The sequence below is a fragment of the Nostoc sp. FACHB-892 genome, from assembly GCF_014698795.1.
GTDB lineage: Bacteria > Cyanobacteriota > Cyanobacteriia > Cyanobacteriales > Nostocaceae > Nostoc.
In genome coordinates this window covers 115,344-173,014 of the sequence record NZ_JACJTR010000006.1, presented here as the reverse complement: position 1 = coordinate 173,014, position 57,671 = coordinate 115,344, and the positions used below count along the sequence as shown (strand labels likewise).

General features: G+C 42.4%; 54 protein-coding genes (1 of these 54 only partly in view). 30 read left to right on the top strand and 24 right to left on the bottom strand.

The window, feature by feature from the left end:
- The 3 genes from nusA to H6G96_RS10660 all read right to left on the bottom strand — a co-directional run.
- A protein-coding gene (gene nusA, locus H6G96_RS10670; protein ID WP_190911423.1) for a transcription termination factor NusA crosses the window boundary here: on the bottom strand, positions 1–80 show its start. 1,198 nt of this gene lie to the left of the window's left edge; only the first 80 of its 1,278 coding nucleotides appear in the window; its start codon is at positions 78–80; the stop codon falls past the left edge of the window.
- A 193-nt stretch (positions 81–273) separates the two neighbouring features.
- Positions 274–735: a ribosome maturation factor RimP gene (gene rimP, locus H6G96_RS10665; RefSeq protein WP_190911422.1), complete on the bottom strand. Its 462-nt coding sequence runs from the start codon at positions 733–735 to the stop codon at positions 274–276.
- A gap of 229 nt (positions 736–964) precedes the next feature.
- The gene (locus tag H6G96_RS10660; protein WP_190911421.1) at positions 965–2,383 is read right to left on the bottom strand and encodes a hypothetical protein; all 1,419 of its coding nucleotides are present in this window, start codon (positions 2,381–2,383) and stop codon (positions 965–967) included.
- A gap of 376 nt (positions 2,384–2,759) precedes the next feature.
- Here H6G96_RS10660 and H6G96_RS10655 point away from each other — a divergent pair, with 376 nt between their 5' ends.
- The gene (locus H6G96_RS10655; RefSeq protein WP_347242211.1) at positions 2,760–3,548 is read left to right on the top strand and encodes a peptidoglycan-binding protein; all 789 of its coding nucleotides are present in this window, start codon (positions 2,760–2,762) and stop codon (positions 3,546–3,548) included.
- 31 nt (positions 3,549–3,579) lie between these two features.
- Here the strand turns inward: H6G96_RS10655 and H6G96_RS10650 are convergent, their stop codons facing one another.
- Positions 3,580–4,473 carry a hypothetical protein gene (locus H6G96_RS10650; protein ID WP_190911572.1) on the bottom strand — a complete coding sequence of 298 codons (894 nt, stop codon included), beginning with the start codon at positions 4,471–4,473 and terminating at the stop codon, positions 3,580–3,582.
- A gap of 170 nt (positions 4,474–4,643) precedes the next feature.
- Positions 4,644–6,536 (bottom strand): serine/threonine-protein kinase, encoded by a 1,893-nt coding sequence (locus H6G96_RS10645; RefSeq protein ID WP_190911419.1) that lies wholly within the window; start codon positions 6,534–6,536, stop codon positions 4,644–4,646.
- 288 nt (positions 6,537–6,824) lie between these two features.
- On the opposite strand from H6G96_RS10645, the gene H6G96_RS10640 reads away from it, so the two are divergent.
- Entirely contained in the window at positions 6,825–7,733 is a 909-nt protein-coding gene (locus H6G96_RS10640) for a DUF3365 domain-containing protein (RefSeq protein ID WP_190911418.1), read from the top strand.
- A 248-nt stretch (positions 7,734–7,981) separates the two neighbouring features.
- Here H6G96_RS10640 and H6G96_RS10635 read toward each other — a convergent pair whose 3' ends face one another.
- On the bottom strand, positions 7,982–9,235 hold the full coding sequence (locus tag H6G96_RS10635) for a serine/threonine-protein kinase (protein WP_190911417.1): 1,254 nt from the start codon (positions 9,233–9,235) through the stop codon (positions 7,982–7,984).
- 366 nt (positions 9,236–9,601) lie between these two features.
- Between H6G96_RS10635 and H6G96_RS42335 the strand changes: the two genes are divergently transcribed.
- Entirely contained in the window at positions 9,602–9,733 is a 132-nt protein-coding gene (locus H6G96_RS42335; RefSeq protein WP_277932910.1) for a hypothetical protein, read from the top strand.
- Between the two features lie 90 nt (positions 9,734–9,823).
- On the opposite strand, the gene H6G96_RS10630 is transcribed toward H6G96_RS42335, so the two are convergent.
- A complete protein-coding gene (locus H6G96_RS10630) occupies positions 9,824–11,131 on the bottom strand; it encodes a Rid family detoxifying hydrolase (protein WP_190911416.1) in 1,308 nt (435 codons plus the stop codon).
- A gap of 101 nt (positions 11,132–11,232) precedes the next feature.
- The gene (locus H6G96_RS10625; protein WP_190731280.1) at positions 11,233–11,664 is read right to left on the bottom strand and encodes an NUDIX hydrolase; all 432 of its coding nucleotides are present in this window, start codon (positions 11,662–11,664) and stop codon (positions 11,233–11,235) included.
- A 197-nt stretch (positions 11,665–11,861) separates the two neighbouring features.
- Between H6G96_RS10625 and malQ the strand changes: the two genes are divergently transcribed.
- Entirely contained in the window at positions 11,862–13,370 is a 1,509-nt protein-coding gene (malQ, locus tag H6G96_RS10620; RefSeq protein WP_190911415.1) for a 4-alpha-glucanotransferase, read from the top strand.
- Positions 13,371–13,464: 94 nt separating this feature from the next.
- Here malQ and H6G96_RS10615 read toward each other — a convergent pair whose 3' ends face one another.
- Both H6G96_RS10615 and H6G96_RS10610 read right to left on the bottom strand, forming a co-directional pair.
- Positions 13,465–14,277 (bottom strand): RodZ domain-containing protein, encoded by an 813-nt coding sequence (locus H6G96_RS10615; RefSeq protein WP_190911414.1) that lies wholly within the window; start codon positions 14,275–14,277, stop codon positions 13,465–13,467.
- The gene (locus tag H6G96_RS10610; RefSeq protein WP_190911413.1) at positions 14,252–15,064 is read right to left on the bottom strand and encodes a pseudouridine synthase; all 813 of its coding nucleotides are present in this window, start codon (positions 15,062–15,064) and stop codon (positions 14,252–14,254) included. The genes H6G96_RS10615 and H6G96_RS10610 overlap by 26 nt, the downstream gene beginning before the upstream one ends.
- 155 nt (positions 15,065–15,219) lie before the next feature.
- Between H6G96_RS10610 and H6G96_RS10605 the strand changes: the two genes are divergently transcribed.
- A complete protein-coding gene (locus H6G96_RS10605; RefSeq protein ID WP_190911412.1) occupies positions 15,220–15,933 on the top strand; it encodes a DUF2993 domain-containing protein in 714 nt (237 codons plus the stop codon).
- A gap of 28 nt (positions 15,934–15,961) precedes the next feature.
- On the opposite strand, the gene H6G96_RS10600 is transcribed toward H6G96_RS10605, so the two are convergent.
- Positions 15,962–16,480: a DUF456 family protein gene (locus H6G96_RS10600; protein WP_190911411.1), complete on the bottom strand. Its 519-nt coding sequence runs from the start codon at positions 16,478–16,480 to the stop codon at positions 15,962–15,964.
- Between the two features lie 469 nt (positions 16,481–16,949).
- Here H6G96_RS10600 and H6G96_RS10595 point away from each other — a divergent pair, with 469 nt between their 5' ends.
- The gene (locus H6G96_RS10595; protein ID WP_190911410.1) at positions 16,950–17,864 is read left to right on the top strand and encodes a M48 family metallopeptidase; all 915 of its coding nucleotides are present in this window, start codon (positions 16,950–16,952) and stop codon (positions 17,862–17,864) included.
- A gap of 30 nt (positions 17,865–17,894) precedes the next feature.
- On the opposite strand, the gene H6G96_RS10590 is transcribed toward H6G96_RS10595, so the two are convergent.
- Positions 17,895–18,533 (bottom strand): cofactor assembly of complex C subunit B, encoded by a 639-nt coding sequence (locus H6G96_RS10590; protein ID WP_190911409.1) that lies wholly within the window; start codon positions 18,531–18,533, stop codon positions 17,895–17,897.
- 77 nt (positions 18,534–18,610) lie between these two features.
- Positions 18,611–19,339, bottom strand: a complete 729-nt coding sequence (gene rpaB, locus H6G96_RS10585; protein ID WP_190731301.1) for a response regulator transcription factor RpaB — start codon at positions 19,337–19,339, stop codon at positions 18,611–18,613.
- A gap of 170 nt (positions 19,340–19,509) precedes the next feature.
- Here rpaB and radA point away from each other — a divergent pair, with 170 nt between their 5' ends.
- Entirely contained in the window at positions 19,510–21,051 is a 1,542-nt protein-coding gene (gene radA / locus H6G96_RS10580; RefSeq protein ID WP_190911408.1) for a DNA repair protein RadA, read from the top strand.
- Positions 21,052–21,150: 99 nt separating this feature from the next.
- A complete protein-coding gene (locus H6G96_RS10575) occupies positions 21,151–21,879 on the top strand; it encodes a Uma2 family endonuclease (protein WP_190911407.1) in 729 nt (242 codons plus the stop codon).
- A gap of 271 nt (positions 21,880–22,150) precedes the next feature.
- Here the strand turns inward: H6G96_RS10575 and H6G96_RS10570 are convergent, their stop codons facing one another.
- Both H6G96_RS10570 and H6G96_RS10565 read right to left on the bottom strand, forming a co-directional pair.
- Positions 22,151–22,816, bottom strand: a complete 666-nt coding sequence (locus H6G96_RS10570; protein WP_190911406.1) for a (2Fe-2S) ferredoxin domain-containing protein — start codon at positions 22,814–22,816, stop codon at positions 22,151–22,153.
- Between the two features lie 60 nt (positions 22,817–22,876).
- On the bottom strand, positions 22,877–23,134 hold the full coding sequence (locus H6G96_RS10565; protein ID WP_190911405.1) for an Asr1405/Asl0597 family protein: 258 nt from the start codon (positions 23,132–23,134) through the stop codon (positions 22,877–22,879).
- A gap of 432 nt (positions 23,135–23,566) precedes the next feature.
- Between H6G96_RS10565 and H6G96_RS10560 the strand changes: the two genes are divergently transcribed.
- The 7 genes from H6G96_RS10560 to nblB all read left to right on the top strand — a co-directional run bounded on the left by H6G96_RS10560 (position 23,567) and on the right by nblB (position 32,314).
- A complete protein-coding gene (locus tag H6G96_RS10560) occupies positions 23,567–24,121 on the top strand; it encodes a Dps family protein (RefSeq protein ID WP_100898647.1) in 555 nt (184 codons plus the stop codon).
- A gap of 509 nt (positions 24,122–24,630) precedes the next feature.
- Positions 24,631–27,897 carry a carbamoyl-phosphate synthase large subunit gene (gene carB, locus H6G96_RS10555; RefSeq protein ID WP_190911404.1) on the top strand — a complete coding sequence of 1,089 codons (3,267 nt, stop codon included), beginning with the start codon at positions 24,631–24,633 and terminating at the stop codon, positions 27,895–27,897.
- Positions 27,898–28,517: 620 nt separating this feature from the next.
- Positions 28,518–29,474, top strand: coding sequence for an RNA polymerase sigma factor, RpoD/SigA family (locus tag H6G96_RS10550; RefSeq protein WP_190731293.1), 957 nt, complete (start codon positions 28,518–28,520; stop codon positions 29,472–29,474).
- Between the two features lie 266 nt (positions 29,475–29,740).
- A complete protein-coding gene (locus H6G96_RS10545; protein ID WP_190731294.1) occupies positions 29,741–30,085 on the top strand; it encodes a DUF760 domain-containing protein in 345 nt (114 codons plus the stop codon).
- Between the two features lie 260 nt (positions 30,086–30,345).
- A complete protein-coding gene (gene mutT / locus H6G96_RS10540; protein WP_190731295.1) occupies positions 30,346–30,762 on the top strand; it encodes an 8-oxo-dGTP diphosphatase MutT in 417 nt (138 codons plus the stop codon).
- A 315-nt stretch (positions 30,763–31,077) separates the two neighbouring features.
- Positions 31,078–31,542, top strand: coding sequence for a CBS domain-containing protein (locus H6G96_RS10535; protein WP_190731296.1), 465 nt, complete (start codon positions 31,078–31,080; stop codon positions 31,540–31,542).
- 106 nt (positions 31,543–31,648) lie between these two features.
- Positions 31,649–32,314, top strand: a complete 666-nt coding sequence (gene nblB, locus H6G96_RS10530; RefSeq protein ID WP_190911403.1) for a phycobilisome degradation protein NblB — start codon at positions 31,649–31,651, stop codon at positions 32,312–32,314.
- Between the two features lie 160 nt (positions 32,315–32,474).
- Here the strand turns inward: nblB and H6G96_RS10525 are convergent, their stop codons facing one another.
- The 3 genes from H6G96_RS10525 to cbiT all read right to left on the bottom strand — a co-directional run bounded on the left by H6G96_RS10525 (position 32,475) and on the right by cbiT (position 35,363).
- Entirely contained in the window at positions 32,475–33,134 is a 660-nt protein-coding gene (locus H6G96_RS10525; protein ID WP_190911402.1) for a PEP-CTERM sorting domain-containing protein, read from the bottom strand.
- Between the two features lie 543 nt (positions 33,135–33,677).
- Positions 33,678–34,559: a phosphatidate cytidylyltransferase gene (locus tag H6G96_RS10520; RefSeq protein WP_190911571.1), complete on the bottom strand. Its 882-nt coding sequence runs from the start codon at positions 34,557–34,559 to the stop codon at positions 33,678–33,680.
- A 201-nt stretch (positions 34,560–34,760) separates the two neighbouring features.
- Positions 34,761–35,363 (bottom strand): precorrin-6Y C5,15-methyltransferase subunit CbiT, encoded by a 603-nt coding sequence (cbiT, locus tag H6G96_RS10515; protein WP_190911401.1) that lies wholly within the window; start codon positions 35,361–35,363, stop codon positions 34,761–34,763.
- Between the two features lie 93 nt (positions 35,364–35,456).
- On the opposite strand from cbiT, the gene H6G96_RS10510 reads away from it, so the two are divergent.
- Together H6G96_RS10510 and tatA are read left to right on the top strand one after the other, a co-directional pair.
- Entirely contained in the window at positions 35,457–36,860 is a 1,404-nt protein-coding gene (locus H6G96_RS10510) for a serine/threonine-protein kinase (RefSeq protein WP_190911400.1), read from the top strand.
- A gap of 81 nt (positions 36,861–36,941) precedes the next feature.
- Positions 36,942–37,112: a twin-arginine translocase TatA/TatE family subunit gene (gene tatA, locus H6G96_RS10505; protein WP_190734227.1), complete on the top strand. Its 171-nt coding sequence runs from the start codon at positions 36,942–36,944 to the stop codon at positions 37,110–37,112.
- A 64-nt stretch (positions 37,113–37,176) separates the two neighbouring features.
- Here the strand turns inward: tatA and cphA are convergent, their stop codons facing one another.
- Together cphA and H6G96_RS10495 are read right to left on the bottom strand one after the other, a co-directional pair.
- Entirely contained in the window at positions 37,177–39,882 is a 2,706-nt protein-coding gene (cphA, locus tag H6G96_RS10500; RefSeq protein WP_190911570.1) for a cyanophycin synthetase, read from the bottom strand.
- Between the two features lie 375 nt (positions 39,883–40,257).
- Positions 40,258–41,121, bottom strand: a complete 864-nt coding sequence (locus H6G96_RS10495) for a cyanophycinase (protein WP_100898664.1) — start codon at positions 41,119–41,121, stop codon at positions 40,258–40,260.
- A gap of 538 nt (positions 41,122–41,659) precedes the next feature.
- On the opposite strand from H6G96_RS10495, the gene trmD reads away from it, so the two are divergent.
- The 6 genes from trmD (at position 41,660) to argH (ending at position 47,438) form a co-directional block, all read left to right on the top strand.
- Positions 41,660–42,397, top strand: coding sequence for a tRNA (guanosine(37)-N1)-methyltransferase TrmD (gene trmD, locus H6G96_RS10490; RefSeq protein ID WP_190911399.1), 738 nt, complete (start codon positions 41,660–41,662; stop codon positions 42,395–42,397).
- A gap of 38 nt (positions 42,398–42,435) precedes the next feature.
- Positions 42,436–42,921, top strand: coding sequence for a 2-C-methyl-D-erythritol 2,4-cyclodiphosphate synthase (gene ispF / locus H6G96_RS10485; protein ID WP_190911398.1), 486 nt, complete (start codon positions 42,436–42,438; stop codon positions 42,919–42,921).
- 62 nt (positions 42,922–42,983) lie between these two features.
- A complete protein-coding gene (locus H6G96_RS10480) occupies positions 42,984–44,780 on the top strand; it encodes an ABC transporter substrate-binding protein (protein ID WP_190911397.1) in 1,797 nt (598 codons plus the stop codon).
- A gap of 66 nt (positions 44,781–44,846) precedes the next feature.
- Positions 44,847–45,635 (top strand): nickel pincer cofactor biosynthesis protein LarB, encoded by a 789-nt coding sequence (gene larB / locus H6G96_RS10475; protein WP_190911396.1) that lies wholly within the window; start codon positions 44,847–44,849, stop codon positions 45,633–45,635.
- A 107-nt stretch (positions 45,636–45,742) separates the two neighbouring features.
- The gene (locus H6G96_RS10470) at positions 45,743–45,952 is read left to right on the top strand and encodes a hypothetical protein (RefSeq protein ID WP_190734203.1); all 210 of its coding nucleotides are present in this window, start codon (positions 45,743–45,745) and stop codon (positions 45,950–45,952) included.
- A gap of 100 nt (positions 45,953–46,052) precedes the next feature.
- Positions 46,053–47,438: an argininosuccinate lyase gene (gene argH / locus H6G96_RS10465; RefSeq protein ID WP_190911395.1), complete on the top strand. Its 1,386-nt coding sequence runs from the start codon at positions 46,053–46,055 to the stop codon at positions 47,436–47,438.
- 115 nt (positions 47,439–47,553) lie between these two features.
- Here argH and H6G96_RS10460 read toward each other — a convergent pair whose 3' ends face one another.
- The gene (locus H6G96_RS10460) at positions 47,554–47,718 is read right to left on the bottom strand and encodes a hypothetical protein (RefSeq protein ID WP_167407613.1); all 165 of its coding nucleotides are present in this window, start codon (positions 47,716–47,718) and stop codon (positions 47,554–47,556) included.
- Positions 47,719–48,354: 636 nt separating this feature from the next.
- Here H6G96_RS10460 and H6G96_RS10455 point away from each other — a divergent pair.
- Both H6G96_RS10455 and H6G96_RS10450 read left to right on the top strand, forming a co-directional pair.
- On the top strand, positions 48,355–48,849 hold the full coding sequence (locus H6G96_RS10455; RefSeq protein WP_190911394.1) for an NUDIX hydrolase: 495 nt from the start codon (positions 48,355–48,357) through the stop codon (positions 48,847–48,849).
- Positions 48,850–49,058: 209 nt separating this feature from the next.
- Positions 49,059–49,901 carry an alpha/beta hydrolase gene (locus H6G96_RS10450; RefSeq protein ID WP_190911393.1) on the top strand — a complete coding sequence of 281 codons (843 nt, stop codon included), beginning with the start codon at positions 49,059–49,061 and terminating at the stop codon, positions 49,899–49,901.
- Positions 49,902–49,926: 25 nt separating this feature from the next.
- On the opposite strand, the gene H6G96_RS10445 is transcribed toward H6G96_RS10450, so the two are convergent.
- Positions 49,927–50,733, bottom strand: a complete 807-nt coding sequence (locus H6G96_RS10445) for a pantothenate kinase (protein ID WP_242063234.1) — start codon at positions 50,731–50,733, stop codon at positions 49,927–49,929.
- A 171-nt stretch (positions 50,734–50,904) separates the two neighbouring features.
- Here H6G96_RS10445 and H6G96_RS10440 point away from each other — a divergent pair, with 171 nt between their 5' ends.
- The 5 genes from H6G96_RS10440 (at position 50,905) to H6G96_RS10415 (ending at position 56,143) form a co-directional block, all read left to right on the top strand.
- On the top strand, positions 50,905–52,629 hold the full coding sequence (locus H6G96_RS10440) for a diflavin flavoprotein (RefSeq protein WP_190911391.1): 1,725 nt from the start codon (positions 50,905–50,907) through the stop codon (positions 52,627–52,629).
- A 164-nt stretch (positions 52,630–52,793) separates the two neighbouring features.
- Positions 52,794–54,506 (top strand): diflavin flavoprotein, encoded by a 1,713-nt coding sequence (locus H6G96_RS10435; protein WP_190911390.1) that lies wholly within the window; start codon positions 52,794–52,796, stop codon positions 54,504–54,506.
- 339 nt (positions 54,507–54,845) lie between these two features.
- The gene (locus H6G96_RS10430; protein WP_242063233.1) at positions 54,846–55,307 is read left to right on the top strand and encodes a GNAT family N-acetyltransferase; all 462 of its coding nucleotides are present in this window, start codon (positions 54,846–54,848) and stop codon (positions 55,305–55,307) included.
- A gap of 138 nt (positions 55,308–55,445) precedes the next feature.
- A complete protein-coding gene (locus H6G96_RS10420; protein WP_190911388.1) occupies positions 55,446–55,688 on the top strand; it encodes a hypothetical protein in 243 nt (80 codons plus the stop codon).
- A 65-nt stretch (positions 55,689–55,753) separates the two neighbouring features.
- Positions 55,754–56,143, top strand: coding sequence for a DUF4440 domain-containing protein (locus tag H6G96_RS10415; protein ID WP_190911387.1), 390 nt, complete (start codon positions 55,754–55,756; stop codon positions 56,141–56,143).
- Positions 56,144–56,293: 150 nt separating this feature from the next.
- Here H6G96_RS10415 and H6G96_RS10410 read toward each other — a convergent pair whose 3' ends face one another.
- Together H6G96_RS10410 and H6G96_RS10405 are read right to left on the bottom strand one after the other, a co-directional pair.
- Positions 56,294–56,620: an RNA-binding protein gene (locus tag H6G96_RS10410; RefSeq protein WP_190911386.1), complete on the bottom strand. Its 327-nt coding sequence runs from the start codon at positions 56,618–56,620 to the stop codon at positions 56,294–56,296.
- Positions 56,621–56,865: 245 nt separating this feature from the next.
- Entirely contained in the window at positions 56,866–57,405 is a 540-nt protein-coding gene (locus H6G96_RS10405; protein ID WP_190911385.1) for a phycobiliprotein lyase, read from the bottom strand.
- Positions 57,406–57,671: the final 266 nt, after the last annotated feature.

The window sequence follows — 57,671 nt, the reverse complement described above, 5'->3', positions numbered from 1 at the left end:
ACTGCAAGACGGGGTAAATTCCGCTCATGACTTATACTTTCAATTAATTCTTTTAATCCAGGTAAAGTAACCATTGACATAAGCAATCTCCTTTAAAAATTAGGGAGTGGGGACTGAGCATTGGGCATTGGGTATGGGGCATGGGGCATGGGGTATTGGGTGCAAAGGCAAAAGACTTGCAGCAACTTACCCTCTGCTCCTCTGCTCCTCTGCTCCTCTGCTCCTCCAATCCCTTAGCCCCTAGTCCCTAGTCCCTAGCCTCTAATCACTCGTTTATCGGCGCTCGTCTAGCTGCACCTTAGTAATTAGGGAACGGGGAATTTCGACTACACGACCTTTTTGGTTTAAGTAAAGTGCTGTCTCATCACGGCGAATCAACTGACCAATCCACTCTTGTTGTCCGTCGTAGGGTGGCGAAGTGGAGATGATGACAGGAAATCCTTTAAAGGAAATAAACTCCCTGTCTGTTACCAGCTGCCGCGAAATACCAGGACTAGAGACTTCCAAGACATAGGCATCTGGAACGATTTGGGCAGCATCTAAGGAGGCTTCTAAAGCACGGCTCATCCTCTCACAATCATTTAACCCGGTGTCTTGCTCAGGATTGCGAATGTCTACGCGCAACACTGGTGGACTTTGGTTAGTGTGAAAAACTACGCCAACCACTTCCAATCCCAGTTCTTCTGCCACTGGTGTCGCCAAATCAATAATTTGTGGAACTAAAGGATGAGCCATGAGAAAATTCAATAAAAAAAGTGGGCACTGACCCACTTCCTGCGATAGGTATATCTTCCAAGAAGTCTTGTGACGAACCAATAATGATTCGCCTAATTCGAGTTTAGCGCATTTATTGGATAGTCAATAGTGATTGGGGATTGGGGATTGGGCATGGGGCATTGAGCATAGTTATTCTCTCTGTTTCCCTTGCCTCCCCTGCTCCCTGCTCCCCCTGCCCCCTGCTCTCTCATCTTTGCACTACTGCTGGAACTGATATATGTGTTCGTAACTGCCTGGTTTGCTCGATAATTTGGTCTATGTCTTCTTGGGACAAACGTTGGACGTAGTTAAGTTTGATTTCCTCTAAGAAGTCAAAAAGTAAACTTTGAATTTCTGAAAGTACGTGTTTTTCCTTTATTTCAGATCCCAAGGCATCGCTGAAGCTTTGTACAAGTTGACTGGTGAGTTTTGCACCAACAGGGTCTTCAACAGCGCTAACTAAAGTTTTGTAAAGATTAGTTGTGATTTGAGTAGCTAATTGTTCGCTTAACTGAGTTTGGGCTTGTCCCACGCCAGGGAGGTTTTGGAGGTTGCGGTAGACGGGTACTTGATGGAAGACGGTTTCAATGTTGTGGCGCAACATGGCAATGATTGCAGGTTGGATTTCGGGTAGCACTTGGTAGACAATTGTTTTTACCAAAAGACCTGCGATCGCTTCCACTTCATTTACATTATTAATATCTATGTAGGGACGTAAATTTTCTTGTTGCGAGAGCCAGCGCGTTAACTCACCCTTCTGTATTGAACCCTGAACCTGATTAATTACTCTCACCACTACAATTTCTGTGAGTTCTTCGGCAAAATTAGCGACAATCCCCTGATTAATTTGTTTTCGCAGTGGATGCAGATTCAATAACCGCACTTGATCGAGGCGAATTAATACAGGTAAGATTCGCAGCCACCGCCAAAATGGCAGTAGTAAAAATAGGTCGTACCAACGCCATAATAGTGCTTCCAACCAGCTAAAACCAGGATGTTGGCGTCTGATAAAGAAAGTACGCCCTAGCAATTCTAAGCCAAATAAAATCACAAAGGGTAAGTCAATAATCCAGAAATTATCAACAAATTCGCCATTTTCACCGATTTGGCGGAAGTAGTTAGAGGCAATCAGAGGGCGGATGCTCTCGTTAAAAAAACTAATTTGTTGATCCCAGCCATTTTTTGATAGATATGGCTGACTCCAAAAAGTGGCAAAGGACTGTTTTGCAGATTCATTACCGATGTGCGATCGCATCCGATTTTTGATTTTTTCCAGAGTCCCACTCTTATTCACTCCCGCAAACGGGTTAGTGTCAACCATTTCGTTGCTAAGACGCCTTATTTCCTCTAGTCTGCTATTTACCTGAGGCGACTGTAACCCTGTTTGGCTGACTTGTTCTTCTAATGCCTTTACTGTTTCTAGATAATTTTTTGTGTCTCGATGAGGTTCAATACCTTTTATTGGGTCATAAATCTGAATAATTTGAGGAAGTTTTCGTAAGTAGGAATCTCGCCAAGGTACGTAACTTAAGTTAAACAAAACTAAACCTAAATTTACGGTGGCAGTAATTGCCATAATTCTTTCAAACCAAAGATTCCGCTGCTTAGAAGATTTTATATTTTTCATGTTACGTCATATATTATACATTCCGTAATTACCTTATCTCTAAGTTGACACAGGTGACAAATATATGCACTACTGTAATTTAGTGTTCAAGGGGTGTATTCGATTCAAATAATAACCTCTACATTGCTAATACAAGATACTCCTTTCGATGGATGACACAAAATGATTTTTGTTGTTCAAATAAAACTTGAAAAAATAAATCATAAATTATTCAAAAAATATTAAAAAATAGCGAAAAAAGTTATTAAACAAACTTAAAATGCAGCTGTTAATGTTTATAATCCTGCTGATTTAACCCAAAGGAGTTTTGAGTATGTGGTGTGGGTTTAGAAAATCAAGCGCGACCTTTGCTGTTACTTGCCTGATAACTGCTAGCATGGTAAGTGTAGACACAGGTTTCGCAGCTCCTCAAAGTAGCTATACACCAGAGCAATTTCGTTCTGTGTTGCGAGGATTAGGCTATAACGTCAAGGTAACAAATAGCCCTTTGACGGATGAAGCAACTAGAAAGGCGATTCGTGAATTTCAGACTGGTTATAAGCTAAAACCAGTTGATGGGATAGCAGGGCCAAAAACCAAAGATTTTGCTGCTAACATCGTTCGAATTTTAGAAGCAAATTTAAATGCAGTAGTAAAACCAAATCCTCCCCTTGCGCGCAATCATTTGTATGATTCCCGCACGGAAGCAGTGGTGAAGGAGTACCAGAAGAAATATCAGTTGTCAGAAACTGGTATTGCTAATTTAGCACTCCGCCAAAAGCTGAATGAAGAAGCAAAGACAGTGTTCAGTCAGCCAACACCAACACCGGGAGCTACGCCAACACCGGGAGCTACACCAACACCGGGAGCTACATCAACACCGCGAACTACGCCAACACCGCGAACTACGCCAACACCCGGAGCTACCCCAACACCCGGAGCTACCCCAACACCCGGAGTTACCCCAACACCCGGAGCTACCCCAACACCCGGAGTTACCCCAACACCCGGAGTTACCCCAACACCCGGAGTTACCCCAACACCCGGAGCTACCCCAACACCCGGAGTTACCCCAACACCGGGAGTTACGCCAACACCCGGCGTTACCCCAACACCCGGAGTTACGCCAACACCCGGCGTTACCCCAACACCCGGAGTTACCCCAACACCCGGCGTTACACCCTAGTGCCTACCAAAAACTTCTACCTCGAAACCTCTCAAGTCATCTGATTTGGTTCTTCTAAGGGTCTGCCCTTGGGCATAGGTAGAATTGGGCGGGGGTCATTGTAAGGCATAGGAATGTACTGGACGCTGGGTCGGCCTCCTTGGGGCTGTGGGTACAAATCCATAAGATCATAAATAGAACGGGGCAGTCCGACAGTTACGGGCAGCCCCATTTCTGTTGCTTCTTCTATAGTTATCGGATAGTCATGGGTGACACGCCCGGTTGTCAAGGCTTCGATAATCGGCTCGATATTTTCTGGCAGAACTTTTTGTTTGGGTATACTGTCTTTTAGCAAAGTCCTTACAAATCTCTGTACCTGCTGTATTGCTTTGCGTGAAAGATCGGCCATAATGAGAGTTTGATCATCAATCTCACCAATGGGTTTGTCTTCAACTACTTTCAAGATACTCGCTGCGGGGTAGTTACCCAATTGGGGATCAACTGGCCCCAAAACAGCGTTAGCATCCATAATAATTTCATCAGAGGCGAGGGCAAGCATTGTACCGCCACTCATGGCATAGTGGGGTACAAAAACTGTAACTTTTGCCTGGTGGCGAATTAATGCTCTGGCGATTTGTTCCGTAGCCAAAACCAAACCACCAGGAGTGTGCAAAATTAAGTCAATCGGCACATCTGGCGGTGTGAGGCGAATTGCTCGCAATATTTGTTCTGAATCTTCGATAGTAATGTAGCGAGATAAAGGAATTCCTAAGAAGCTAATAGACTCTTGGCGGTGAACCAGCAAAATTACCCGACTTTTACGTTCCTGTTGAAATTGTTGTAAAGCACGTAAGCGCCGATATTCTACCTGACGTTTTTGCCAAAGGGGTTGCAAAGAAGTCAAAAGGAGAAAAATCCAGAATAAATCACCAATACCAAAGCCCATAAATATTAATTCTTGTTCAAAAATAACGCTTGCCGTCATTATTGTCACAAGTTTTGGGCGATCGCAGGTCTATCTATAGGTTTAAAACTTTCAAACCACACTAAGTAAAAATATTATTAATTATGAATTACGTAGCTTGCTTCTCACCGGAGGCGAGTATTACAAATTACTTATGATTCCCGCCGCCAAATCTTTATAGTATCGTCATCACCACCGCTAACTATAGTTTGACCATTGGGACTGAAGGCGACGCAACGAACATAGCTAGAATGCCCTGTAAGCGTGCTGATTTCTCTACCACTGTGTAAATGCCACAGTTTAATAGTGTTGTCCCAACTGCCACTAGCGAGAAATTGCCCATCCTGGCTAAAAGCAACTGACCAAACTGAATCAGAATGACCAATGAAAGTACGAATTTCTCTGCCTGTATTTACATCCCACAATTTAATTGTGTTGTCACCACTGCCACTGGCGATAATTTCCCCATCCTTGCTGAAGGCGATACAGTTGACGAAGAAAGAATGACCTAATAATGTGCAAATGTTTCTGCCTGTGTATACTTGCCATAATTTAATGGTGTAATCGGTACTGGCACTAGCCACAAGCTGTCTATCTTTGCTATTCGTTGCAGGCGTTGTTGGAGAATAGGCAACTGACGAAACTGAGTCAGAATGGCCTATGAGAGTTTGGGTTTCTATACCTGTGTGTACTTGCCAAAGTTTAATTGTACAGTCAACACTGCCACTAGCTAGAAACTTGCCATCTGGACTAAAGGCAACGGAATTCACCCAATTAGTATGACCAGTGAGAGTGCGAATTTCTTTGCCTGTGTTTACATCCCACAATTTAATGGTGTTATCCCAACTCCCGCTAGCTAAGATTTCCGCGTTCAGGTCTGCAACTCCCACAGATTTGCCTGACTCCCCTTGATAAGAAAGTTTTGAAGAGATTGGGCTAAAAGCGACAGAATGAACCATACTGGTATGACCAGAAGACCAACGACCGAGTTGACGCACTAGCTTGCCAGTACCCAGTTGCCAAAGTTTAATAGTATGGTCATTACTACCACTAGCAATTAATTGCCCGTCTGAGCTAATGGCGATCGCATGAACCATACTAGAATGACCTTTGAGGGTCTGTACACATTGCCAATTCTGTTGATTTAATACAACAGGTGGAGGCGGTTTAAGTTTAGGAGTTATCGCCAAAGTCGATGATATTGGTGTTATGTTCTTGCCAGTATCAGGGCCCAATAAATCCAACCACTCTTGCACAGACTGGGGACGATAAGTTGACTCCAAATCCATGCCGCACATAATAGCCTGATTTACCCTGTCGCTGATCTTAGGATTAAAATATTGTGGTGGTTCTAAATTAACGTTGTGACGTCTATCATCTGCACTCGTCGGTATAACTGCGGTAAGCAAATTATACAAAGTAGCAGCTAAGGCATAGATATCAATGTATTCTCCTCGTGGCGCTTCTGATTCATACTGTTCAGGTGGGGCAAAACCAGGAGTACGATACACTGTATGCCTTTGAATCATATTTGGAATAAATTCTCTAGCGATGCCAAAGTCTATCAGCACTGCTTCTGATTTATCAATGCGGATCATAATATTACGTGGTTTAAGATCCCGATGCAGTAGGCCTTTGGAGTGAATTAACGTCAAAGCATCGCCAATTTGTCGAATGTAAAGTAGCGCTTCTGCTTCTGATAGCACCCCCATTCGTCTCACGTACTGTCCTAAGTCTTCGCCTTCGATGTACTCCATTACCATGCAAGGCAAATTTCCGTCATCAAAGATGGTTTCTATCTGTACTATATGAGGATGGTGACACACAGCTAGCCGAACTGCTTCATCACGGAAGTCTTGCCGTAACTTGTTTCGGTGAAGTATCCAGGCCGGGTGATTTAGGATTTCTTCTTTGAGGGTTTTAATCACTCGCAGTTGATTCTGTTGATTTCTGGCAAGATAAGTAATGCCAATTCCGCCTTCGCCTAGTTGGCTTTCAATAATGTAGCGTCCACCGAATAAAGACTTTCCCGCATTCCACACCATTAGTAATATTTGACAATTCCTGGTATTTATTTTGGCACGGTATCAGAACAGCCAACACAATTTTTGGAAATTCAATTTTGTTTTGTTGATGTAGCTTTTTAAAATTAGTTACTTAGAAAGCATTTTCAATAACCTCAATAATTACTAATATAGAGTTGGGTATACCCTATTAGTTTTAGCTAAACTATACCTTTACATCAAAATTTTATTTAATTACTCATGCTAAAGTGAACGATAACTTTAGCGATATTTGGTCATAATAGTTTGACTTGTAGGTAACGTGAAATTATGCTAAAGAATCTGAAGCTGAAACAAAAATTTACAATTTTGCTACTGGTAATTCTGACGTTTGGTCTGAGCTTGAGTGGATTTGCTCTTTCTTCTCTGCTCAGAGAGAATGCTAAACAAGATATTAGCTCAACAGGTCTTATGCTCATGCAAACCATGAGTTCTGTTCGTCACTACACCAATACTCAAGTTAATCCAGAGCTGGCTGATAAATTGGAAACTGAGTTTTTGCCCCAAAGTGTTCCTGCATACTCAGCACGGGAAATATTTGAGATTTTACGGAAAACACCAGACTACCGTGACTTTTTTTATAAAGAAGCAACTCTCAATCCTACAAATCTTCGGGATAAAGCTGACGGTTTTGAGACAGAAATTGTAGAAAGGTTCAGAAATAAATCAGACCTTAAAGAAGTAAGTGGATTTCGCTCAATTCCTGGTGGCGATGTCTTTTACATTGCTCGTCCGCTACCAATTTCTGAAGAAAGCTGTCTAAAGTGTCATAGTGTACCTGAAGCTGCACCTCAAAGTATGATTAATCTTTATGGTACAGCTAATGGATTTGGGTGGAAGCTGAATGAAATTGTCGGCGCTCAGATTATTACAGTACCAGCAAATAACGTCATCAATAAAGCTCATCAGTCTTCCCTACTAATTATCCTAATTGTATCAACTATTTTTATAGCGACTATCCTGTTAGTCAACTTGTTCTTAAATCGACAAGTTGTAATGCCTCTTAAACGTATGACTCGTGTAGCCGAAGAAGTTAGTACCGGGCATATGGAAGTTGAATTTGAGCAGATGTCTAATGATGAAATTGGTAATTTAGCTAAAGCCTTTAGACGGATGCAGTTAAGCTTGGAAATGGCAATGAAAAGAATCAAACGCACTCAGGGAAGTGTAGGGGAGTAAAATAATTCGTAATTCGTAATGACGCTCTCCAGGTTTCGGGAGGTGTTACAGGCAGACTGCGTAGCTTGCTTCTTTGCAGGAGTAAGTGAACTAGCTACAGCTACGCTAAGTAATTTGCGTAATTCAGTTTTATGTCAGAGATTTAAACACCGCCACAAAACTGGCCGCGTTTATTTGCTCTTTGCTTAACCCTCCAGAATTAGTTAAACAATTCAAAATACTCTCTCAATCAACAGTGGTCTAAATGTTTATGAGAATAAGTTTTTTTTGAATTCAAAAGCTGCTTGAAAGTCAGGAATTTCGTTGGCTATTAGTTCAACAAATTGGTCAGGTGAAATGTAAGGATTTTGAGCTAATATTTCTTCCATAACTAAATTTGCTATTGGTCCGATATGGTAAGCTAACTCTTGGTGACAATGTTTGATAAATGTTGGTTGGAGCGAAGATTGTTGTTCTTTAATTCGCCCATTTTGCATAACAGCCGGTGAAGTAGGTGAATTAAAAATTGTTTCTTCAGGTGGTTGCTTATGTGACTGCGATATTGCCGACATAGCCTGAAATTCAGGATTAAATATCGTTGCAGGCAAATCATCAAGCATAATTGCAGGAGACATTACCACTTCTGGTTTTGCAATACGCTCTAAACTTATAAGAACTTCCCTAGCTGTTTGGTATCGCTTGTTAGGTCTATCTGCCAACATCTGATCGAGTACTTGAGCGAAATCATCACTAACATAAGAATAATAACGCCAGTTCCATTCTAAGGAATATTGATCCATTAGTAAGGATGGATCTCTACCTGTGAGTAATACAATAGCTGTCACTCCCAAAGCATAAAGGTCACTAGAAGGGGAACATAAGCCCAAGCTAATCTGTTCGCGGGGAGCATATCCCACTTTGCCGACAAGGGACATTTTGCCAACAAAGGTTACCTGGTGATTGGGATTTCTCCCTTCATTCATGTCAGCAATTTGCTTGCCTACACCGAAGTCAATCAGCACTGGCAAATCATTGCCATCAGGTAACATGATATTATCAGGTGAAATATCTCTATGGATGATGTTATGTTGGTGGACATACTCCAAAACAGGCAGCAGATTTTTTAGCCACTCTATAACTTCCTCTTCAGAGAAGTTTCTTCCTTGACGTTGAAGTTCTCCTAGCAGTCTAGAATATGTTTTACCATCAACATACTCTTGTACTAGGAATAATCGACCATCTCCTTCAAAGCAAGCCAAAAACTTGGGAATTTGAGGATGTTGCAATTGATGAAGAATTTTTGCCTCTCTTTTAAATAAGTTGCGATATTGTTCTAGTCCACTCTCACCTGTGCCTATGGGCGCAAACTCTTTGAGAACACAAGCTTCATTAAAGCGGCGAGTGTCAAAGGCCAAGTAAGTTCGCCCCAATCCTCCCTGTCCCAGAAGTTTTTGGATAATATAGCGGTTATCGATTAGAGTTCCAGCAGCTATTTCTGGTTTTGTCATAGGGGACTGTGACATCTCATCGCACTCCTAGCGATTTTATTATTGATAGATTATTCAGTTTGCTGAAAGTCAGAAACTCTAGCAGATAAAGGCTTATAACATCCTTAAAATTGAGATTATCATCACTGTCAAGACAAGGAAATACACGTTTCTACAATCTTTTGACGGTCTTTTGTGACCAAATAGACAATTGTTACCTGAGTAGTTTGATCTTACTACTCTACTCATACTTACGTATTTTAGCAGCCGTAACATAACCAGTGTCTGCGGTAATCTCTGCGACTGTTCTGGGCATCGCCTTTGGGATTGGCAGATAAACCACATTTTACCCCTAATAACTCAATTGGCACGCACTGAGCTTTGGAACAGTAAGGATATAGTGTGATATCATATTTATCCGGAAAACCTGAGTTTACTATAGACCTGCCGAAAAAATTATTATATGTATTTCAAGTGCTGAATATGCGATCGCTCTCAAAAGTTAATCTTTTTGGGGAGCGATCGCATGAATAGACAGGTACTTTTCACTTAGAATTTAATAACCCGCAACTTGGATTAATAAGTGCGTTACGTTGTGGCGTTAACACTTATTGTTTTATTTCTCTAACCGCTAATTACAGCGATCGCATCAATCTCTACTAACACATCTTTAGGTAAGCGCGATACCTGCACACAAGCCCGCGCAGGGGCTGTATCTTCAGGAAAATATTTAGCATAAACAGCATTCACGGCTGCAAAATCATTCATATCAGCTAGAAATACAGTGGTTTTGACCACATCTTGAAAAGTCGCACCAGATGCTGTCAGGATGGCTTCAAGGTTAGCTAATACTTGCTCGGTTTGTTTTTTGACATTATCAGTGTAGACGACATCACCAAGGCGGGGATCGATGGCAATTTGTCCAGCTACAAATACAAATTGACCTGAAGCTGCGATCGCTTGATTATAAGGGCCAACTGGAGCCGGTGCGTTATCAGTATTAATTACTTTACGGGTCATAGGTATCACTTTCTCTAACGATGTTTCTTGTTTACCGATTTCCGCTTCAGAAGCGATCGGCTTGTAGACTTCTCCATCTGGCATTATCGCACCAGTTAGGTCAGCATCTTTAAAGGTTGCCCCGTAGACATCTGCCCCAGTTAAATCAGCCCTTCTCAAATTTGCTCCATCTAAATTTGCTCTGGTTAAATTTGCCCATCGCAAATTGACTTTTTCTAAATTTGCTCCTTGGAGTAATGCTTTTGTAAGGTTTGTACTTTGAAGAGATGCTGCTGCAAAATCTATGTCAGCCAAATTTATGCCTGAGAGATCAACTTTGTTCAGATTCGCTCTATGAAATATACTTCCTTGGAGTTTGGCACTTTGCAATATTGCCTCAGTTAAGTTAGCCAGAGTAAAGTTTGCTCTAGTTAAGTACGCTTGGCTAAAATCTGTCTCAGTTAGATTAGCTTTACTGAGATTAGCTTCAGCTAAGGAAGCGGCAGTCAGGTCTGCACTACTAAGAGTTGCTCCAGTTAAATTTGCAGTATCTAGGTTTGCATAAATTAATTTTGCACTACTTAGGTCTACATCTATCAAGTTTGCCTGTTCTAAGTTTGCATGATTCAAATTTGCGCTGTTCAAAATTGATCGACTTAAGTCAGCACCACTGAGGTCTGCCCAATAAAATATTACTGAACAAGCACTCACCGAATTTAACTTTGTATCTGTTAGAGACGCGTTAGTGAGATTTGTACTATTAAGTTTTGCTTGGGTTAAGTTTGCTCCACTTAAATCAACTCCAGTCAAATTTGCATTGTGTAGGTCTATCTCACTGTGGTCTGCACCTTTAAGATTTTCTTGACTTGCATTTACTGCATGAAATTTCCGTTCTCCTGCGGCGTATTTATCCAACAGTGTCTCAGCATTCATAATGCACCTTTAAATACCACTGACACAGTATAATCACAGAAACTTTGTGCCACAGGTATTCCTCTCCACTCTTGCTTTGCGTCCTTTGCGGTTCGTCCCTCTTACCCCAACCTTGGACGTATCCCATAATGCCGATATCGCCAATAATCCCGCAAAATGCGATCGTGGTCAAAACATAAATTACCAGGCACACGCCAATACTCAAAAACTCCTACACCTTTAGCATCATCCCCAGCCACAGGTTCACCCGTCGCTGTCGCCAAAAACACAATGCTAATAGTATGCTGACGCGGATCGCGATTGGGATCAGAATACACCAGTAATTGTTCAACTAACTCTACCTGCAAACCCGTCTCTTCTTCAGCTTCCCGTCGGGCCGCCACTTCAACCGCTTCCCCATAGTCAACAAAACCACCAGGAATAGCCCAACCTAAGGGTAGATTATGTCTTTCAATTAACACTATTGGCCGATGAGGTCGATCTACTAGTTCAATGATGATATCAACTGTTGGTGCAGGATTTCGGTAAGTCATAATTATTTAGTCATTGGTCATTGGTCATTAGTCAAGAGTAAAGGACAAATGACTAAGGACAAAAATGAGTTTACTTGATTTACCTTGCAAATACTGTTCCGTGATAAATTCGATGCGATTGGCTTTGCCACTGCCCCTTGGGCGATCGCATCGCGTGTCCATCAGACAATTGCTCCCTCTAATAATTCAGGTTGCTTATGCCTTTTCCTAGATCCAGTGGTATTTTGCTGCATCCTACTTCCTTTCCCAGTCGATTTGGCGTTGGAGATTTAGGCTTAGAAGCCTATCGCTTCATCGATTTTCTTAAAGATACCCATCAACAATATTGGCAAGTTTTACCTTTGGGTCCCACTGGATATGGTAATTCCCCCTATATGTGCTACTCGGCAATGGCAGGAAATCCCCTGCTGATTAGCCCAGAAAAACTGCGAAACGAGGGTTTGCTATCTGAAGAAGACTTTGCTAATTTACCAGGATTTCCGGTAGAAAAGGTAGATTTTGACCAGGTTGTGCCGATTAAGATTGGGCTGCTAAAAAAAGCCTGTGAAAACTTTAAAGTAAATGCTACGGACATCCAAAAAAACGAGTTTGCTGGTTTTTGTGAGAGTAAAGCCTATTGGCTAGATAATTACGCTTTATTTATGGCGTTGAAAGATGCCCACGAGAATGCAAGCTGGCACACATGGGAACCAGAATTTGTCAAGCGTAAACCTGAAGCATTAGCTGAAGTCCAAGATCGGCTCAGTGGAGATATCTTTTATTACAAGTTCGTTCAATTTGAGTTTTTCCGGCAGTGGTCAGAACTGAAAAGCTATGCCAATATGCGCGGTATAGATATTATCGGCGATATCCCGATCTACGTATCTCACGATAGTGCTGACGTGTGGGCACATCCCGATATCTTTTGCTTAGACGAAGAGACAGGAGTTGCTGCCCAAATGGCAGGAGTTCCACCAGATTACTTCAGCTCCACCGGTCAATTGTGGGGCAACCCGGTTTATAACTGGCAGGAATTACAAAAACAAGACTTTAAATGGTGGGTACAACGCTTTGAGGCAATGCTGGATTATGTAGATATAATTCGCATTGACCACTTCCGCGGCTTCGAGGCTTATTGGTCAGTAGCCAAAGGCGAAGAAACTGCCATGAATGGCAAATGGGTGGAAGCGCCTGGAGATGCTTTTTTTGAAGTGATTAGGCAGAAGTTGGGCAAGCTACCTGTCTTGGCAGAAGATTTGGGAGTAATTACACCAGAGGTAGAAGCACTGCGAGACAAGTATGAATTTCCTGGGATGAAGGTTTTGCAGTTTGCCTTTGGTTCTGATCCCGGTAATCCATTTTTACCATTTAATTACCCGCGAAATGCTGTAGTTTATACCGGGACTCACGATAACGACACAACTGTAGGCTGGTTTAATTCAGCTAGCGACTACGAAAAGCAAAATCTGTTGCTTTATTTAGGTTGTATTAGTCCTGAAGGCATCCACTGGGATTTAATTCGTCTAGCTTTGAGTTCCATAGCCAACCAAGCAATTATTCCCTTGCAAGATGTTTTGGGATTAGGAAACGAAGCGCGGATGAATTTTCCTAGTGTTGCTGAGGGTAACTGGGAGTGGCGCTATCAAGCAGAAGCGTTGACACAAGAATTAGGCGATCGCTTAAAAGTTCTGACCAGACTAAATGGACGCGCCCCGGAAGGGCAATAAAGGCAGGGGGAGCAGGGGAGGCAGGGGAGGACAAGGGGGACAGAGAGAATAACTATGCTCAATGCCCCATGCCCTATGCCCTATGCCCCATATTTCAAAACTTAGGTTTTGCAGCAATCCTAACTTCTTCCTCTTTCCCTGGCTCTCCCATTTTCTTGGCTTTTTCCTGATTGACGCTCATTAAAACACCACCAGCATTATCAGTTTTCACTGTGAGTTGTTCTTGAGCTTTCCAAATTCGGTGAGTTCCCTCTGGGAGAGTACCCTCAAACTCGGTTTTGCCATCGGCTACTACCCGAATCCAAGATGACGCTTTTAAAGTGACACCAATCTGTACAACCTGTCCCTGTTGTGCGCCGCTAAGAGTGTCGCTTACAGGTTGAACTTTTAATGAATCTTTTAGTTGGGCTACTTCTGGTTTAACACCGGACTTATGTTTTATGTATGGCTGATTTTGGCTATTACTTGCTTGTAGTACCGCACTATTTAATAACTGAGATAAGCCATTTACAGAGCATACAATTAGCAATATGTAAAGAAAATAAAGGTGAATCGGACGTAGTTGCTCAAGGGGTGAAGTATTCCCCATGCTTTGACGGTTCACTTGTGCAGAACTGATTGGAAAAGTGCCAGAAAATTCTACTCCATTCAAGCCTAGTGCATCGGCAAATTGTCTGATTAAACCCTGTATATAGACTGGTTCTGGCAGATCATTTAAATTACCTTCTTCGATCGCCTGCAATAATCGCTGGGGAATCCTAGTTAATGCAACCATTTGCTCTAGAGATAGACCCTGTTCTTGACGCAATGCCCAAAGTTGAGCGCCCATTTCTGCCAACTTTTCGGCTCGTTGTTGCTCTAATGAAATTGATGGCTGGTGGTTATTCTTCTTTCTTAGCCATTTCATGCCTACTGACACTCCTTAACTCCACTGAATCTTTAATAGGTTTTGTTATCTGCTCTTGCAAAAAGTGAATCTCGTGATCCTTGAGGGAACGATATTTACCCTCTTCCAAAAAAGGTTCTTTTGGAGTTTGTAATTGAATTGAACCGATAGCAGTCCGATGCAGCTTGATTACTGGGTATCCTAACTGTTGAGCTATCCGGCGAATTTGGCGATTTCTTCCCTCCTGCAACACTATTTCTAAAAAGCTTTGCTCGGCACGATGTTCTATTAGCTGTACCTTAGCGGCCCTGGTTTTTCTACCGTCCAACATCACACCCTGACGCCACATTTGCAGTACTGATTCTGAAGGGTGTCCTTCTACCAAAACACGATATGTCTTGGAAATACTGTGACGGGGATGGGTTAGTCCAAATGTCAGATTTCCGTCATTAGTCAGGATTAATGCTCCTGTAGAGTCTGCATCTAAACGCCCAACTGGGTGAATACCTGTACCGTCCCGTAATTCTTTCGGTAGTAGATCCAGAACTGTTGGTCTGCGGTGAGGGTCGTAGCAAGTCGAAACCACACCTGCTGGTTTATGTAGCAATAAATATATTAAAGCCGGACGCTGCTTTTTAGATACAGGCTTACCATCAATTGCGATCGCATCTTTTTGGGGATCAACCTTTTGACCTAAATGTGCCAATACCCCATTGATTTGCACCCGTGAGTGCCTAATCATTTCTTCGGCTTCACGGCGTGAGGCGATACCCCATTGAGCAAGAATTTTTTGTAATCGTTCCTCCATCTGGAATTACTTATTTACTGTTAACAATTAAATGATATTTGCATTTTGTTGCGAGTAGGCATAAATGTTACATTTAAGACTTGTTTGATTTATCAATAGAAGGCAGCAGGCAGTGACCCTCTGCCACCTTCAATACTCATAAACAAATTCGTTAGATGCCAGAGCAAAATCCCCAATCCACAAATGCAAATAAAATCCGCATAATTACGCAGGTACTCACAACAGCCCTAAAGCTCTGGCTGAGAGCGCAAGTAAGCCAAATATCTGAATTAGAAGTGGAGATTAAAGCGAGCGATCGCCAAATTCTTTCTGGGCGTATCCCGTCGGTATCTATTTTTGCTACTCATGCAGTTTATCAAGGTGTCTTAATTACAAAAATTCAATTAATTGCAGAAAATATTCGGATAAACATTGGCTCGGTACTCAGGGGCAAACCCTTACGACTGTTAGAAACAGTACCAGTAGTTGGCAATTTGATCGTAGATGAAAAGGATCTTAATGCTTCTCTTTCATCTGACTTATTATCGAATGCTTTGAGCGATTTGCTGATTAAGGTTTTACCAACATATTGCCCAAAGTCACAACCAATTAATTGGCAAGAAATTATCCTTGATTACAATCAAATTATACTGCGAGGTCTGAGAGTCACCAATAATGAAACAACTCCTTTGGAGATTTGTCTAAGCTCACAGTTACTCAGTGGGCATGAGTTGCAAGTGGCACATATAAAAATCAAGCCCGACCAGGAGAATGTATTAGAGGACAATCATCAGTACAATCTGGATCTTGGTTCAGATGTCGATATCCAAGAATTAACGCTGATCCCAGGTAAACTAGTGTGTCGTGGGCAGATTAACGTTAATCCTTAATGACGACAAATCAAAAATTCAGAAATTGCTAAGAACCAAACACCTGTGGCCAAGTTGTCACAACGAAAACTACAACTGCGGCGATCGCTAACAACCCTTGAATCAAATTTCCAATCAAAGAGCCGACTACAATTCCGATACCCGCCTTAACTGCCAACCTGAATTCACGTCGGTAAAGATACTCACCAATAATTGCTCCCACAAGCGGGCCTAATAAAATTCCTAACAGTGGGCCGCCAAAAGGCAAGGTTGGCAATAATCCCAAAAAGCCCACTACCAAACCGACAATTGCGCCAATTTGCCCCCACTTACTAGCTCCAGCTTGTTTTGCTCCCACATAGCTAGCTAAAAAATCTACTGCGACACTGAGCAGTAAAACTATAATTGTCACGATTAATGGAATTTTGATCGCTGCAAAAGAACTACTAACGATTCCCCAGGCGATAATTGCAATTAAAATTAAGCTGCTACCAGGAATAGCTGGAACTACAGCACCGATGATACCCACAAACATTACAGCAAGTAATAGCCAATAAATAATTTGCATAGATAGAATTGTAAATTTCTAAATTTCCGAGTCAGTTAGTATAGATTCACATCTGTGCATAAGTGTCAACTGCCCTTAAGCTGACATTAATAACATCTGTGCGTCCCTATTGCATATTGTATCTGGGCGAGATGACGACAAATACTTAGATTTGAAGCTGAATCAAATATGATTTTCTAGTTCAATCTGGTAAAATCTCTCTGCGATCGCTCTTGGCTCGTCTTGGTAATTGTGGGGAATAATTCAAAAAACTGAACAGCAAGCGCCTTACCGAAACCCCTAACCATAGGCGTAATGAAAACACAAGCCATTCATACTGATACCAATTTGAAAAATTATTGCGACAAATGGATCGCCAAAAAGAAAGCTTATTGATTAACTATTTCACAATCAAAAATCTAAAATTCAAAATCCAAAATGGTATGAGTAACTGAACCTCCCAAACACTCCAACATCAAGCTCAAAACCCATGACGAGAAAAATTTTAACTGGATTGAATTCAGCAGCCTACGAACACCCTTTTGATCGCAAAGCCTTAGCTTCTTTGCAAAATATGCCCGGCGTCTCCTTGCTACTCAAAAAAATTAATGAATACGGCATCGAGCGCCTACTCAGGCTGCAAAGCCTTGGTAGTGAAATCAGAATTTCATCCCGTAATTTTCCCCAATTGCATCAGGCATTTGTAGAAACCTGTCAAATTCTTGATATTGCTCCACTTCCTGAATTGTATCTGTTTCGGGGTACAGGTCACATTGAAACCTACATTGTTGGCGTAGAAAAACCCGTTGTGGGTATAAATTTAGATGCAATGGAGTGGCTTGGTGCAGATGAGTTGCTTTACGTTTTTGGGCAGGAAATCGATCGCATCAAGAGTCAGCAGATGGTTTATCACCAAATGGCAATTGTAATGCCAACTTTGAAAAATTTGTTAAACAGTACCACACTTGGGGTTGGTGGCTTGGTAGCTGGTGGTATGGAACGGGCTTTGTATAATTGGCGGATGATGGCTAGGTTCACTGCTGATCGGGCTGCAATGCTTGCTTGCCAGGATATTGACGTAGCAACCACTACACTGATGAAACTCGCGGGTTTGCCAGATGAGTACTTGACTACTGCTGTGATCGAAGATTTCCTTGCCCAAGCCCGTGAGTTTGCATCCAATAACTTTGATAGTGCTGATCAGCTAACCAAAATATTAAGCCATACAGAACCTGGACTTTCTTGGGTGGTTATGCGGGCTGGCGAGTTATTGAAATGGGTTGATTCAGGAGAATATGAGAATGTAATCCAACAGAAAAACTTAGAGACACCGGAAGAAGCTCAAGAAAAAGAAGGAACAACTGAGGAAGAAAAAGAAGGGTGGAATTTTTTAACTTCTTGGTGACTGAGCTTGATTTCTAAATTACCCAAAAACCTAAGTATTAAGAGTAACAGCTAATTTATCAGCAATTCCAGCAATCCAGTTTTCATCTTGTTTGGTGTAACTGCGAGGAGCATTCGCGCCTAAAATTAGCGCACCTTGGTTGCCAATAGGTTGACAAATTACACCTTGAGTATTTTCTGGTAAATAATCAAATTCAAGCCTACCTGGATATATTTTTAGAGCAACTAAATAAATCGGTTTTTGTTTTTCGAGTACCTGTTTTAAGATTACTCCTGGTACAACCTCAGATTTAGTACCCAAAATACCGCGACGCAACAAAACTTTACCTTGATAAAAAACCACTAGCGATCGCGTTACTGTATTAGTCAACAATAAATGAGATGCCCAGGCTAGCTCTGTTTTCACAGCTTCAGGTAAATCTGCTGCTAGTACAAAACCTTCTTCTCCAACTAGTTCTACAGTATCAGGCGATCGCGGCTGAACTTGCTGCCAAATTAAACCAGTCAAAATTAACACTGCACTCAAAATCACACCCAGCACATCAACACGCGATTGAGACTGGGTTAATTCTGGTGTCAATAAACGGTTAATCAGCAAAAGTACAGCGCCTAACCCACCTACGACAATGGGTAGACGCCGCAAAACTCGATTAGGATCAGGTTTAGTCATCCTTGGAAAAAGTTATGAGTTATCAGTTATCAGTTATGAGTTGAAGAAAGTTTTTAACTCCTCACTCCTAACTATTTTCACTCCTCCCCTGGTTCAATAATTCGCTGGAAAAGATAACCAGTACCTCGTGCTGTAAGAATCAATTCTGGGTTGCTAGGATCATCTTCTAACTTTGCCCGCAAACGAGATATATGCACATCCACAACGCGGGTATCAACATGACGTTCTGGTGTATAACCCCAAACCTCCTGCAAAATTTCCGAACGAGAAAAAGGTTCTCCAGAGCGACTAACTACCAACTCTAACAAGCTGAACTCCATACCAGTCAATCGAATCCGCTCATCACCTTTGTAGACTTGTCGCTTATTCGTATCGATTTTAATGTTAGCGACATGGATTACCCCAGAACTGGGAATGCCAGATCCACCGGTTTTGTCTACCCGCCGCAACACCGAGCGAATTCGAGCTTCTAGCTCTTTCGGGGAAAATGGTTTAACTACATAGTCATCAGCACCCAATTCTAGACCGGTGATGCGATCGGCTACATCCCCCAAGGCTGTTAGCATAATAATGGGGACATCTGATTCTTTTCGTAATTCTTGACATACACCATAGCCGTCTAGCTTTGGCATCATTACATCCAAAACTACTAGGTCAGGATCAGTTTTACGAAAAATATCTAAAGCTTCTTCCCCGTCGCCAGCAGTAACTACATCGTAGCCAATCATGGAAAGGCGCGTTTCCAAAATCCGGCGAATGCTGGCTTCGTCGTCTACCACCAAGATTTTTTCTTTATGGCTTTCCAAGTTTCTCAATGCTCCTTCACTAAAAATTTACATGATTAATTTTTAATACCATAATATTAAGATATCATTCCATCAATTCATTTGGAAAAAGCTCTAAATACTACTATTATTAGATTCTAGTTTTTTTCAAGAATTAAGTAAATATTAAGATTATTTAATAAGATTTAATAATGGCAAAGCCAAAAACCTTTTACGTTTGTAACGAATGTGGAGCAGAATCGCCCCAGTGGTTTGGTAAGTGTCCTGCTTGCGGTACTTACAACTCTCTAGAAGAACAAATTTCTATTCAATCTTCAGTAGATGTACCCACCCGTGGGGGAGTGAGTAGTTGGCAATCAACTCCAAGCAATGGTAAATCTCATGCTAAACCAGCTAAAGCACGCTCCTCGTTAACATTTGATCAAATTACCGATCGCCAAATCGCCCGATGGGAGTCTGGTTATGAAGAATTGGATCGGGTGCTTGGAGGTGGGGTTGTCCCAGGTTCTATGGTGCTAATTGGTGGTGATCCGGGTATTGGGAAATCAACTTTATTGTTGCAAGTATCAAATCAATTAGCACAGAAATATCGCATTCTTTACGTAACTGGTGAAGAATCGGGACAGCAGGTAAAATTACGAGCTTCTCGTTTGGGAGTATCAAAAAGCGTAAATCTGGTTAATGAGGAGAAGGTAAGAGTAGTAGATACGGCGGTAGTAGTAGATGCTACACTTCCCATAGACCCTGACAGTATAGGTGCAGATTTATATGTACTGCCAGAAACAGATTTAGAAGAAATTTTACGGGAAATAGACTCTCTAAAGCCAAACGTGGCGGTGATTGATAGTATCCAAACGGTGTTTTTTCCGGCGCTAACTTCTGCACCAGGTTCAGTGGCTCAGGTACGGGAATGTACAGCAGCATTGATGAAAGTGGCAAAGCACGAAGATGTCACTATGCTCATTGTGGGGCACGTTACCAAAGAAGGAGCGATCGCAGGGCCAAAAGTCTTAGAACATTTAGTGGATACAGTATTGTATTTTGAAGGCGATCGCTTTGCCTCCCATCGATTATTAAGGACAGTCAAAAACCGTTTTGGCGCAACTCACGAAATCGGCATCTTTGAAATGGTAACAGATGGATTGCGAGAAGTTTCCAATCCCTCAGAGCTATTTTTAGGCAACCGTGACGATCCCGCTCCTGGTACTGCTATTGTCGTGGCTTGCGAAGGTACTCGCCCGATAGTTGTTGAATTGCAAGCTCTTGTAAGTCCCACCAGCTACCCTTCACCCCGTCGTGCTGGTACTGGCGTAGACTATAACCGCTTAGTGCAAATTCTCGCCGTTTTAGAAAAACGGGTGGGAATCCCCATGTCAAAATTAGATTCCTACGTTGCTTCTGCGGGTGGGTTGAATGTAGAAGAACCTGCGGTGGATTTAGGAATTGCGATCGCGATCGTTGCCAGTTTCCGCGATCGCATAGTTGATCCCGGTACAGTATTAATCGGTGAAGTTGGGTTAGGTGGACAAGTGCGATCGGTTTCCCAAATGGAACTGCGGTTAAAAGAAGCTGCTAAGTTGGGATTTAAAAGAGCGATCGTGCCAAAAGGGACAAAATTTCCAGACTTGAATATTGAAATATTGCCAGTATCTAAAGTAATAGATGCGATTATTGCCGCCATCCCCCATCAGGAACTGACAGCCGACGATTTAGAACCCGATGAAGAGGAGTAACCCATAGCCCCTTTTTTTAAAAACGGTTGGGGGATCTAAAACAGTCAAATATTAAGATAAAATCCACGACTTTAACACCACACCAAAGGACAACCCACGATGACAGCCGTCACCCAAGACTACCAAATCACTTGGGAAAAACTACCCGATGATTACAAACTGCCAAATGATCCAGTGGACAACATCAACCAACCAGCCTTAGCTAATGCACTCACAGAAAGCCTACAATTAGCCGGAAAAGTTTCAGCTAACACCTTAATAACAAGCAATTATGGTATTTGTGCCACTCTCAACAACAGAATGGTTATTAAAGCCCCTGATTGGGCTTTTATTCCCAAAATTAACGTTAATAGGGAAGAAGTAATACGCAGTTATACCCCTCAATTACAGGGTGACATTCCCGTAATTGTGATGGAATTTATTTCCGATACAGAAGAGACAGAGTATTCTGTCAAAGCGACATATCCCCCAGGAAAATGGTTTTTCTACGAGCGCATCCTAAAAGTACCAAACTACATCATCTTTGAACCAGATAACGGCAGTATCGAGATGTATCAGTTACAGAACACAGAACAGTACATTTTGCAAGAGCCTGATGAAAATCAACGTTACTGGATAGCGGACATAAATCTTTACCTTGGAGTGTGGCAAGGTACACGTGAAAACCGCACAGGTAAATGGTTGCGGTGGTGGGATGAACAAGGAAACCTACTGCTTTGGGGTGGGGAATTAGCCCAACAAGAACGACAACGTGCCGAACAAGAACGCCAACGTGCCGAACGACTAGCAGCACAATTGCGGGCGGCGGGAATTGAACCAGAGGTGTGATTTCATGTCTGTTTAAAAACTTATTATGAAGACCGCAGTCGGCGGGGGGAGAAATTGCTGAATTCTGACTCCTGAATTCTCCCTTGATCAATATCCTCATTCCATAAAATATTAAGCGATCGCTTCTACTAGTTTGCCTTTGTCATGACAAATCGTAGGCGATCGCTTAATTCAAAACTCTTGCAAATACTTGGCAAAAGTCTAACGCCGAGTATTAAGGGAACACACTTGAGAAGATATTATTAAGCTTTCTCATTGAAATGTCAAGATTTTATGAATTACTTCTCCAAAGTTTGCCATTAGATATCGTAATTTCCCTTAAATTTTCAGGCTGTGCTGATACACTCTTGTCACCAAAATGCTTATCCATCAACGCCGGGACTTGTCCAGCTTGAATTCGACTATGGCGCGTTTTATCTGGCATAACTAGGTTTGGCCCAGCTTTACAATTCTTCATACAACCAGTGCCCTTGATTGTAACTTGGTCTTCTAAACCGCGATCGCTTAAAGCCGCCTCCAACGCCTGACAAACTGCTTTACCACCACGTTTCATGCAATCAGACTTTTGACACACCAAAATCGTGGCTTTAGTTTTAGCTGGTTTTACCTTGACATTATCAATAGATGGGGGTTCTTGCACTGGGGTAGTCGTCTGAATCACCATCTCAGAACGTGCCGCCATCACACGTTCAGCCTTCAGTGTCACTTTGTCTTTTTTTATATCGTATTCTTTATAACCAACAACTTGCAGCCAAGTACCTGCCGGTAGCCGCAAGTCAAAAGCAGCCCGTAAATGTTTAGCGAGTTTAATATAAGACTCACCTTCATGAGTCCCCAGCATTAAGCCTTTAAGCTTATAGCCATCTTTAATAACAAAATCTATAAATCTGCCCTCAAGGCAAAACTCTGATATTTCCATACTGTTAGATGCACCCATTCTTTAACCTCCTTTTAATTAATACAACCTATCAAGCGAGATATTCTCAGTAGCTAAAGATTAGAACTGTTGGTAGCGACTTTTCCAGCAGCATTCAAGAGTCCAAATCTGGTCTTGACGAGAGGCTGTTAATCGCCGTATCACACTCCAAAGTTGAACAGCTGTCATAGGAGAGCCAATTTCAACTTTCAATGGCTGGTTAGCCGCACAACTACACGGAATGTCTAACTCCTTTAGGCGTTGATAGACTTGCCAGCGGTCTGTCCAATTCACCTCTACAAGGTGGTTGCTTTCTATTTCTGAACTAAACGATTTCAAGCGAATTGTCCTCAAAATGCAACAAAATTGCAGTAATTACCGCGATTTAACTCCCTGGCTTTTGAAAGTCTTAGGAGTTAGCCTCTTAAAACCAGCATACCTTAAGTGCAAACAATTCTCAGTAACTTTGGAAAAAAAATAAAATTTTTGTAGCTATCCCATATTGAGAGGGGAACAAAAAGGACAAAGTGAAAATTTCTCTTCCTGTCTCTATTGAGAAATATGCACATTTAAGCTGTAATGTCAATATTAATGAGAAATTTATGCAATTTGATGACACACCCATCAAGTTGCAAATAATAAACTTGATATTTTTAGTAAGCAAAAATACAAAATTTTGTAATGGCGGATTGGCTTGCTCTTATTATTAAAATGTTAATATGTTAAGAATAAGCAGTTAAAATCTATAACTGTTAAAAAGAGAGGAACGCAATGTCTGAAACGCAAACTTTGTTACGGAATTTTGGTAATGTATATGACAACCCTGTGTTGTTGGATCACAGCGTAACTGCTCCAGTGACAGAAGGATTTAACGTTGTATTAGCTAGTTTCCAGGCACTATACTTGCAGTACCAAAAGCATCATTTTGTAGTTGAAGGCTCAGAATTCTACTCTCTGCATGAGTTTTTTAACGAAAGCTACAACCAAGTACAAGACCACGTTCATGAAATTGGAGAACGTTTGGATGGACTGGGTGGTGTGCCAGTAGCGACCTTCAGCAAGTTAGCAGAATTAACCTGTTTTGAGCAAGAATCCGAAGGTGTATATTCCTCTCGCCAAATGGTGGAAAATGACCTAGCTGCCGAACAAGCAATTATTGGCGTAATTCGTCGTCAAGCTGCTCAGGCAGAGAGTTTAGGCGACCGGGGTACACGCTATCTGTACGAAAAGATTTTGTTGAAAACTGAGGAACGTGCATATCATTTATCTCACTTCCTCGCTAAAGACAGCTTAACTTTAGGGTTTGTCCAAGCTGCTCAAAGCTAAAACTCTCATAATCTAGATTTGTCTACCTAGACTGAAAGAAAAAGTTAGCAGCACTAACTCTTAAAATATTATAAAAAATGGCAGAGGATGGTATGCGTATCTCTCTGCCATTTTTAATTTAAGTAAACATATTTACATAATATTTAACGTTGAAAATATTTGGCAATAAGCTAATTAAGATAGATTCTTAGATAAAAATCTATCGTGTGCTAAATAAGCAGACAGATATAGTCCAAAATAAATCATCATTTGTTGTAAGCTGTCATCAGCTTAAATAGTAAAAATTTGCAAAAGCTTTATAAATTTGAGTATCACAATTAAATAAAATTAGAAATACAAAATAGTCAACGGTAGTTAAGAGTTAAAAATTATTATTCTTTTCCTGCTCCCCCTACTCTTTACTCCCCTTTGCCATCAAACCTAGAAAACTTAATAATAAAAAGCACGACAGGGTGTAAAGACCCTTAAAATAATCAAGATTTGTATTCTCGTACTCCAAGGCAACTACTATGCCCCGCCGTGATGACCTCCGGAAGATTCTACTGTTAGGCTCTGGCCCAATTGTGATCGGACAAGCCTCTGAGTTTGACTACTCTGGCACTCAAGCCTGCAAAGCGCTGCGAGAAGAAGGCTATGAAGTGGTTTTGGTCAACTCCAACCCTGCAACGATTATGACCGACCCGGAAACGGCTGATCGCACTTACATTGAGCCGTTAACTCCGGAATTGGTCGAAAAAGTAATTGAAAAGGAACGCCCTGATGCTCTCCTACCAACGATGGGAGGACAAACCGCCCTCAACATTGCCGTTACTTTAGCCAAAAATGGGGTGTTGGAAAAGTACGGCGTTGAGTTAATCGGCGCTAAACTCCCAGCCATTGAAAAAGCCGAAGATCGAAAACTTTTTGGTGAAGCAATGGCAAGGATAGGAGTAGCTGTGTGTCCCAGTGGCACAGCCGAATCTTTAGAAGAAGCCAAAGCTGTTGCCCGCCAAATTGGTACTTATCCCCTAATTATTCGTCCAGCTTTCACAATGGGTGGAAGTGGCGGCGGTATTGCCTACAACCAAGAAGAATTTGAAGAAATGGCACAGGTGGGTATAGATGCCAGCCCCGTTTCGCAAATTCTCATTGACCAGTCTTTACTCGGCTGGAAAGAATATGAACTCGAAGTGATGCGTGACTTGGCAGATAACGTGGTGATTATCTGCTCCATCGAAAACCTTGACCCTATGGGCATCCACACCGGAGACTCAATTACGGTCGCTCCCGCGCAAACGCTTACTGATAAAGAATATCAAAGGCTGCGGGATATGGCAATCAAAATCATCCGCGAGATCGGTGTGGAAACTGGCGGTTCTAATATCCAGTTTGCTGTCAATCCGGTTAATGGAGATGTGGTTGTAATTGAGATGAACCCCCGCGTTTCCCGTAGTTCGGCTTTGTCTTCCAAAGCTACGGGTTTTCCTATCGCCAAAATGGCAGCTAAATTGGCTGTGGGCTACACCTTGGATGAAATTAAAAATGACATCACCAAGAAAACTCCCGCGTCCTTTGAGCCGACAATTGACTATGTAGTGACAAAAATTCCTCGCTTCGCCTTTGAGAAGTTTCCTGGTTCTGACCCAGTGCTAACAACTCAAATGAAGTCCGTCGGGGAAGCAATGGCAATTGGGCGCACATTCAACGAATCCTTCCAAAAGGCGTTGCGATCGCTCGAAACCGGACGCGCAGGTTGGGGTTGCGACAAAGCCGAAAAATTACCCAGTGGTGAACAAATCCGCGCCCAACTGCGGACACCTAACCCTGATCGCATTTTCTCCGTGCGCCATGCCTTGCAACTAGGGATTAGTGCTGAGGAAATCTATGAACTGACTGGTATTGACCCGTGGTTTCTAGATAAATTTCAGCAACTACTAGATGTTGAGAAATTCCTCAAGCGGACACCCTTGCAGCAATTGACAAAAGAGCAATTTTATGAAGTGAAACGAGACGGATATAGCGATCGCCAAATTGCCTATGCCACCAAAACCACCGAAGATGAAGTCCGTGCCTACCGCAAGTCACTAGGGATTATCCCAGTTTACAAAACAGTGGATACCTGCGCTGCTGAGTTTGAAGCGTTTACCCCCTACTACTATTCTACCTACGAAGAAGAAACAGAGGTAATGCCCGCAACCAAGCCAAAAGTGTTGATTTTAGGTGGTGGGCCCAACCGCATTGGACAGGGAATTGAGTTTGATTATTGTTGTTGTCACGCCGCTTATGCTTTGAAGAAAGCGGGGTATGAGACGATTATGGTCAACTCTAACCCAGAGACAGTTTCGACAGACTACGATACTAGCGATCGCCTTTACTTTGAGCCTTTAACAAAAGAAGATGTCCTTAACATCATCGAAACTGAAAATCCAGTTGGGGTGATTGTCCAGTTTGGCGGACAAACACCGCTAAAGTTGGCTATCCCGTTACAAGAGTTTCTCAGCAATGATACATCAGGACTCCTGACCAAAATTTGGGGTACATCGCCAGATTCCATCGACATGGCAGAAAACCGGGAGCGGTTTGAAAAGATTCTTCAACAGTTGAATATCTCCCAACCGCCTAATGGTGTTGCGCGGAGTTACGAAGATGCGCTGATTGTCGCCAAACGCATTGGCTATCCGGTGGTGGTGCGTCCCAGCTATGTGTTGGGGGGACGGGCGATGGAAATCGTTTATTCCGATGCTGAGTTGGAACGCTACATGACCTTTGCGGTACTAGTGGAACCAGAACATCCGATTTTGATTGATAAGTTTTTGGAAAACGCAATTGAAGTTGATGTAGATGCGATCGCCGATCATACCGGACGGGTAGTGATTGGCGGCATCATGGAACACATCGAGCAAGCGGGGATTCACTCAGGAGATTCCGCTTGTTCCTTACCTTCCATTTCCCTATCACCAGCAGTTCTCAATCAAATTCGCACATGGACAGTGCAGCTAGCGCAAGCGCTGTCAGTCGTGGGGTTGATGAATATTCAATTTGCCGTTGTCGGCGCAAGCAGTTATTCTCCCCAAGTTTACATTCTAGAAGCCAACCCCCGTGCCTCGCGTACAGTGCCCTTTGTTTCTAAAGCAACTGGCGTACAGTTAGCGAAACTAGCATCCTTAATTATGTCAGGTAAAACCTTAGAGGAGCTAGGCTTCACCGAGGAAGTCATTCCCAAACATATTGCTGTAAAAGAAGCTGTATTACCCTTTAATAAATTCTCTGGAACTGATACAATATTGGGCCCAGAAATGCGCTCTACTGGTGAGGTGATGGGGATTGACAGTGACTTTGGCCGGGCCTTTGCCAAAGCAGAAATGGGTGCTGGGGAGCGTTTACCACTGAGTGGAACTGTATTTGTATCAATGAGCGATCGCGATAAAGCTGCCGCCGGTTCTGTGGTGAAGGAGTTTATCGATTTGGGCTTTACAGTGATGGCTACCCTTGGTACACGCCGAGTTCTTCTCGAACAGGGGTTAGATATTGAATTAGTGTTAAAACTCCATGAAGGCCGTCCCCACGTGCTAGATGCAATCAAAAATCAGAAAATCCAACTTATTATCAACACACCTTCAGGGGAAGAAGCCCATACTGATGCTAGGTTAATCCGCCGCACAGCTTTAGGTTACAAAATTCCCATCATTACCACCATCGCCGGCGCGAAAGCTACCGTCGCCGCCATCCGTTCTTTACAAAATACGACTTTAGACGTAAAAACCATTCAAGAGTACTGTCCGATGGCGAAGGAGTAGGGACTGGGCACTGGGGAGTAGGGGAGGCAGGGGAAGTAGGGAGAGATGAGGGAGATGAGGGGGACAATAGCTGAGAACTTGAAACAAGTCTTTCCCCTTGTCCCTAATTCTCCTTGTCCCCAAGTCCTCTTGCCCATGCCCAATGCCCCATTCCTAGCAAAAATTAAGTAATTGTTATAAGAGAATGACTATAGTTCTCATTAGAGATATTTTAACAAATATGAGGAAGCTTATGTTAACCAGATAATTTCTTAAATTGGCTTCTAGTCAGCCTTAAGAGAGAGGGCGATATTCCATGAACTGGAACAACCAGAAAATTTAATGTCGCTATATAGCCAAAAGATTCTCATAAATGTTACAATTGTTAATAAGGTTCCAATAAAAGAATGTTTAAGAAGCTACCTTTTATCTAACTGTAGATACTTGTGAAAAATAGAAAATAGCTGTAACTTTTAGCAGTTAAGAAGCCTAAATTTGATTATTATGAGCAGCCGAGATTCTCGGGCGCGTAAGTTGTAAACCATAGCACAGGTTCCCAGTCTGACTGGGTAGCACCCTAACAAAGCATCTATCCTTTAATGACCCTACCGCCAAACCCATCATTACCAAAGAGTAGCGCCATGAAGACCGCTCAGACAGCCACAGACCTCGTGCGGACTTACCTGCGTGAGATTGGCCGTGTGCCACTCTTAACCCACGAGGAAGAGATTTTCTATGGTAAACAAGTGCAACGTTCTTGTACTTTGCACGAATCAAGAGAATCTCTTGCCATGCAGTTAGATCGTCAACCGACTCTCGAAGAGTGGGCCGAAGCGACAAAGTTAGAACCAGCAGAGTTGAACGAAGCGATCGCTGATGGTGAGATTGCCAAGCGTAAGATGGTAGAAGCCAATTTGCGGCTGGTAGTTTCCGTTGCCAAAAAATACATAAAGCGCAACGTCGATTTACTGGACTTGATCCAAGAAGGTAGTATTGGTATGCAACGGGGCGTAGAAAAGTTTGACCCTACCAAAGGGTATAGATTTTCTACCTATGCCTATTGGTGGATTCGGCAAGCTATTACTCGTGCTATAGCGGAAAAAGCCCGCACTATTCGGCTGCCTATACATATCACTGAAAAATTAAATAAAATTAAAAAGGCACAGCGCCAATTGTCTCAAAAGTTGGGACGTGCCCCTACAGCTGGTGAGCTAGCTGAAGAATTAGAATTAACCCCCAAACAGGTGCGAGAGTATCTAGAAAAGGCGCGTTTGCCCCTTTCCTTAGATTTGCGGCTCGGTGATAATTACGACACCGAACTCGGAGAAATGCTGGAAGATCCAGGAGCATCTCCAGAAGAGTTTGTGATGCAATCTTCCTTATCTTATGACTTAGATCGCCTGATGGGTGATCTTACGCCACAACAGAAAGAAGTGATCACGCTGCGCTTTGGCTTAACTGATGGGCAAGCCCTAACGCTGGCTAGAATTGGTGAAATTCTGAACATTAGCCGAGAACGAGTCCGGCAAATTGAGCGGGAAGCCTTAACCAAACTTCGCAAGTCTAAAGCCAACATGGGTGAATATTTGGCAAGTTAGGGGAAAGTTGGGAGTTAGAAGTTAAGAGTTAGGAGTTAGGAGTTAGGAGTGAGGAGTTTTTAATTAACTTTTCACTCCTTATTTTATTCATTGGGGTGAGAAAATACGCTGACTTTGGTACGGTTACGCCTACTTACACTCCTAAGCTAGGCTGTTACATTAGTTGACAGGAAGACAAAAAAGCTAGCTAAGTCAAATCCAAAATAGACATTTAATATTCAAATCACAAGCGCCGCAGCTAGCAGTGGTAGTTAAGGAGCTAAAAAATGAATAACCAATCCAATCATGTCTCAGAATTTTTCAATAGTGAATCAGAAACTAGCGATTTACTATGGCAGTACGTTAAATCCTTGAGTCCAGAAACAGTTACCCAACTATCTAAACCTGCGTCTGCCGAAGTGTTTCAAGTCATGGAACGGAATATTACAGGACTATTGGGTAATCTACCTTCAGAACACTTTGGCGTTACTGTTACTACCAGTCGAGAAAGTCTGGGTCGGCTTCTCGCTTCTGCTATGATTAGTGGTTATTTCTTGCGTAACGCTGAACAGAGAATGGATTTTGAAATGGCTCTCCAAGGATCTGAAGCCGCCAGCAGCGATATTGACTAGAAATGTAAAATTTAGGGAATTAAATATTTTTCTTGGGCTAATAGGTAATCACAGTCACCGTGATAGTAATTAAGCATAAACCTCTGCGGAATCCTCGCCCCTAGTTTCCAACGATCACCTCGACTTCGCTCAGGGTAAAGACTGAACAAAGCCGAAGGGTCAAATATCAGCTAAATTTTTTAAAATATCCAAAACAGTGATGAATTGAGGTTAAAATTAGAACTCAGCAGAGTTAGTCTGCCGAGTTTTTTTATGAATTTATGAGTGAAACCAGTTATTTTCCGCCCCATAAAATTATTGGTGTTGCAGTAATTTGGAACGACCAAAAGCAAATTTTAATTGATCGTCGTCGTCCAGAAGGAGCAATGGGTGGTTTGTGGGAATTTCCTGGTGGGAAAATTGAGCCTGGTGAAACTATGCAAGAGTGTATTCAACGGGAAATTTCCGAAGAATTGGGAATAGTAATTGAAGTGAGAGAGCATCTAATTACTATTGACCACACATATACAGACTTGCGCGTTACGCTCACAGTACATCACTGCCACCATGTTAGAGGTGTTCCCCAACCTTTGGAATCTGATGAAATTCGCTGGGTAACCTTGGAAGAACTGGAGCAGTTTAATTTTCCTAAAGCAAATATTCAAATTATTGCTGCTTTAAAGGCGACTGGGAATTAGGGAGTGGGGAGTGGGGAGTGGGGGAGGCAGCAGAATAAGAACTAAGCTGTTAAGCATACAAGTAAGCAAGCATATAAGAAAGCACATTGAGATCGCAGGGGGGCAGGGAGCAAGGGAGAGGGTTTGCAGGTTTTATTACCATGAAAATGGTGCAATTTAAATGACGATTAGCTTACTGATTACTTAGCCATGCCCAATGCCCCATGCCCTATGCCCAATGCTCAATACCGTAACAATCTATTAATTGCATCAGGTTGAGTCCCGCAATTTTCTACAATAGGCCAAAGACTTTGATTAAAGGTGTCAATAATATAAATGCCTAAAACCGTTGCCGATGTAATGAGCCGCGATCCAATTGTCGTTCGGGCAGAAACTCCACTGAATGAGGCTATCCAAATTCTTGCAGAACGCCACATTAGTGGACTACCTGTTGTGGATGATGTCGGTAAATTGCTGGGCATTATCTCAGAAACCGATTTGATGTGGCAAGAAACTGGGGTTACTCCACCTGCATATATCATGTTTCTTGATAGCGTTATCTATTTAAAAAATCCTGCTACATACGAACGTGACTTGCACAAGGCACTAGGGCAAACCGTTGGGGAGGTGATGAGTAAAAACCCGATCACTATTTCCCCAGATAAAACTTTAAGGGAAGCCGCTACAATCATGCACGATCGCAGCGTTCACCGCTTGCCAGTACTTGACAGCACGGATCAAGTAATTGGTATCCTGACTCGTGGTGATATTATTCGGGCAATGGCAGCAAGTCAAGATTAGTAAGTTGTCATTAGTCATTGGTCATTAGTCAAGAGTTGTATGACACTTGGCCGTTGTGTTGACTTTTGACTCTTTTTTTACACCTTTGAAAATCAAGGATAACTAAATGAGTATTACTTCGGAGTCTGTTAAGCAATTGCTAAGTTCTGAGAATTTAGGCGATCGCTTACGTGCAGTAAATCAAATCCGCCAATTAGAACCTGCGATTGCCTTTGAATTAATTCAAAGTGCTATTGGCGATAGCAATTCCCGTGTCCGTTACTCGGCGGTGAGTCAAATGGATACACTTGGAACACAAGATTTACAGTTATCCTTGGATATCTTGCGCGATCGCTTACTTCATGACTCCGAAGTAGATGTACAAGCAGCAGCAGCAGACTGCTTAGGCGCTCTGAAGTTACATGAAGCTTTTGAAGACTTGCAGCACCTTTACCATACAACTACTGAATGGCTAATCCAATTCAGTATCATTGCTACATTGGGAGAGTTAGGCGATCCACGAGCCTTTGAACTACTCAAAGAGGCACTCTCATCAGAAAACGAATTAGTCCAAACTGCTGCTATTAGTTCTTTGGGTGACTTGGGAGACTTACAAGCAGTTCCTCTCTTGGCCCCCTATGCTACTAATCCAGATTGGCAAATTCGTTACAGAGTTGTACAAGCCTTAGCTCGTTTAGGCGGTGCGGAAGCCAAATCTATATTAGAAACTTTGGTTAATGATGAAGTAGAAGCGATCGCAACTGAAGCGAAACAATCTTTGCAATCACTTTAAGTCTATGCCTGGTTAAAAAAATTCACTTTTAAATAGATTTTTGTGACAAAAGAAAAAATTCAACTTGGTTGGTAAAATTTTGCATTCCAGCCAAATTGAATAGATAAATTAGAGTTACTTTTAGTTTCTAAAAGTAACTTTTTTATATTTAGGATTAGGTCTATTGAACGACACTTTTGCGACGGCGAGACATAATCATGCCAGCACCAACTAAACCTAAGCCTAGCATTGTGGTTGGCTCAGGAACAGTGGTCAGAGTTAACTGGTATGTACTTGCAGATCCAGAAAGAGAAGTGCTAAAGAAGCCAGATGCAATAGTTTGTCCATTGAAATTAAATTTCCCCGTAATCCCTTGTAATGTCGCGTCAATAATGCCAACATTTGGTATCCCAATTCTGGTAACTACAGAATTATCTAGGTCAAATGTAAGAGCGGCTGTAGTGGTACCCAAGGTTTGCGATCCGAAATCAATGAATGGAATGTTAATGTCTGTATTATATGTAGCCGTTGTAGCTGATACATCAGCTAGCTTGGTTAATTTTAGAGTGTTAATCTTAATATCTGTTGGCTCTAAGCTTGGTAAGAATTTTGCAAAATCACCGAAAGATGTAACGCCAGCAACATTAAGAAATTCAATCTTGGTATTAGTTGGATTGTCTCCATCATTAGGAACGACAGCTGTACCACTAAGGCCAATACTCCCGTTTAGGGTTACAGCTTGAACTGAACCAGCAGATGTAAACATCCCAGCAGTAGCCAAGGGGATTGCAAAAGTAGCTGCCAGAGTAGCGTTTAGTACTTTAGATTTTAAACTAATCATTGTTGTTTGAAGCTCCTAGTAATAACCTTAAATCAGAGCAATTGCTTTACTTTTAATCTCAGTAATTTATTTAAAATACTGTCAGTGAAAGCGAAACTTGCGTGATGTATTTCTTATCTCCATAAAATCACACAGATTTAGAGCCTGCAACATTTACTGAGTGGTCTTCATCACATCTTTAATGACTGAGCCATCTTCATAAAATTTTAATTACTTGTATAACTTGTCTTCGTATATTTTTCATTCCATAGTGTTGAAATTGTTCGTAATAGCTTTGAATCTAATTAGATTTACTTCAATTTTTTTACTAACCACAGAGGCGCAGAGAACACAGAGAGAAGAAATAAATGTTTAACTAAACTGTATTGCCATAAAAACTATAGACACAGCTTTGATAGATTGCCTCGTCAAAAGTCTCTGACTGGAAATAGCTAATGCCAGGGCTGCCGCCTCAAAACTTGTGGCAGCAGTCCAATGAAGAGAATTTTCAGCTAGAGGTTGGAAACGAGATTTTAAAGGAGTTTGTACTTAAGTTGAGAATCGCTATAGTAACGGCAACAGTAATGTCACAAAATAGTAAACCAAAGGTGCTGTGAAAATATAACTATCAGTACGGTCTAAAATACCACCGTGACCGGGGATTAACTGCCCAGAATCTTTGACTCCAGCATCTCGCTTGAGCATAGACTCGGTAAGATCCCCTAAAAGACTAGCAATACCAATTAGTAAACCCAATGCTAAACCCGTGATGGGGGATCTGGGCAAGTGCAGATAATAGGCTCCTGCTATGGCTACAGCAATACTTGAAGTAATGCCAAAAACAGCCCCTTCTACAGTTTTTTTCGGGCTAATATCAGACAGACGGGTTTTCCCAAAGAATTTGCCAATGGTGTAAGCACCAATATCGGCTGCCCAAATACACAAAAAAGTCAGTAGTGTTGCTGTAAAACCTTGTGATAAAGAAGCGGAATTTGCCTTTTCCCAGAAATCTGTCCAATTTGTGGGCCAGTAACCTCCGAAAGGGAGGTTACTAAAAGCAGCACTATCAATTGCTCGTAATCGCACCCAGTAACTTGGCAAATAACCTACGTAAAATAGCCCCATAATAGAAGCGGAAACATCAGCGATCGTGGCAAATTTAGGCTGAAACAGCAGGTAGAAACAAATAAGTGTGCCAGCTATTGGCATCACAGCATCAGCTAAACTGCCATCAAGGGTACAAATTCCCAGCAGAACTAGGCTGACAGCCATAGTCGTTTTAGCAGCAGGAGCGATGCCTCTGGCCCGCACCAAATTAAAATATTCCTGTTGACCCAAAAAGATGACAACCGCAAACATGATGGTAAAGTACCAACCCCCCAAAAGGGTCACAGAAAGAGCAAGAGCGATCGCAACAATTCCACTAATAATCCGAGACCAAGGCATAGAAGTATTAAATATGGGGCATTGGGCATTGGGCATTGGGTGTTGGGCATTGGGCATTGGGCATTGGGCGTTGGGCATTGGGTATTTATTAATTAGTTATTCTTTCTTCTCCTGCTTCCCCTGCTCCCCCTACTTCCTCATCTCTGTTTCCCCCCTTCCCTTGCCGTCTCTTGCAATGCCCTATGCCCCATGCCCCATTCCCTAATCAAGTTTCTCACCACTGAGGATAAAAATGGGATCAACGGCGGTAAAGGTTTGAGAAAAGCCACGCGTCTCTAAACGGTTAACCGCAGACTGGACTACTTCGATATTTCTAGCCCTTAACAAAGAAAAACTCTGGGAAATAGCATACAGACTTTCTAGATTAGCAGCTGTGGCTACAACCCGACCGGATGGCGGCAAATAATGCCAAGCTGCTTGCAGAATTTCCTGAATGGGGCGTCCTCCCTCGATACAAACACGGTGAGGGGTAACTTTCAAATCGTGTAAACACTCTGGGGCGCTACCTTCAATTACTTCGACGTTTTTCACATCAAAGCGATCGCAGTTACGCTTGATCAGATTAGCTACTTCTTCATCCCTTTCTATAGCGATAATTTGTCCTTTTGGACACAGTAGCCCCACCTCTACCGGAATTGTACCTGTCCCTGCGCCAATATCCCACAACACAGAATCTGATTTTAGCCGCAGTTGGGCTATCAATAGCAGTCGGACTTCTCGCTGGCTCAGGGGGATTCCTGGCAAATTTTCAAACAATTCATCGGGAATACCAGGGGTAATATAAGGCCAAAGTTGGGAGGGCATAGAACCACGCAATTATACTAAAGATATAGATTTGCCAAATTAAAAATCATAAGCTCTAAAAACTTTTCAACCGTAGCATTATAAGAAACCATAATGATCGGCGAAATATTAGGCGAACGCTACGAAGTTCAGCAGCTATTAGGAAAAAAAGCAGGGCGGCAAACGTTGTTAGCTCGTGATTTGAAAACTCAGGAATTAGTTGTCATTAAGTTACTCTCTTTTGGTGGTGACTTTGAATGGGATTCACTCAAGTTGTTTGAGCGGGAAGCTGAAACTTTAAAATCTTTGTCACATCCCTTAATTCCTCAGTATTTAAACTATTTTGAGGTAAATTTACCAACCATCAAGGGATTTGCCCTGGTACAAACTTATATCCCTGCCCAAACTTTAGAGCAATACTTACAAACTGGGCGAACTTTTTCAGAAGCTGAAGTAAAACAGATAGCCAAGGCGCTTTTAGAGATTCTTATTTACCTACATGAGTTATATCCGCCTGTAATCCACCGTGATATTAAGCCTAGCAATATTTTATTAGGGGAGCGTTCTGGGAATAGTGTCGGTCAAGTTTATTTGGTAGATTTTGGCTCAGTCCAGACAGTCCTCGCCACAGAAACTGGGACAAGAACTGTGGTAGGAACCTATGGCTATATGCCACCAGAGCAATTTGGCGGACGCACTGTTGCAGCCTCTGACCTTTATAGTTTAGGTGCAACCTTAATTTATTTAATAACTGGTAATCACCCAGCCGATTTACCTCAAAAGGACTTTCGCATTCAGTTTGAACAAGCGGCTAATGTCAGTCTCAGCTTTAGCAATTGGCTAAAGTGGATGATTGAACCCAGTTTAGAACGGCGTTTGAGTTCTGCTACCCAAGCGATCGCAGCTTTAGACAAACCACAACTGAGAAACTTATCTGCTTTGGTTGCTAGCAAACCAGACGGGAGTAAGATTCAATTAACCAAAAATGGTGATTATCTAGAAATTATCGTTCCCCCATCTGGTTTTGAACCATCAATAGTATTCACAGGTTTATTTGCGATCGTCTGGAATTCATTTATCCTGTTTTGGACAATTGGCGCTCTCTCGGCCCCTTTCCCCGTCAACATCCCTTTTGCCTTATTCTCACTTCCTTTTTGGGGTGCTGGCTTTATGATGCTGTATAAATTTTTCTTTAATTTGTTTGGACGCGTTTCTTTACGCCTGGATTTAGAAAAAATTGCCCTAAGCTGGGAGTTGTTTGCTTGGAAATTTGAGCGTCCCCGGTCATCACCAAGGCAAAGTATAACCAAGGTGGTTTATATTCCAAAACATTTTACTAAAGACTCTGAAGGCACTAGAGTTGCCGTTCCAGCAGAATTATATATTTGCTCAGGAGTACAAAAATATCATATTGGTGGAAATGATGTCGGTATTAAATCTGAAGTAGAACTTGAATGGTTAGCTCATGAATTGAGTGACTGGTTAGGTTTGCCAATTACTAATCCAATGGGAAGTTAGTTGCGCTTATCAGTGGCGAACTTATGGGATTTGAGCCATCAATGTTTATATTTAATTACAGATGCCTAAGAGGAAATTTATATGTTTGGACTAGGATTGCCAGAAATGGGTGTAATTGTGATAATCGCTATTTTAATTTTTGGGCCCAAAAAAATTCCTGAACTGGGCACTGCCCTGGGAAAAACCCTACGAGGTTTTAAGGAGGAGATGAAAACTCCCAGTGATGATACCAATCCAGAACAAGAAAAATAATAGTCAAGAGTCAAGGGTCAAAAACTTTTAAATACTAAACTTTAGATAGACCCTTGACTTTTCACTAAAGTAGTGTGTTGACTACAGATGAGGGTGCGATTCCATTTTGAGAATCAATGATTGCTGTGCCAGTATTTTGTTGATGTGTCTCTTCCTTGGCTAAACCACGCAGCTTAATTAACTTAATAGCCCTAGTGACGCTTTCTGGCAAAATTACCACCAGGCTGTTATCAGGAGCCATGTCTAAGCCTTTATTTATGGCTTGGGTTTCATCCAGAATTGATTCATAGCGGCTATCAGGCTTAATTTGGGTAATGCCTTGAATAATCAACTGAGTGGCTGAACCCCGTAAACGTCCCCGTGTGTCATCGTCTTCTTTGACAATGATGTAATCAAAAATTTGCGCTGCTAATTTGCCCAAAGTAACAAAGTCTTCATCACGGCGATCGCCTGGCCCACCAATTACGCCAATCCGTTGCCCTGTAGTCCAGTTCCGAACAAAGGAACCTACAGCTTCGTAACTGGCTGCGTTATGGGCATAGTCTACTAAAGCGTGGTAGTTGCCTAAATTAAATAGATTCATTCGTCCTGGTGTTTGACTAACTGAAGCCCGGAAGGTCTTCAAACCAGCACGAATTTGCTCAATTGTGACGTTTTGCACGAATGCTGCCAAACTTGCTGCTAAAGCGTTGGCAATCATAAACGGTGCGCGCCCGCCCATTGTTAAAGGTATATTTTCTGCTCTTTCTATGCGGTGTGTCCAATCACCTTTAACAATTGACAAATAGCCATTTTCATATACTGCGGCTACTCCACCCTTTTGGATATGCTTTCGCACCAATTCCGAATCGGGGTTCATTGTGAAGTAAGCAATATTAGCCTTAGTTTTTTCTGACATGGCGGCAACGCGGCGATCGTCGGCGTTAAGTACCGCATAGCCATCGGGGAATACGGCTTCCGCTACTACACTCTTGAGGTTAGCTAACTGCTCAATGGTATCTATATCGCCTATGCCTAAGTGGTCGGCGGCTACATTCAATACCACTCCCACATTTGCGGCTTCAAAGCCCAATCCAGAGCGCAGAATGCCACCACGAGCCGTTTCCAGTACCGCTACTTCTACGGTGGGATCTTGGAGGATGACGTGGGCACTTTGGGGACCTGTGTTATCGCCAGCTTCTACTAAGTAATCACCGATGTATGTTCCATCTGTTGTAGTATATCCTACTACTTTGCCCGTCTGCTTATAAATATGTGCTAGTAGTCGGGTAGTGGTGGTTTTGCCATTAGTACCAGTGATGCTGAGGATGGGAATTTGGCTAGATTGCTCGTTGGGAAACAGCATATCCATTACTGCGCCAGCAACGTTGCGGGGAATGCCAACACTTGGGGCAACGTGCATTCGGAAGCCGGGAGCGGCATTAACTTCGACAATCACGCCATCCACTTCCCGCAGAGGACGACTAATATCTGTGGTGACGATATCGAGTCCGGCGATATCCAAACCGATAATCTTAACTACCCGTTGTGCCAACCACAGATTTTCTGGGTGAATTTCATCAGTACGGTCTACGGCACTACCACCTGTACTTAAGTTTGCCGTTGCTCTGAGATAACAAATGGTTCCTTTGGGTGGAACGCTATTTAGGGTATAGCCTTGTCTTTCTAATAGTTGGTAGCTGGTGCGGTCTAGTTCAATCTTGGTTAAGACGTTATCATGTCCTTCACCACGATTTGGGTCAAGGTTTGTTTCCTCAATCAGTTCGGAGATGGTCGATCTGCCATTGCCAATCACATGAGCCGGGACACGTTCGGCTACTGCTACTACTTTGCCATTTACCACTAGTACTCTGTGGTCGCGTCCAACATAATACCGTTCAACAATAATTGATCGAGAAACTTGTCTTGCAGCTTCGTATCCGGCTTCAGCTTCTTCCCAAGTTCTGATGTCAATGGTGATCCCACGTCCATGATTGCCATCGAGTGGCTTGAGGACAATAGGATATCCGCCAACGTATTCAATGGCTTGCTCCAAATCGTCTAAGAAGTTGATCACTGTACCTCTAGGTACTGGCGCACCAGCAGCAGCGAGGATGCGTTTAGTGGCTTCTTTGTCGCAAGCTAGTTCTACGCCCAGAATGCTGGTGTTATCCGTCATCGTGGCTTGCATCCGCTTCTGATTCACGCCGTACCCCAGCTGAATCAAAAAGCGAGCTTCTAAAGCCATCCAGGGAATGCCTCTTTTTTCTGCTTCTTTAATGATCGCTTCAGTGGAAGGACCTAAGGAAGCATCACGGGTGAAGTCTTTTAGGTCTTGGATATCTTGCTCTAGTTCTGCCTTGGGATAACGGCCTCGATCAACGATACTCTGGCACAGCCGCACTGCTGCTCGTCCAGCGTAGCGTCCCGCTTCCTCATTCTGATATTCAATTACTACTTGGTAAATTCCGGGTGTGGCAGTTTCGCGAGTGCGACCAAAGCCGACATGCATACCAGCTAATTCCTGGAGTTCTAAGGCTACGTGCTCCACGATATGGCCAATCATAGTGCCTTCTTTGACTCGCATCAAAAAACCACCACGACAGCCAGGAGAACAATAATGGCCCTCCAGACTCGGCAGCGCCTCAACTAATCCTTCATAAAAGCCAGGGATTTCATTCGAGGGCGTCTCGCCAAGGGTTTCTAAATCGAGGCGCATGACGATCAGTTTGTGGCGTCGAATGCTCCAATAGTTTGGGCCGCGTAAGGTCTGGATCTTGAGGATTCTCATGGGAATAGGTAGATGGAGATTCGGAACCAAAATTCTAGTTTCTTACTGAAATTGACCGCTAAACTGTTCGTTGCAAACAGTTTTTTCTTTTTACATAGTATTCTCATCATTTTTCTACAACAAGAAATAAATGTGCGGTCAACCGATTTTGGATTTTAGATTTATGATTTTGGATTAAAAGAGACAATTAGGGTACTTAGCTCTGGTAATTTTAGATTTACGATCGCGTAGCGTCAACGAGTCATTGAGGGGTTTTTAGATTTGTTTCACCTACTTTTTGTCGGCATCTGCCGAAAAGCTCTTTTAATCTAAAATCCAAAATCCAAAATCTAAAATTTGTGGTCAACTCAGTGTAACCTCAGATACTCTATCCCGTCAGCTGGAGATTCGGTGTACAGCAGGCAATACAGTGCGCTGGTACAAGTGGAAGCGATCGCCGTAGCTGAGGATATGGAGACGTAAATTATGCACGGTTAATGGTTCATTAGCACCGACATGGGGTTCGTTGGTGTGGGTGGCTTCAGTGGGATCAACAATGGTGACACTGCCTTTACCCATAACTTGTAGCCAACCATCACGTTCAAATACTGCACAAGTATCTTCATCAATACCAATACCTAAGCGATCGGGGTGAGCTGCGATCGCACTAATCAGCCTTCCCATGCGATTACGGTTATGAAAATGTTGATCAACGATTACTTCAGGAATAAATCCTAAACCCGTTGCCATATCAACCAGGGAACGATTTGGCGACTCTCCACTACCGCCGCCAGCAATCATGTGATGCCCCATTACTGCTGCTCCTGCACTGGTGCCTGCTAAGGTAAGTTGCCCCGCCCTCACCCTCTGCCGAATAATTTCCATTGCTGGCGTATCCGCCAATACGCCACAAAGACGCAACTGGTCTCCTCCTGTCAAAAATACTCCACTACAGGCTTCTAAGGATGCTTTGATCTGGGAAGATTCACACTGTTCCCGTTCGCGGATGTCTAAAATCTCTACCTTCTGGGCACCCATTTCTTCAAAAATGCGAATATACCGGCCACCAATGATGGCGGGTTCGCGAGAGGCAGATGGAATAATTGTAATATAAGCCTTACTAGCACCAGCACGTCCAAAAAAAGTTCGTAGGATTTCGCGCCCATGAACTTTATCTTCTGCGCCTCCGATAACCAGAACGGCGGTTTTAGTTGCTTGGGGTGTCCTCATTTCTAGCGATTTAGCTTGTAATTGCGGCATTTTGTTTCTCCTGTCAACAACTTCAGGTGAATTTAACAAGGTTCAGAAGCAGCCATGATTTTTGCGCTTTGCTTTTTTGAGAGGACACTTTTTGGAAGTTTGGAACTGAGTCAGCCACTCTCCAAATTCTTGCTTAACGCTCGCGTTGCCTCAGTCTAAACGTGTTTGTTCCCATTTCTCAAAGCCAACGCCTTGTTTTTCACCTGTCCACTTGCAGCAGGGCAAAATAGTCTTCAGGGGGCTAGATTCCCCCTCTCGGGCTAGGGACGAGCAGGTAAGACTACGCTTTTTTCTGAGGCTGGCTCGATGCATCCTGGAAGTTGTTAACTTGATAAGATTATTAATTTAAATGTAGTTGTGACAACATTTAAACATAAATTAAGTAATTAGAAAAACTTTTAATCCCATCTAAAATCCAAGAGGTCTGGTAGTTTTAGATACTATTGATAAAGTTTAACTGGAGTTTGACTCGACCTCGGCTTGGCGGTGTTTGCTAGACATCCAAATTTAAGATTAGTGTCCTCGAATACGAATAACTGTGCGCTTTGATATAGTTACACTTTTTCCTGACTGTTTTAACTCTGTTCTCAATTCTGGGTTACTGGGTAAAGCCTTAGCCAAACAGATTGCCGAAGTGCATCTGGTTAATCCGCGCGACTTTACCACTGACAAGCACCGAAAGGTGGATGATGAACCCTATGGCGGCGGTGTGGGGATGCTAATGAAGCCAGAACCGATTTTTACGGCTGTGGAGTCGCTGCCAACTTTACCCCGAAGAGAAGTAATTTTGATGAGTCCACAGGGTCAAACAATTAATCAACCTCTTTTGAAAGAATTGGTGACAAATTATGACCAGTTAGTAGTTATTTGCGGACATTACGAAGGAGTGGATGAGAGGGTGCTACATTTGGTAACTCGTGAAGTATCTTTAGGCGATTTTATTCTGACTGGCGGAGAAATTCCAGCAATGGCTTTGATTAACGGTGTAGTGAGGCTAATACCAGGAACTGTGGCCAAAACGGAGTCCCTGACAGCAGAAAGTTTTGAGGAAGGCTTGTTGGACTATCCCCAATATACTCGTCCTGCCAATTTTCGCGGTTTGAAAGTACCTGATGTCTTGCTCAGTGGGAATCACGCAGCGATCGCCCGGTGGCGTTACGAACAACAAATTCAAAAAACCCGCGATCGCCGTCCTGATCTCTTGGAGAAATGGAAGCAGGGGGGGCAGGGGGAGCAGGGGAAGCAGGGGAAGCAATGGGAGAATAATAATTCCTAACTGCTGATTAATGAATAATGACTAATAACTAAGGGCTAATGACTAAAATTCGTATTGGTAACGGTTACGATATTCACCAATTAGTGAGCGATCGCGCTTTGATTTTAGGTGGAATTCAAATTCCCCATGAACTGGGTTTATTAGGACACAGTGACGCTGATGTGCTGACTCACGCGATTATGGATGCCATACTTGGGGCATTATCTTTAGGGGATATTGGTCATTATTTTCCGCCTAGCGATCCCAAATGGGCGGGAGCAGATAGTTTAGTACTATTAAATCAAATACATCAACTGATTCGGGATCAAGGTTGGCAGGTGGGAAATATTGACTCAGTAGTAGTAGCAGAACGTCCAAAATTAAAACCGCATATTAACAATATGCGCGACAAACTAGCGGCGGTTTTAGAATTAGAATCGAATCAAATTGGCATTAAAGCTACTACCAATGAAAAATTAGGCCCAGTTGGACGCGAGGAAGGTATATGTGCTTATGCTGTTGTCTTGCTAGTTGCTTCAGAATAACTTTCTTTTAGCCCCTGATAAAGATATTAAAGACTGATTAGGATGGAAATAAATTTGAAATTATGAAATTTTTTAGCAAAATAATATTTATGGCAATTAAACGTATTTGGTTGCCATTAATCTTAACTTCAACAATAGCACTTACACTTGCCGCCTGCAACCCATCTAACTTCAAAAGTGCAGCTGCTCAAGTGCCGCAAATCGTCACCGCAGTTTTGAGCGAACCTGCAACTTTTAATTATGCTCTAAATGAGTCAGCATATAGTGTTTTTGGTTTTCTCTACGACTCTTTGATTAATGAGAATCCTCTAACCACAAAACTAGAACCGGCTTTAGCAGAAGCCTGGGAATTTTCTGAAGATGGTCAGCGGATTGTAATTACCCTAAGAGAAGGAATTAAGTGGTCAGATGGTCAGCCAATGACTGCTGATGATATTGTCTTTACTTATAACGAAATTTACCTTAATCCTAAAATACCAACCTCTCTTAAAGATGCTTTAAAAGTTGGCGATAAAGGCACTTTGCCAAAGGTGAAAAAAATTGATGAGCGTCGGGTCGAATTTAGCATACAAGAACCGTTTGCTCCTTTTTTAAGATATGTAGGTGGTATTCCAATTATGCCAGCCCATGCTTTACAAGAAGGAATTCGTACAACTGGAACTGACGGGAATCCTAAGTTTCTCTCAATGTGGGGAACAGGCACTGATCCGAAACAAATTGTTGGTAATGGCCCGTATGTCATGGAAAGTTACGTTTCCAGCCAGCGAGTTATATTTCGGCGTAATCCATACTATTGGCGCAAAGATGCTCAGGGTAATCCTCAGCCTTACATTGAGCGCATTGTTTGGCAAATTATTGAATCTACTGAAAACCAGTTGATTAGTTTTCGTTCTGGTCAGTTAGATGATTTAGAAGTCGCTCCTGAAGGTTTTAGTTTGCTGAAGCGAGAAGAAAAACGGGCAAATTTTGAAATTTATAACGGTGGACCAGATACAAGTACGACTTTTATTGCTTTCAATCTGAGTAAAGCTAAGAATTCTCAGGGTAAACCTTTCGTAGACCCAATTAAATCTAAGTGGTTTAACAAAAAGGAATTCAGACAGGCTATAGCCTATGCACTCGACCGCGAAACCATGAAAACAAATGCTTTTCGAGGATTGGGTGAACTGCAAAATTCATTTGTTTATGTCAAAAGTCCCTACTTTCTTCCTCCAGAAAAAGGATTAAAGGTATATAATTACGAACCAGATAAATCTAAGAAATTACTGTTACAAGCTGGGTTTAAATATAATGCTCAAAATCAGCTTGTAGATGCTGATGGTAACAGAGTCAGATTTACACTTTTAACGAATTCGGAAAGAAAAGTTAGAGGAGATATGGCGTCTCAAATCAGACGGGATCTCGCTAAGATTGGGATTCAAGTAGATTTGCAAATTCTCAGCTTCAATTCCTATCTAGAAAAACTCAAGGTTACCCAGAATTGGGATTGTTACCTGGGAGGATTTGCTGGAGGCGGTATTGAACCCCACAGCGCTAGCAATATCTGGAGAGTTGCCGGTGCATCCCACGCATTTAATTTGGGGCCACAACCAGGAGATCCACCTATAATTGGCTGGGAAGTTTCTGACTGGGAAAAGGAAATTGACAGCCTTTACATTAAAGGCGCACAGGTATTGGATGAAAACAAGCGCAAAGAAATTTATTATGAATATCAGCGCATCGCCTCAGAACAGTTGCCGTTTATTCATTTAGTAGAGAGGTTGAATCTGCAAGCAGTGCGCGATCGCTTCCAAGGAATTAAATATACTGCTCTTGGTGGCCCATTCTGGAACCTCTATGAACTAAGAGTAACCGATTAGGCATTGGATATTGGGCATTAGTTATTCACAAAGGACAAATGACAAATGACAAAGGACAAATGACCCATGACCGATGAAAAAACCTTGCGATCGCTACTCGTTGCGGTTGCCAATGGTAAAGTTACGCCAGATACGGCATTAGACTCACTCAAAGACTTAACTTATGAATCCGTGGGTGAGTTTGCCAAAATCGACCATCATCGCCAGCTAAGAACTGGTTTCCCAGAGGTAATTTGGGGCCCTGGTAAGACTCCCGATCAAATTGCTCAAATTATGGAAGTGATGCGCCTCCGCAACCCAGTGGTGATGGCAACTCGCATTGAACCAGCAGTTTATACTGTACTGGAATCAAAAGTTAGCGGTTTGCGATATTACGAATCGGCGCGAATTTGTGCGATCGCTCCCCTTACCATCGAACCACAATTCCAAGGTGAAATTGGCATTCTTTCTGCTGGTACGGCCGATTTACCCGTTGCTGAAGAAGCAGCTATCACAGCTGAACTTTCTGGTTTTCGGGTACAGCGTCTCTGGGATGTTGGTGTTGCTGGAATTCACCGCTTATTAAGTAACCGCCACCTGATTGAATCAGCATCAGTATTGATCGTCGTGGCGGGGATGGAAGGCGCTTTACCCAGCGTTGTCGCTGGTTTAGCAAGTTGTCCTGTGATTGCCGTACCCACCAGCATCGGTTATGGCGCAAGTTTTGGCGGTCTAGCACCTTTATTGACAATGCTTAACTCTTGTGCTGCGGGAGTAGGCGTAGTAAATATCGATAATGGTTTTGGTGCAGCAGTGTTAGCGGGGCAAATTTTGCGAACTGCCGAGAAATTGCGGTTGGCATCGGCTGGATCTTGAGTTAAGACATTAAAGTTATAGCCAATATTTCAGTAGATTATCAGTAATTTATGTGAAAAATAAACTGATACTGAGATTTGCCACCCCCAACCTCTTAATTACCAAATATGAGCCATTACAGCGATTTGATATCTCAGTTATATTGGCATTTGCCTGTAAATTTGACGGCACTAGTAGCGCAAACAATTACTGACCCAGACCTTATGGGTCAGATGCAAAAATTTTGGAACCATTTTATACGAACAGGTCAAGTGTGGCCATTGTTGATTGGTTTAGTCATTGGCTATATGATTCGGAATTTAACTAGCTACGGTTAAATTTAAAAGTTAGGAGTTGAAAGTGAGGAGTGAGGAGTTATGAGTTTTTAACTCCTCACTCCTCACTCTTAACTATCCCCCCACTCCCCTCATAATATTTATGACCAAAGAACAAACTTGGAGCCAGAGGTTTGAATCAGCATTGCATCCAGCGATCGCTCGTTTTAATGCCAGTATAGGTTTTGATATTGAATTAATAGAATATGACCTGACTGGTTCTCAAGCTCATGCCAAAATGCTTGCTCACACGGGCATTATCTCTCCAGAAGAAGGTGAGCAACTGGTTGCAGGTTTAGAACAAATCCGTCAAGAGCATCGACAGGGAAAATTTCAGCCTGGTATTGATGCTGAAGATGTACATTTCGCAGTTGAACGACGACTAACAGAAATTGTCGGCGATGTGGGTAAAAAGGTGCATACGGCGCGATCGCGTAATGACCAAGTTGGTACTGACACTAGACTCTATCTCCGCGACCAAATCCAACAAATTAAAAGGGAATTGCGAGAATTTCAAGGGGTTTTACTGGATATTGCCGAAAAGCACGTTGAAACCCTGATTCCTGGCTATACTCACCTACAACGCGCCCAACCTCTAAGTTTAGCTCACCATCTCTTGGCATACTTTCAAATGGCACAACGCGACTGGGAACGTTTAGGAGATGTTTCTCGCCGCGTGAATATCTCACCTTTAGGATGTGGTGCTTTAGCCGGAACTACTTTCCCTATTGACCGCCACTACACAGCTAAACTCTTGGATTTTGACGATATTTATGCTAACAGCCTTGATGGAGTGAGCGATCGCGATTTTGCGATCGAATTCTTGTGTGCTGCTAGCTTGATTATGGTTCACCTCAGCCGCCTTGCAGAAGAAGTCATTCTTTGGTCATCTGAAGAATTTCGCTTTGTCACCCTCAAAGATAGCTGTGCCACAGGTTCCAGTATCATGCCCCAAAAGAAAAACCCCGATGTACCAGAACTCGTGCGCGGGAAAACGGGGCGTGTATTCGGTCATCTCCAGGCGATGTTAGTGATTATGAAAGGGCTACCCCTGGCATATAACAAAGACCTGCAAGAAGATAAAGAAGGTCTATTTGATAGCGTTAATACAATCAAAGCCTCTCTAGAAGCGATGACAATTTTACTCAGAGAAGGTTTAGAATTTCGTACCCAGCGATTAGCAGAAGCTGTAACAGAAGATTTTTCCAACGCTACCGATGTAGCAGATTATCTGGCAGCACGGGGCGTTCCCTTTCGGGAAGCTTACAACCTTGTGGGTAAGGTGGTAAAAACTAGTATTGCCGCAGGTAAACTCCTGAAAGATTTGGAATTGGAAGAGTGGCAACAACTACATCCGGCATTTGCAGCAGATATTTATGAGGCGATATCCCCCCGTCAAGTTGTAGCAGCCCGCAACAGTTACGGTGGTACCGGCTTTGTACAGGTTAACAAAGCACTCATAGCCGCCCGCGCTCAAATGGATCAATAGAGGGAGTAGGGAATGGGGAAGCTAGGGAGAAGGCCCGATGCCCAATGCCCTAAATAAATAAGGGCGTACAAATGTGCGCCCTAAAAAATAAATAACAAGGATTTAAGCAGACAGCTTATTCAGTGTCAGCTGCTGCTGCTCCTTCTTCTTCTTCACTCTTTGGTGGTCTTTGTTGGAACCTTCTCTGCATTCTTCCTGTCGTAGTTCGTTTACGAAACTTTCTGGCATACGCCTGGTTCCGTAGCGCCTTTTCTTTTTTCGGGTTACGGCGCTTGGCCATGTTCACCTCATTAATAAACAACAAAAAAGTAGCAACTAGGCATCACATAGGCAATATCAGCTACCAATATTATTGATATACTTGTAACCTAGTGCAGCAATAAATACGCTTTAAACAGTGTACTAGTCTACCGCATTTAACCTTGTTCTGTCAATAATATTTTAGAATTATTCCTACCAGGTAGAGGGAAAATACTTTTTATAAGATTCAAATTGCTCAAACAGATGTAAATTAGCTAACTAGTTGTTATTCTTGGAACAAACTAATCAAGATTATCAATAATTAGATGGCTGTCTCAAACTCCGCTTATTTTATCTTCTAAATTTTGGATTCTAACTTATCATTCAGATTATTTTTTTTAATGTGTGCTGAAAAACTATTAGTACTAGCTGCTTTGGGCAAGGCTAATGTTAGTTATAAACTGAAAAACTTTCTGAACTAACAAATTTTATGTATACAGTAATACAGTGCTTCTATTAAAACTTGATGTTAGAATTAAAAATATTCTACGTAAATCGTGAGAATAAAATCTCAATCCACAAACATTATTGTATAAAAAAACTCAGTGAAAGTTTCCTTAGTTGAGTTTATGTAAGTGGTAGAGAACTAGGGAATACAATACAGAAATTTTAAAGATTGAACGTTATTGCTTTTTTTCCGGCAGCTGTCCAGTCCACACGTAGCTTATGGCGTATTGGACAAACAGTATTGGGTATCATATTTCGTCATCCCATTACTGGCACTAGTATCATCCCAATTTTACCTGATGGTCGGATAGTACTGATCCGGCGACGTGATGATGGCCTTTGGGCATTGCCTGGAGGCATGGTCGATTGGGGAGAAGATATTCCCAACACAGTCCGCCGGGAATTGATCGAGGAAACTGGGCTAAAATTAGTAAAAATTAACCGTTTGGTAGGAGTTTACTCCGCACCAGACCGCGATCCCAGAATCCATTCAATTTGTATTGTGGTTGAAGCTGAGGTGCATGGGACAATGGAGATTCAAGATACTTTAGAAGTCATGGAAATCCAAGCTTTCTCTCCGAATTTGCTACCTTCAGAACAGATGTCTCATGACCATACTCGGCAGTTGCAAGACTACTTGAATGGCTTGACAACACTGGCATAACAATATTTTATTATTAGTCATTTGTCCTTTGTCATTGGTCATCGGTTCTTTGTTATTTGCCGCCAAAATTCTAGCCTCTCTTCTCTACGAAAAGCTACGCGCACAACTCAGGCTTCTCTGTTTAAAATAAATTTTTCCAAAACAAATGACAAAGGACAAATGACCAATCACTATTTATTATGGTGCTTAAAGTTAACAACTAAATTAAAATGGATACACTATTCCGTAACTCTCGGATAAAGCTCTCTCAAGGGCTGATATTCTGGCGTGAAGTCGGTGAAAAAACTCCTATAATTTTTTTACATGGTGCTTGGAATGAGAGCAGTCAATGGTTATCTGTGATGGAGTCCCTTGTACAAGATTTCCATTGCTTCGCACTTGATTTATTAGGGTTTGGTGAGTCAGAGAATCCGAATATCCACCATTCGATAGATTTACAAGTAGAGTGTTTGGCTGAATTCTTGCAAGCTGTCAAGCTAGAAAAAGTATATTTAGTAGGGCATTCTCTTGGGGGTTGGGTTGCTGCTAGCTATGCTTTAAAGTATCCAGAGAAAGTTGATGGTGTGATACTTTTAGCACCAGAGGGCGTAGAAATCCAAGGGCAAGAAGAGTATTGTCAGAAGATGCGGCGATTACTGAGCTATCCACCGCTAATGGTTAAATTGTTGCGATCGCTCACTCCTTTAACTAAAATCTTAGGTTTGCATGAAAAAATTGCACAAGACTTGCAGCTGCGTCAATCGCTATTGCCGTATCCTATAGGTTGCCAATTACTTTTCAAAAGGCGACAAGCAGAAATTGAAGCGGAACTAGTGCAAAAGCGCCTTTACATGATAGATGTGCCGGTTTTTATTTTACAAGGTGGCCAAGATACACCAGATGCTTTAGCCAAGAGTCGGGTTTATGCTCAACTAATGCCGAAAGTTGAGTTGAAAATGATTTCTCATGCCGGAAACGACTTACCAGAAGCTTGTGCTGGGGTTGTAGCAATCGAGATTCGGGAGTTTATTCAAGGTATTTTAAAAAATCATAATTTCAACGAATTAAACTAGCTCTTTGCAGTGAGAATTCGGATTCCTATTCCTTATGCTCCATTACTATTTCCCGCATTCCCCAAAAAACTAAATTTGGTTCTACAATTAAATGTTCTGCAACTTCAGGATATAAGGTTTGTAGATAGTTCAGTAATAAAGTGCGATCGCCCCCTTTCATCGCAATTTTTCCATCAGGAAACAACTTCCACCACGCTTCAATAAAATCTTTAATTCCAGCTAATATTGTATAAATAACTCCACTTTGAATAGCTTCTATAGTATTGAGAGCAAAACGTGGTGGTACAGAGGGAAAACCTTGCACTTCTACTAATGGTAATTGCCCTGTTTGTTGATCGAGAGTTGCAAATTGCAAGCCTAATCCCGGCAAAATTGCACCTCCAATTAGACACTCATTAGCATCCGCAGCCGTAAAAGTTAGCGCTGTCCCAGCATCAATTACCAACATTGGAAAACCCCAAGTTTTCCCCGCACCCCACAAAGCTAAAGCGCGGTCAATTCCTAATGTAGGATAAACACCTTTGAGGGATACTTGATCTAAGGTAATAACGCGAGTATTTGGGTAAGTTTGCCAAATGGCAGTTTGGCTGGGAACTACGGAGGCGACGAGGAGGGGAGGGGAGGATGAGGAAGTATTTTCTCTGCTAATTTTCTGATGGGGTGGAGAAATTGCTAGTAGTAAATGATCTAGGGTTTGACATTTAGCTAACTGTTGTATGACAGACTCAGCTATATGGTCAGTATCCCAAGCTAAGTAAAGCGTCTTGCTAATAAACAACGCCCAATGTAGCCGAGAGTTCCCAATTTCCAAAGCTAGCCAAACTTCTCCCATCCTCCTCATCTCCCTCATCTCCCTCATCTCCCTCATTCCCCCAACCCGTCTGCGGTTTCACACTTTTAACTTTTTTAAGTCAGTCATAGGTTTTTTAATAAAAATTAACATTCATCCCGTGTCACAATAAACCTAGAGGAACAAATACTCATTGTGTTAAGGAGGGGAGTTATGGTAGCGCTCACCGAAAAAACTGAAAAACGGCTCACCATACAGACTGTGGAAATCGCTCAAGAGACGACGGCTATTCGCTCTTTAGATTGGGATCGCGATCGCTTCGATATTGAGTTTGGTCTGCAAAATGGTACCACCTATAACTCGTTTCTCATCCGTGGGGAGCAGACAGCCTTAGTTGATACCTCCCACGAAAAGTTTCGTCAACTATACTTCGATACGCTCACCGGATTAATTAAGCCAACAGATATTGATTATTTGATTATCAGCCACACCGAGCCAGACCATAGCGGTTTAGTTAAAGATTTGCTGCAAATGGCTCCAGAAATAACCGTTGTTGGCTCTAAGGTAGCAATTCAGTTTCTTGAGGATTTCGTACATCAGCCATTCAAAAGGCGGATTGTAAAAAATGGCGATCGCTTAGATTTGGGCAATGGCCATGAATTTGAATTCGTGATTGCCCCAAATTTACATTGGCCAGATACTATTTTCAGCTTCGACCATAAAACCAAAACTCTTTACACCTGCGATGCTTTTGGGTTGCATTATTGCTCAGATAGCACCTTTGATGAAGACTTGGCAGCTATCGAAGAAGACTTTCATTACTACTACGATTGCTTGATGGGGCCGAATGCCCGGTCAGTTTTGTCTGCCCTGAAGCGGATGGCGGAACTCAAAACTATCAGTATGATTGCCACAGGACACGGCCCATTACTATCTCACAATGTTGAGGAACTAGTTGGACGTTACCGCACTTGGAGCCAAACCCAAGTCAAGCCAGAAACGGCGGTTGGAATATTTTACGTTTCAGAATACGGATATAGCGATCGCCTCGCTCAAGCAATTGCTAACGGCATTGGTAAAACTGGTGTCGCTGTGGAAATTGTCGATTTGGGTTCTGAAGTCGATTTGCAAGAACTGCGGGAATTAGTCAGCCGTTGTGCTGGGCTAATCGTTGGTCTACCTCCGGCTTCTGGCGCTGCTAGCATCCGAGCTGCACTCAGCACAGTTTTAGGATCTGCCAAAGAAAAGCAAGCTATCGGCGTGTTTGAAACTGGCGGTGGCGATGATGAGCCAATAGATCCTTTGCTGAGTAAATTCCGCAATTTGGGTTTGACAACAGTTTTTCCAGCGATTCGGATTAAAGAAACACCCACAGAAAATACTTACAAGCTTTGTGAAGAAGCGGGTACTGACTTAGGGCAATGGGTAACACGCGATCGCAGTATCAAAGCCATGAAATCCCTTGGTGCTGACTTAGATAAAGCATTAGGTAGACTCAGCGGCGGACTGTATATCATCACTGCTAAAAAAGGTGATGTATCCAGTGCGATGCTAGCCTCGTGGGTTGCTCAAGCCAGCTTCAAACCCTTGGGATTTTCCATTGCAGTAGCCAAAGATCGGGCAATTGAATCACTTATGCAAGTAGGCGATCGCTTTGTTCTCAATGTCTTAGAAGAAGGCAATTTCCAACCACTAATGAAGCATTTCTTGAAACGGTTCGCCCCTGGTGCAAATCGCTTTGAAGGAGTGAGAACCCAGCCAGCCGAAAATGGTGCGCCAATCCTCAATGATGCCCTCGCCTACATGGAGTGCGAAGTCGTCAGTAGAATGGACTGTGGCGACCATTGGGCAGTATACAGCACCGTTTATGCCGGACGAGTTTCTAAACCAGATGCTTTGACTGCTGTGCATCACCGCAAAGTTGGTAATCATTACTAAAAAGTTAGAAGTTATGAGTTAGAAGTTAGAAGTTAAAATTAGGAGTTGTAAAGACGAGTTTAACAAAAAATATCGTCTGCACAACGGAAGTTAAAAGATTTAGATTAACGACTTTCTTCAACTCATAACTCCTAACTCCTAACTCCTAATTTATTGTTTCAGCCATGTCAAAAAATAAACCCCGCGATGTTCAAGTTTATCCAATAGCTACGGATACAAGAATACTGCGATCGCGCAGTTGGTCAAGGCTCAGATTTGAAATTGAATACGCTCTTGCTAAGGGTACAACTGCTAATTCTTATTTAATCGAAAGCGAGAAAAGTGCCATCATCGACCCTCCAGGGGAAACGTTTACGGAAATTTATTTAAAAGCTTTACAGCAGCGTTTCCATCTTGACGAGTTAGATTATGTAATTTTGGGACACGTAAATCCTAACCGCGCTGCAACTTTAAAGGCTTTATTAAAAATTGCTCCGCAAATCACCTTTGTTTGCTCAAATCCAGGGGCGATTAATTTACGTAGTGCGCTGGAAAACCCAGATTTGCAAATTCTTGTGATGCGCGGCGAAGAAACCCTAGATTTAGGCAATGGGCATAATTTACAATTTATCCCCACCCCTAATCCCCGCTATGCAGATCAACTTTGCACATACGACCCCCAAACAGAAATTCTGTACTCAGATAAGTTATTTGGGGCCCATGTTTGTGGAGATCAGGTATTTGATGAAGGCTGGGAAATATATAACGAGGATCGGCGCTATTATTTTGATTGCCTCATGGCTCCCCACGCCCGTCAAGTTGAAACAGCGCTGGATAAACTAGCTGATTTCCCCGTGAGAATGTATGCTACTGGACACGGGCCTTTGGTACGCTATGGCTTGATCGACCTGACTAAAGCTTATCGCCAATGGAGTAAGCAGCAAACATCTGCCGACTTGACAGTAGCGTTGATTTATGCATCAGCTTATGGAAATACGGCAACATTAGCCCAAGCGATCGCTCGTGGCATTACAAAAGCTGGTGTCGCTGTAGAATCGATTAACTGCGAATTTACTGAACCAGAAGAAATCCGGGCGGCTGTGGAAAAAGCCGGTGGTTTCGTCATCGGTTCTCCTACCCTTGGTGGTCATGCACCCACACCCGTGCAAACAGCTTTAGGAATTGTCTTATCCACCGCGACCAACAATAAGCTTGCTGGTGTTTTTGGTTCCTTTGGCTGGAGTGGGGAAGCGGTTGATTTAATTGAGGGCAAATTGAAAGATGCTGGTTATCGGTTTGGTTTTGACACCATCCGCGTAAAATTCAAACCCGACGATGCCACCTTACAATTGTGTGAAGAAGCCGGAACCGACTTTGCTCAAGCCCTGAAGAAAGCTAGAAAAGTGCGCTCGCCAAGTCAACCTGCAACAACTGTAGAACAAGCAGTTGGTCGGATTGTCGGTTCTCTTTGTGTTCTTACTGCAAAAGAAGGCGATCGCTCCAGTGCCATGTTAGCCTCTTGGGTATCTCAAGCTAGCTTTAGTCCTCCTGGTTTAACCATAGCTGTAGCTAAAGACCGCGCAGTAGAAACACTCACACACTCAGGAAATAAATTTGTCCTTAACATTCTTAAAGAAGGCAATCATTTGGGATTGATGAAGCACTTTCTCAAACCATTCGGCCCAGGACAAGATCGATTTGCCGATGTCGCTGCCGAAGAAGCTGAAAATGGTTCTCCCATACTTACCGATGCTTTAGCATATCTTGAATGTTCCGTACAAAATCGGATGGAATCTGGCGACCATTGGCTAGTTTATGCCACTGTCGAGAATGGCAAATTGTTAGATAGTGATGGCGTTACAGCCGTACATCATCGCAAATCAGCAACTCATTATTAGACATCTTGTACTTGTTTCAGCAATTTTTTAGGGCGTTCTTTCATAAAATGTTATCCAGATAAGGATTTACAATAGGTTTGTACTAATGTGAAGCAGTCGCTTCAAAATTTTGATGCCAATCCGGTTTCGGTTTCACCCAGAAAAAGCTGTTGAAGCCGCAGCCCTACTTTTAAACCTGCAAGCATTGGTAGCCCAATTCTGAAAGGATCTTGTTTGATGGCTGTTCTTATACAGATTCAGCAGGGTGGTTTAGTCTCTAGGCGGTTGAAGAATAGGTATAAAACTACTCTTAAAGCTTTCTTGGGAATACCGTAAGATGTTGAACGTAAATTCTAAATTATGTCAATTTTTATGATTAGAGAATGGTTGCAAGGGGAGTATTCAATCACCACAGATGTTAATCAGCTAGATGTGAACGTTATACACCAGTTTCTTGCAAGTTCTTACTGGGCAAAAGGATTGCCGCTTGAGGTTTTACAGAGATCCATTCAAAATTCCCTTATATTTGGTTTATATAAAGGCAAACAACAAATTGGCTTTGCCCGCTTAATAACGGATCATGCCACATTTGCCTATGTTGCTGATGTGTTTGTTTTAGAGCCTTTTCGGGAGCAAGGTTTAGGCAAGTGGCTGATGGAAACGATTATTTCCTATCCTGAATTGCAGGGCTTGCGCCGATGGTTGCTAGCAACAAAAGATGCACATGAGTTGTACAGACGATTCGGATTTACTGAACTTAACAATTCAGACAGCTTTATGGAGAAGTGGAGTCCAGATGTTTATCAGCAGACAGGTAATTGACCTCAATCCAAAAAAGCGTAGTGAAAGCGATCGCATGATGCTGCTTGGATAAAATTATCATGATTTCTTTCACTGAGCGTTCCAATGCTATCCGTATCATCAGCGCCCGTCTCGCTACTCGAAGGGAACGTGAAGATTATGAACGAAATGCCTTTTGAAAAATCCCAAAATTCTGATGATGAGCTTCAGGCTGAATATAGCTTTGATTATCAAAAGGCAAAGCTTAATCGCTTTGCTGCCCGTAGTGGAAAGCAACAATTGACAGTTGTGGTTTTAGATGAAGATGTGGCTCAGGTTTTTACCACACCAGAATCGGTCAACAAAGTGTTAAGGGCGTTGATTGAGTCAATGCCACAAGCAGCAAACGGCGAAACAGCCTAAAAATCCTGTTGCATCAGGCGGTTGTAAGCCATCTTATCGAAGGCATAATCAACTCCAGCAAGTAGATGAAAGCAAACTATTTAGAGGAATCGCTTTTCCGTGAGTTGGAGGAGCGTTTGCTTCAACCGGATGTACGAAAGTCAGCTAGAGATGTCATGGACTTACTTGCTGACGAGTTTATTGAGTTCGGAAGCTCAGGGCGTGTTTTCGATAAACAGCAAATTATCAACAGCTTGCAGAATGAACGGATCGAACCCCTGACTCAAAGATCGATAACAGAATTCCAAACCTTAGTTTTAGCAACAGGGATTGTTTTAGTAACCTACCGTGTAGTCAGACATATATCTGGCGAACAACCTGTTAATTCGCTGCGAAGTTCCATCTGGAAATTTAACAATGCTCAATGGAAAATGATCTTTCATCAGGGCACTCTGGTTGTAGAATCACAGAAGTGAGGGAGCATCCAAATGCAAGCAAATTCACCAAAATCCTTACTTGTCATTCTATTGAGTACTATTCACGAGTAAAGTTTTGCATAAAAAAGGCTCAAGCATTACTGCCTGAGCCTTTTCTAGATTCAACTAAATGACTTTCGCCTATCTAGTTTAGTAGCGACCACCACCGCCACCGCCACGGTTATAGCCGCCGCCACCACCACGATTACCACCACCGAAGGAACCACCTCGGTCTTCTCTGGGCTTTGCCTTATTCACTTTAAGGTCACGGCCCAGCCATTCAGCACCATCAAGTGCTTCAATAGCTTTGGTTTCTTCATCTTCTGAACTCATTTCCACGAAAGCAAAGCCGCGTAAACGGCCTGTTTCACGGTCAGTAGGTAGCTGAACACGCTTTACAGCACCATATTCTGCAAATACAGCACTCAGCGCATCTTGTGTAACTTCATAGGAGAGGTTACCAACGTAAATTGACATCAAATGTCTCCAAAATCATATAGTTTGTAGAGATTTAGATTTCGGAGAGAAGTCTGTAATACCAAAAGGAAAAAGCCTGTCAATACTAAAAACAAACACTGTCGCCGAATTAATTCTCATTTCACTTCCCATGATGACATAGCAACTAACTTTCTGGGGGAAATTTTCAAAACTGTTATAAAAAGTTATATAGGAGTTCGTTTTGATTTTGAAAGTATTTGCGTAGAAAGGGAGTGGGGAAGAAACTAATCTATTCTCTTTTCTAAATATTGCCCAATCATCAACTGTTCACCAGCACGAGAGATGATCGTCTGCCTGGTGCGGTATTTGCTGCCAATTAGCTTTAACTCTTCCTCAAAGACTGAACCGTTGTATTCAGTTCGCAAACACAGTGTTTTTGGGTTGGAGAAATAATACTGGGCGGTGACTGGTTTGGATATGGCAAAACCGCGATCGCGATACAAAATGTTTCCCATCACTCCAAATATTGTTGAGCCTTGCGACTCTTTCTTTGTCTTGGACACATCCGTACTTTCCCATACAACTGCTGCACCACAGATTAAACTACCTGTATCAGGCAAATCGTGCATCTGAGCTAGCTTTTGCAGTTCATCACAGCCTTGCTCTAGAAAATTGATCGTAACTATACTTTCTATCTCTTTAGTTTCTCCCTCCGGTAGAGTGTAGTAGCGTCGTTGCGATCGCCACTTACCTCCTGATTCCCGAAAAAATTCGGAAATCTGGGATTCATCAGTGGATTGTACGATTTTGAGCAATGATGTCATGCCTTACCTTCCTCACCTAACGCAAATATATTTCTAGTAAAAAACTTCATTCTTGCTGTTGTTATGGTACTTATCGCCCTGTTTCTTGCATATTACGCAAGGAGCGTAAGAAAAATAGTGTTTTCCAATAAATTATAAAGCTAAAAAGTAATAAATCTTTAATATTCTTAATAAAATCAATTAAATAAACTTTTACAAGTACTAGTATTTGTACTAAGATAAAAATAAATATGTAAAAATAAGGACAGCTATTGTAATATCGCGGA

What these genes read in the sequence shown, in the direction of transcription:
- rimP (WP_190911422.1), bottom strand. Translation starts at nt 735, where the DNA reads ATGGCTCATCCTTTAGTTCCACAAATTATTGATTTGGCGACACCAGTG.
- H6G96_RS10660 (WP_190911421.1), bottom strand. Translation starts at nt 2,383, where the DNA reads ATGAAAAATATAAAATCTTCTAAGCAGCGGAATCTTTGGTTTGAAAGA.
- H6G96_RS10655 (WP_347242211.1), top strand. Translation starts at nt 2,760, where the DNA reads ATGGTAAGTGTAGACACAGGTTTCGCAGCTCCTCAAAGTAGCTATACA.
- H6G96_RS10650 (WP_190911572.1), bottom strand. Translation starts at nt 4,473, where the DNA reads ATGGGCTTTGGTATTGGTGATTTATTCTGGATTTTTCTCCTTTTGACT.
- H6G96_RS10645 (WP_190911419.1), bottom strand. Translation starts at nt 6,536, where the DNA reads ATGGTGTGGAATGCGGGAAAGTCTTTATTCGGTGGACGCTACATTATT.
- H6G96_RS10640 (WP_190911418.1), top strand. Translation starts at nt 6,825, where the DNA reads ATGCTAAAGAATCTGAAGCTGAAACAAAAATTTACAATTTTGCTACTG.
- H6G96_RS10635 (WP_190911417.1), bottom strand. Translation starts at nt 9,235, where the DNA reads ATGTCACAGTCCCCTATGACAAAACCAGAAATAGCTGCTGGAACTCTA.
- H6G96_RS10630 (WP_190911416.1), bottom strand. Translation starts at nt 11,131, where the DNA reads ATGAATGCTGAGACACTGTTGGATAAATACGCCGCAGGAGAACGGAAA.
- H6G96_RS10625 (WP_190731280.1), bottom strand. Translation starts at nt 11,664, where the DNA reads ATGACTTACCGAAATCCTGCACCAACAGTTGATATCATCATTGAACTA.
- malQ (WP_190911415.1), top strand. Translation starts at nt 11,862, where the DNA reads ATGCCTTTTCCTAGATCCAGTGGTATTTTGCTGCATCCTACTTCCTTT.
- H6G96_RS10615 (WP_190911414.1), bottom strand. Translation starts at nt 14,277, where the DNA reads ATGAAATGGCTAAGAAAGAAGAATAACCACCAGCCATCAATTTCATTA.
- H6G96_RS10610 (WP_190911413.1), bottom strand. Translation starts at nt 15,064, where the DNA reads ATGGAGGAACGATTACAAAAAATTCTTGCTCAATGGGGTATCGCCTCA.
- H6G96_RS10605 (WP_190911412.1), top strand. Translation starts at nt 15,220, where the DNA reads ATGCCAGAGCAAAATCCCCAATCCACAAATGCAAATAAAATCCGCATA.
- H6G96_RS10600 (WP_190911411.1), bottom strand. Translation starts at nt 16,480, where the DNA reads ATGCAAATTATTTATTGGCTATTACTTGCTGTAATGTTTGTGGGTATC.
- H6G96_RS10595 (WP_190911410.1), top strand. Translation starts at nt 16,950, where the DNA reads ATGACGAGAAAAATTTTAACTGGATTGAATTCAGCAGCCTACGAACAC.
- H6G96_RS10590 (WP_190911409.1), bottom strand. Translation starts at nt 18,533, where the DNA reads ATGACTAAACCTGATCCTAATCGAGTTTTGCGGCGTCTACCCATTGTC.
- radA (WP_190911408.1), top strand. Translation starts at nt 19,510, where the DNA reads ATGGCAAAGCCAAAAACCTTTTACGTTTGTAACGAATGTGGAGCAGAA.
- H6G96_RS10575 (WP_190911407.1), top strand. Translation starts at nt 21,151, where the DNA reads ATGACAGCCGTCACCCAAGACTACCAAATCACTTGGGAAAAACTACCC.
- H6G96_RS10570 (WP_190911406.1), bottom strand. Translation starts at nt 22,816, where the DNA reads ATGGGTGCATCTAACAGTATGGAAATATCAGAGTTTTGCCTTGAGGGC.
- H6G96_RS10560 (WP_100898647.1), top strand. Translation starts at nt 23,567, where the DNA reads ATGTCTGAAACGCAAACTTTGTTACGGAATTTTGGTAATGTATATGAC.
- carB (WP_190911404.1), top strand. Translation starts at nt 24,631, where the DNA reads ATGCCCCGCCGTGATGACCTCCGGAAGATTCTACTGTTAGGCTCTGGC.
- H6G96_RS10550 (WP_190731293.1), top strand. Translation starts at nt 28,518, where the DNA reads ATGAAGACCGCTCAGACAGCCACAGACCTCGTGCGGACTTACCTGCGT.
- H6G96_RS10545 (WP_190731294.1), top strand. Translation starts at nt 29,741, where the DNA reads ATGAATAACCAATCCAATCATGTCTCAGAATTTTTCAATAGTGAATCA.
- mutT (WP_190731295.1), top strand. Translation starts at nt 30,346, where the DNA reads ATGAGTGAAACCAGTTATTTTCCGCCCCATAAAATTATTGGTGTTGCA.
- H6G96_RS10535 (WP_190731296.1), top strand. Translation starts at nt 31,078, where the DNA reads ATGCCTAAAACCGTTGCCGATGTAATGAGCCGCGATCCAATTGTCGTT.
- nblB (WP_190911403.1), top strand. Translation starts at nt 31,649, where the DNA reads ATGAGTATTACTTCGGAGTCTGTTAAGCAATTGCTAAGTTCTGAGAAT.
- H6G96_RS10525 (WP_190911402.1), bottom strand. Translation starts at nt 33,134, where the DNA reads ATGATTAGTTTAAAATCTAAAGTACTAAACGCTACTCTGGCAGCTACT.
- H6G96_RS10520 (WP_190911571.1), bottom strand. Translation starts at nt 34,559, where the DNA reads ATGCCTTGGTCTCGGATTATTAGTGGAATTGTTGCGATCGCTCTTGCT.
- cbiT (WP_190911401.1), bottom strand. Translation starts at nt 35,363, where the DNA reads ATGCCCTCCCAACTTTGGCCTTATATTACCCCTGGTATTCCCGATGAA.
- H6G96_RS10510 (WP_190911400.1), top strand. Translation starts at nt 35,457, where the DNA reads ATGATCGGCGAAATATTAGGCGAACGCTACGAAGTTCAGCAGCTATTA.
- tatA (WP_190734227.1), top strand. Translation starts at nt 36,942, where the DNA reads ATGTTTGGACTAGGATTGCCAGAAATGGGTGTAATTGTGATAATCGCT.
- cphA (WP_190911570.1), bottom strand. Translation starts at nt 39,882, where the DNA reads ATGAGAATCCTCAAGATCCAGACCTTACGCGGCCCAAACTATTGGAGC.
- H6G96_RS10495 (WP_100898664.1), bottom strand. Translation starts at nt 41,121, where the DNA reads ATGCCGCAATTACAAGCTAAATCGCTAGAAATGAGGACACCCCAAGCA.
- ispF (WP_190911398.1), top strand. Translation starts at nt 42,436, where the DNA reads ATGACTAAAATTCGTATTGGTAACGGTTACGATATTCACCAATTAGTG.
- H6G96_RS10480 (WP_190911397.1), top strand. Translation starts at nt 42,984, where the DNA reads ATGAAATTTTTTAGCAAAATAATATTTATGGCAATTAAACGTATTTGG.
- larB (WP_190911396.1), top strand. Translation starts at nt 44,847, where the DNA reads ATGACCGATGAAAAAACCTTGCGATCGCTACTCGTTGCGGTTGCCAAT.
- H6G96_RS10470 (WP_190734203.1), top strand. Translation starts at nt 45,743, where the DNA reads ATGAGCCATTACAGCGATTTGATATCTCAGTTATATTGGCATTTGCCT.
- argH (WP_190911395.1), top strand. Translation starts at nt 46,053, where the DNA reads ATGACCAAAGAACAAACTTGGAGCCAGAGGTTTGAATCAGCATTGCAT.
- H6G96_RS10460 (WP_167407613.1), bottom strand. Translation starts at nt 47,718, where the DNA reads ATGGCCAAGCGCCGTAACCCGAAAAAAGAAAAGGCGCTACGGAACCAG.
- H6G96_RS10450 (WP_190911393.1), top strand. Translation starts at nt 49,059, where the DNA reads ATGGATACACTATTCCGTAACTCTCGGATAAAGCTCTCTCAAGGGCTG.
- H6G96_RS10445 (WP_242063234.1), bottom strand. Translation starts at nt 50,733, where the DNA reads ATGGGAGAAGTTTGGCTAGCTTTGGAAATTGGGAACTCTCGGCTACAT.
- H6G96_RS10440 (WP_190911391.1), top strand. Translation starts at nt 50,905, where the DNA reads ATGGTAGCGCTCACCGAAAAAACTGAAAAACGGCTCACCATACAGACT.
- H6G96_RS10435 (WP_190911390.1), top strand. Translation starts at nt 52,794, where the DNA reads ATGTCAAAAAATAAACCCCGCGATGTTCAAGTTTATCCAATAGCTACG.
- H6G96_RS10430 (WP_242063233.1), top strand. Translation starts at nt 54,846, where the DNA reads ATGTCAATTTTTATGATTAGAGAATGGTTGCAAGGGGAGTATTCAATC.
- H6G96_RS10420 (WP_190911388.1), top strand. Translation starts at nt 55,446, where the DNA reads ATGAACGAAATGCCTTTTGAAAAATCCCAAAATTCTGATGATGAGCTT.
- H6G96_RS10415 (WP_190911387.1), top strand. Translation starts at nt 55,754, where the DNA reads ATGAAAGCAAACTATTTAGAGGAATCGCTTTTCCGTGAGTTGGAGGAG.
- H6G96_RS10410 (WP_190911386.1), bottom strand. Translation starts at nt 56,620, where the DNA reads ATGTCAATTTACGTTGGTAACCTCTCCTATGAAGTTACACAAGATGCG.
- H6G96_RS10405 (WP_190911385.1), bottom strand. Translation starts at nt 57,405, where the DNA reads ATGACATCATTGCTCAAAATCGTACAATCCACTGATGAATCCCAGATT.